General features: G+C 42.5%; 24 protein-coding genes and 1 pseudogene (1 of these 25 running past the window's edge). 14 read left to right on the top strand and 11 right to left on the bottom strand.

Going from position 1 to position 57,671, the window contains the following annotated elements; all coding sequences use genetic code 11:
• Positions 1–850, top strand: the 3' portion of a protein-coding gene (locus H6G14_RS13790; RefSeq protein ID WP_190567948.1) for a DUF4912 domain-containing protein. It extends 401 nt beyond the left edge of the window; 850 of the gene's 1,251 nt are visible here — the last part of the coding sequence; its start codon lies off the left edge, out of view; its stop codon occupies positions 848–850.
• Between the two features lie 131 nt (positions 851–981).
• On the top strand, positions 982–1,914 hold the full coding sequence (locus H6G14_RS13785) for a phosphodiester glycosidase family protein (RefSeq protein WP_190567947.1): 933 nt from the start codon (positions 982–984) through the stop codon (positions 1,912–1,914).
• A 260-nt stretch (positions 1,915–2,174) separates the two neighbouring features.
• Here H6G14_RS13785 and H6G14_RS13780 read toward each other — a convergent pair whose 3' ends face one another.
• Positions 2,175–2,663 carry a MarR family winged helix-turn-helix transcriptional regulator gene (locus H6G14_RS13780; protein ID WP_190567946.1) on the bottom strand — a complete coding sequence of 163 codons (489 nt, stop codon included), beginning with the start codon at positions 2,661–2,663 and terminating at the stop codon, positions 2,175–2,177.
• A 111-nt stretch (positions 2,664–2,774) separates the two neighbouring features.
• On the opposite strand from H6G14_RS13780, the gene H6G14_RS13775 reads away from it, so the two are divergent.
• From H6G14_RS13775 to H6G14_RS13765, 3 genes are all read left to right on the top strand, one after another.
• Positions 2,775–3,266: a DMT family transporter gene (locus H6G14_RS13775; RefSeq protein ID WP_190567945.1), complete on the top strand. Its 492-nt coding sequence runs from the start codon at positions 2,775–2,777 to the stop codon at positions 3,264–3,266.
• A 19-nt stretch (positions 3,267–3,285) separates the two neighbouring features.
• On the top strand, positions 3,286–3,759 hold the full coding sequence (locus tag H6G14_RS13770) for a DMT family transporter (RefSeq protein WP_190567944.1): 474 nt from the start codon (positions 3,286–3,288) through the stop codon (positions 3,757–3,759).
• 122 nt (positions 3,760–3,881) lie between these two features.
• Positions 3,882–4,427 carry a DUF1349 domain-containing protein gene (locus H6G14_RS13765; protein WP_190567943.1) on the top strand — a complete coding sequence of 182 codons (546 nt, stop codon included), beginning with the start codon at positions 3,882–3,884 and terminating at the stop codon, positions 4,425–4,427.
• A 69-nt stretch (positions 4,428–4,496) separates the two neighbouring features.
• Here the strand turns inward: H6G14_RS13765 and H6G14_RS13760 are convergent, their stop codons facing one another.
• Positions 4,497–5,138 carry a TetR/AcrR family transcriptional regulator gene (locus H6G14_RS13760; protein WP_190567942.1) on the bottom strand — a complete coding sequence of 214 codons (642 nt, stop codon included), beginning with the start codon at positions 5,136–5,138 and terminating at the stop codon, positions 4,497–4,499.
• A gap of 144 nt (positions 5,139–5,282) precedes the next feature.
• Here H6G14_RS13760 and H6G14_RS13755 point away from each other — a divergent pair, with 144 nt between their 5' ends.
• Positions 5,283–6,545, top strand: coding sequence for a glycosyltransferase (locus H6G14_RS13755; RefSeq protein ID WP_190567941.1), 1,263 nt, complete (start codon positions 5,283–5,285; stop codon positions 6,543–6,545).
• Between the two features lie 173 nt (positions 6,546–6,718).
• Here H6G14_RS13755 and H6G14_RS34335 read toward each other — a convergent pair whose 3' ends face one another.
• The 5 genes from H6G14_RS34335 to H6G14_RS33595 form a co-directional block, all read right to left on the bottom strand.
• Positions 6,719–6,838 carry an IS4/Tn5 family transposase DNA-binding protein gene (locus H6G14_RS34335; RefSeq protein ID WP_422394075.1) on the bottom strand — a complete coding sequence of 40 codons (120 nt, stop codon included), beginning with the start codon at positions 6,836–6,838 and terminating at the stop codon, positions 6,719–6,721.
• 231 nt (positions 6,839–7,069) lie between these two features.
• Positions 7,070–7,702, bottom strand: coding sequence for a PEP-CTERM sorting domain-containing protein (locus H6G14_RS13750; protein WP_190567940.1), 633 nt, complete (start codon positions 7,700–7,702; stop codon positions 7,070–7,072).
• A gap of 139 nt (positions 7,703–7,841) precedes the next feature.
• Positions 7,842–30,818: a beta-propeller fold lactonase family protein gene (locus H6G14_RS13745; protein WP_190568011.1), complete on the bottom strand. Its 22,977-nt coding sequence runs from the start codon at positions 30,816–30,818 to the stop codon at positions 7,842–7,844.
• A gap of 457 nt (positions 30,819–31,275) precedes the next feature.
• Positions 31,276–32,022, bottom strand: coding sequence for a hypothetical protein (locus H6G14_RS13740; protein WP_190567939.1), 747 nt, complete (start codon positions 32,020–32,022; stop codon positions 31,276–31,278).
• A 1,004-nt stretch (positions 32,023–33,026) separates the two neighbouring features.
• Complete coding sequence (locus H6G14_RS33595; RefSeq protein ID WP_199326156.1) at positions 33,027–33,788, bottom strand: TetR/AcrR family transcriptional regulator; 762 nt, start codon at positions 33,786–33,788, stop codon at positions 33,027–33,029.
• Positions 33,789–33,913: 125 nt separating this feature from the next.
• Between H6G14_RS33595 and H6G14_RS13730 the strand changes: the two genes are divergently transcribed.
• Both H6G14_RS13730 and H6G14_RS13725 read left to right on the top strand, forming a co-directional pair.
• Complete coding sequence (locus H6G14_RS13730) at positions 33,914–34,879, top strand: Rieske (2Fe-2S) protein (RefSeq protein WP_190567938.1); 966 nt, start codon at positions 33,914–33,916, stop codon at positions 34,877–34,879.
• Positions 34,880–34,950: 71 nt separating this feature from the next.
• Positions 34,951–37,002: a potassium channel family protein gene (locus H6G14_RS13725; RefSeq protein ID WP_190568005.1), complete on the top strand. Its 2,052-nt coding sequence runs from the start codon at positions 34,951–34,953 to the stop codon at positions 37,000–37,002.
• Positions 37,003–37,256: 254 nt separating this feature from the next.
• On the opposite strand, the gene rlmN is transcribed toward H6G14_RS13725, so the two are convergent.
• Positions 37,257–38,318: a dual-specificity RNA methyltransferase RlmN gene (gene rlmN / locus H6G14_RS13720; RefSeq protein WP_190567937.1), complete on the bottom strand. Its 1,062-nt coding sequence runs from the start codon at positions 38,316–38,318 to the stop codon at positions 37,257–37,259.
• Positions 38,319–38,803: 485 nt separating this feature from the next.
• On the opposite strand from rlmN, the gene H6G14_RS13715 reads away from it, so the two are divergent.
• From H6G14_RS13715 to H6G14_RS13705, 3 genes are all read left to right on the top strand, one after another.
• Positions 38,804–39,673 carry a response regulator transcription factor gene (locus H6G14_RS13715; RefSeq protein WP_190567936.1) on the top strand — a complete coding sequence of 290 codons (870 nt, stop codon included), beginning with the start codon at positions 38,804–38,806 and terminating at the stop codon, positions 39,671–39,673.
• Positions 39,674–39,693: 20 nt separating this feature from the next.
• Positions 39,694–41,595 carry a sensor histidine kinase gene (locus tag H6G14_RS13710; RefSeq protein ID WP_190567935.1) on the top strand — a complete coding sequence of 634 codons (1,902 nt, stop codon included), beginning with the start codon at positions 39,694–39,696 and terminating at the stop codon, positions 41,593–41,595.
• A 192-nt stretch (positions 41,596–41,787) separates the two neighbouring features.
• Entirely contained in the window at positions 41,788–42,534 is a 747-nt protein-coding gene (locus H6G14_RS13705; protein ID WP_190567934.1) for a DUF928 domain-containing protein, read from the top strand.
• An 81-nt stretch (positions 42,535–42,615) separates the two neighbouring features.
• On the opposite strand, the gene H6G14_RS13700 is transcribed toward H6G14_RS13705, so the two are convergent.
• Positions 42,616–45,252, bottom strand: coding sequence for a CHAT domain-containing protein (locus H6G14_RS13700; protein WP_199326155.1), 2,637 nt, complete (start codon positions 45,250–45,252; stop codon positions 42,616–42,618).
• A 222-nt stretch (positions 45,253–45,474) separates the two neighbouring features.
• Positions 45,475–48,177 (bottom strand): S8 family serine peptidase, encoded by a 2,703-nt coding sequence (locus H6G14_RS13695; RefSeq protein WP_190567932.1) that lies wholly within the window; start codon positions 48,175–48,177, stop codon positions 45,475–45,477.
• Between the two features lie 611 nt (positions 48,178–48,788).
• Between H6G14_RS13695 and H6G14_RS13690 the strand changes: the two genes are divergently transcribed.
• The 3 genes from H6G14_RS13690 to H6G14_RS13680 are packed head-to-tail and all read left to right on the top strand — an operon-like array spanning position 48,789 to position 57,434.
• The gene (locus H6G14_RS13690; RefSeq protein WP_190567931.1) at positions 48,789–50,489 is read left to right on the top strand and encodes a serine/threonine-protein kinase; all 1,701 of its coding nucleotides are present in this window, start codon (positions 48,789–48,791) and stop codon (positions 50,487–50,489) included.
• Positions 50,490–50,529: 40 nt separating this feature from the next.
• A complete protein-coding gene (locus H6G14_RS13685) occupies positions 50,530–53,988 on the top strand; it encodes a two-partner secretion domain-containing protein (RefSeq protein WP_190567930.1) in 3,459 nt (1,152 codons plus the stop codon).
• 23 nt (positions 53,989–54,011) lie between these two features.
• On the top strand, positions 54,012–57,434 hold the full coding sequence (locus tag H6G14_RS13680; protein ID WP_190567929.1) for a two-partner secretion domain-containing protein: 3,423 nt from the start codon (positions 54,012–54,014) through the stop codon (positions 57,432–57,434).
• Between the two features lie 26 nt (positions 57,435–57,460).
• On the opposite strand, the pseudogene H6G14_RS33585 reads toward H6G14_RS13680, so the two are convergent.
• Positions 57,461–57,559, bottom strand: a pseudogene (locus H6G14_RS33585) (LysR family transcriptional regulator); the annotation flags it as partial.
• Positions 57,560–57,671 lie beyond the last annotated feature (112 nt).

The following is a 57,671-nucleotide window of genomic DNA, read 5'->3' as shown; positions in this document are numbered from 1 at the left end:
TTACGACGTTACTGACGTTAATCTGGATTACCAAAGCCCCCACAGCATCCAAGAATATCCTGCGGATGAACTAGCAAGAGAATGGTATCTTCCTATTCCGGTGAGCGATCGCGATTATGTACTCGATATCGGTTATCGTGCAGTAGATGGTCGTTGGTTAGTCTTAGCTCGTTCTGCCCGCGTCCACATTCCCCCGGTCTATCCTTCTGATTGGATTGAAGATGTCTTTATCAGCGTCAACTTTGAAGAAGACTTACGCGGTAAGACACTGTACGAATTAGTTCCCCCTGCGAAGAAAGCGCCTACTGTGGCTGCTGGCGCAAATGGCAGCAACCCCATCTACGACCACATCTTTGGCTTGGCAGAGTCAGCCGAAGCCCAACGGGTTGCAGGCTCTCTGTTCGGTTCTCAACAACACGTTGCTGGTTCCGTGCGTCCCGAACAAGCCATCAGTTCTTATATCTTCCCCTCTGGTGTAGGTATGTGGGCAGTTCCCACCGCCTCCGGCTTAAATATGTCCGGTGTGGGAATGTCTGGTGTCGGCTTCTCCGCTTCCGCTATCCCAGTACGTCCTCGCCAGTTCTGGTTAATTGCTGATGCTGAGTTGATTGTTTACGGTGCAACCGAACCCGACGCTACCGTGACAATTGGCGGCCGTCCCATCAAACTAAATCCAGATGGTACATTCCGCTTCCAGATGTCCTTCCAAGATGGCTTAATCGACTATCCTATTTTGGCTGTGGCGGCTGATGGTGAGCAAACACGCTCAATTCACATGAAGTTTAACCGTGAAACCCCATCTCGTAACACCAACACCAAAGAAGAAGCTGTTGTGGAATGGTTGGCTTAAGAAAGTAGGACGCAAAAGGCAGAATAATTTTAAATTGATAATGATATCAAGCCTTTAAAGTCTGTTTATTCACAATTGAAATTTTGAATTATTAACCGCTATAGTCATGCTGTAGCGGATTTTTATTTTATATGTATCTTCAAAAACTCGTTGCTTTATCTGTATTTATCGGTGCTGTCAGCTTATTGTCAGGTTGTAGAAAAATCGATGCTAGTTCAGCACCAAAAGCTGTCCAAGTTTGTCCTGGGGAAGATAACCAATTTAGTATGGCATTTTTTCAGACTAACAATCGAGGTGAAAAGTTTGCTAAAGGTATTAATCATGTAATTATTTTCAATCCCAGATCGGTAGCTTTAGATTTTAAAGTTAATCTTGGTTTATCTCATCAGTTATATACGAAAGATGCTAGGGGTAAAATTCGCCGAGAATATATCCCAAAACAATTTAATGAACTAATTTCTGATAAGAACTCTACATTAAATGGACAACGACCAATAGCCGCAATTAACGCCGATTATATAGATCCTGAGAATAAACCCCAAGGTTTAAATATTTCTCGTGGAGTAGAATATTCAGGAGATTTTAAAAATAAACGTTCCTCCTTTGGTATTTCTGGTGGTAAACCACAAGAACGGAAAGCGACAATTCAAGCGGGAAGGAGAGACATTAATATATTGAATTACAACTTAGTAGGCGGTAACGGGAGATTTTATCGTCAGGGTAAATTTAAAGATATTTGTCAAGATTTGGGTGAATTTGCTTGTAAACAAGCCACGAATCGTTCTATGGCAGCTATTACCAATAAAGGTTATGTTATTTTATTAGTAAATGATATAAAAGCTAACTCTAATATTGAAGTAAATGCGACTAATCAAGAGTTAACACCAGATAAATTCGATGATGTTTTAGAAGGTATTGCTCGCCAGAATTGTTTAGGGAAGATTCAAGAAGGAATTTTATTTGATGGTGGAATGTCGCCTGGATTGTATTATAACAAGAAAATCTATATAGAAAATCCCGGCCCTATTGGTTCGGTATTTTTAATTTATAAAAACTCAAATTAAGTCTTAAATCGTGAAAAATTACACAATTTTCCACAGCCTGTTTTCAATGTTTCCCCATATATTCTTTGAACTAATTAAGAGCGTATTTGAAAAGTGGTTAACGGTGATTTTCAGCACTTGTTGATCTCCCCTAACCCCCCTTAAAAAGCTATCCATTATAAGCATTTTTAAGTTGCATAATCCATTGTGAAGGCCGTTGACCGTTAACAGTTAACAGCCCTTATTAGTAGTTGTGCAATTTAGACCCGCATTAGCTTATCCTATTCGAGTAACGTAAGTAGCTTACGCAGCAAAGGTATAGATAGTTGCAATTCATCGGATGTGAATTGAGATAACAGCTGTTTCTCTTTCTCAAACAAAATAGGCATTACAGTATCCGCAAGCTGTATTCCTTTGGGAGTTAGTTGCACCATGACACTGCGCCGATCCTCTGCATCACGGACACGTATTACTATACCATCTTGTTCTAGACGGTCAATCCGGTTTGTCATTGCGCCTGAAGACAGCATGAGCAAACTATAGAGTTCAGTAGGTTTCAATCGAAAAGGTTGTCCCTGCCGTCGCAGTGTGGCTAACACATCGAATGACCACAGGTTCAAGCCATACTCAACAAGTATATTTTCTCGATGCTTTTCCAGAAGACGGGAAATTCGCAGTACCCGCCCAATTATGCTTACGGCTGAGGTATCCAACTGCGGCGATTCCTGTTGCCATTCCTCAAGAATGATGTCGATTCGATCTTTGTTCATACTGCCATTTTATCTTGACATCGAGATTCTTGACTTTTATCTTTATTTTAAGTATCTTGATATCAAGATAAATTTACAAGCATCTTCTATTCTTCTCACAAAACAATAACCATGACACCCATACGTTTAGGTCTCCAGGGGTCTGTTCTTAATGGTCAAAGCTACTTGTATGTTCTACTAGCATTGCTGAACGGTGCTATATTGCCGATTCAAAGTAATCTCAATGCACAATTAGCGCGATCGCTCAATTCTGTACCCCTAGCCGCAGATATTTCTTACCTTGTCGGCTCAATTGCGTTGATTAGTTTGTTATGCACGGGTTGGTTTGGTCGTCCAGATTGGTCTGCTTTAGCCAAAGCTCCCCGATGGAGTCTGATGGGTGGTTTATTTGGAGTTTGGTATATTACCTCCAGTACTTACTTCACCTCTATTTTGGGGACTACTTTGACTCAGGGGTTAATTATCTGTGGACAAGCGATCGCTGGCTTAGTGACTGACCATTTTGGCTGGTTGGGAGTTAACCGTCGTCGCCTGAGTGCTAATCGTCGCCTTGTGATGGGATTGTTAATTGTGGCAATTTTTTTGCTTTCGCTACCAACCTAATACTTTTCAGTATCATCTTATGGAAATCTTCTTAGCATTGCTTGGTGCTGGCTCGGCTGGTGGCTGTTCAACAATTGGCGCAGCTGCCAATGCTCGATTAAAGACAATACTCCACTCCCCAATAGCCGCAGCAACAATTAATTTCGTAGTTGGGTTTAGTATCCTGACATTGCTCCTAGCACTAGGTATTTTCCAACCCTACAGGCTTGACTTAATTTCTATTACTCCTTGGTGGGCATTTTTAGGTGGCTTGCTAGGTGCAATCTTCGTAACCTTAAGTAGTTTAATAGTTCCTAGATTGGGTTTAACTACAACTACTTTAGTTGTTGTCTTTAGCCAGATGTTTATGTCACTAGTAATTGATCAATTGGGATGGTTCGGTGCTGTTAAATATCCGATTACCACACCCAAGATATTAGGAATAGCCACATTAGTAGTAGCGATCGCAATTAATCAATTGGACAAAAACTATTCTGAGCAAAACTTTAAGTAATGCCTTAAATAAGGTTGAACAACTGGATTTTTTAAATCAGTTACTCACAGTGAAATTCTATAACCACACAGTAACATTTTTTCTCCCTCTATCCCCTTACATTTAAAATTACAGTAAAAACTATGGAATGGCTTAATGAACCTGCTAATTGGTCGCATTCAGATCAGCAAATTATTGTTACAACCACACCAAAAACTGATTTTTGGCGTATGACTCACTATGGTTTTATTCGTGATAGTGGACATTTCTACTTTGACCGAGTGAATACAAATTTTGTGGTCGATGTCAAGATAAAAGGAAACTATCAATATTTATACGACCAAGCAGGAATTATGATTCGTGCTGACGAGCAACATTGGATTAAAACAGGGATTGAGTATGTAGATGGAGTACAAAATCTGAGTGCTGTTGTCACTCACAACTATTCAGATTGGTCATTCACACCTCTGCTAAATCCTCCTAACATTTTTCAGCTACGGGTTGAGCGATGTCAAGAGGCAATTCATATTGCTTATTTAGATGAATATGGCCGCTATGTTCCATTTAGAATGGCTTATTTTCCAGTTCTGCAAGACATTCAAGTCGGAATTATGTGTGCATCGCCACAAGGAAATGGGTATGAGGTAATTTTTGAAGATTATAAATTAACTAAAAAAAGTGATCTGTAATCATGAATATTAAAGATTTAGTTGAGTTAAGCAATATTTCGCCAACGGTATCGGAGGATCGCTAAATGTTTACTCCATACCGTCACCTGGCAACGGCTCTAGAAATTTGAAAGCAATCACATGAGCATCAGCATCAGCGACACCCAGTGTTTTGAGAATAATTTTAGCGATTTGCTCAGGGTAATCTGGCTCTGTCTGTCCTTCTAGAATGCTACGCATTGCCATCAGCCCTGTTCCCAAAATCAGATCGATCGCTGCCTGTAAGCTATCAACTTGAAATCGTTTCAGTCGTATACCTGCTTCCAGGTCAGTCATCACGCCTCTTTCTATGGTTTCACTCAGTGGGGCGGCGATTAATCCAATTCGCACAATCACCCATCCCCAAGTAGAATCCTGAATTGATTGATGCAGAAATTGGCGAATGGCGATCGCCATTCTTTCGGCAGGGTCATCAATCGCCACAGACTGCGCCCAAATCTTTTGATTCATCTGATCACTTAGAGATGCCGCAACCGCTTTCAGCACATCCTCTCGTGTTTGGAAATAGTTATAGAACGTTCCCCTAGCAACGCTGGCTTCTGCAATGATGTCGTCAATCGTCACGGCATCTGCTTCTTTGCGAGCAAATACTCGATAGGCTGCCTCAATCAGACTAGTTCTTGTCCGTTCCCGTTTTTCTAAACCGATTGATGCGCGACGAGATGGCTTCATATTGCAGCATGAAGATAGTGATGAACTTAGTCTAATTGAAAATTGACACTTCCATCAAAATGACGTTAAAGTCAAAATGACATTTACGTCATTTTACTGGCATCGCCCAACAAACGCTAATCACAAGCAACAGGAGTGTCATTGATGCGGATAGCTATCATTGCTTTGGGAAGTCGAGGGGATGTTCAACCTTATATTGCATTGGGGAAAGGTTTAAAAGCAGCAGGTCACATTGTGCGGCTATTGACCCATGAAAATTTTGAGGTGCTAGTTACTTCGCATGGTCTGGAGTTTTATCCCATGTACGGTAATGTGCAAGAAATCATTGAAACCCAGGAAATGCGTGATCTGTTGGAAAAAGGGAATTTTATTACCATTACCTCACACACAGCAAGATTAACCAAACGAGCAACTATAAATTGGGTAAAAAAAGGTTTAGTGGCTTGTCAGGGTATGGACTTATTGCTAACAGGAGTTGGGGGACTGTACCTTGGTCTTTCATTGGCACAGAAATTAGAACTGCCATTGCTTCCAGCCTATGTCTTTCCCTTTACACCTACAACACAATTTCCTGGTGTTCTGTTTCCCCAGTCCATAGCCAGATTCGGAGGTGCTGTGAATTGGCTATCCCATCATTTGATTAGACAGATAATGTGGCAGGGATCTCGCATAGCCGATGCAGCAGCAAGAAAGCAAGTGCTGAACTTGCCCGCAGCCTCATTTTTCGGCCCCTACAATACCAGCAACTATCCAACCCTCTATGGTTTCAGCCCATCTGTAATTCCTAAACCATCGGATTGGCAGAATACTCATGTCACTGGCTACTGGTTTCTGGATGCCGAACCCAATTGGAGTCCACCCCCAGCCCTCATGGAATTTCTGCTTGGTGGTAAACCTCCTATATATATCGGGTTTGGAAGTATGGGCAACCGAAATCCAGAACAAACCGCAGATATTATCTTGCAAGCGCTGGCAAAAACTCAACAACGAGCTGTTATGCTTTCTGGTTGGGGTGGTCTGCATAAAGAAAATTTGCCAGACAGCGTTTATCTGGTGGACTCCATACCCCATTCATGGATATTCGAGCGTGTTGCGGCTGTCGTGCATCACGGTGGTGCGGGTACTACAGCTGCTGGTCTGAGGGCTGGTGTTCCGACGATTATTATTCCGTTTTTTGGAGATCAAGGCTTTTGGGGGCAACGTGTAGCCTCTTTAGGGGTTGGTACCGAACCGATTCCACGCAAACAACTCACTGCGGAACGACTTGCACAAGCGATTCAACTGGCTGTGACAGATCAAACGATGCGTCAGCGTGCGGCTGATTTAGGGGCAAAAATCCGAACCGAAGATGGAATCGCAAATGTAGTGGCCGTCATACAGGAAATCGAAAACATTAGGGCTGCTTAATGAAGACCCTCTAACTTGTTGACGAAAAAAGGTAGGGAGCAGAAGGAAAGAAAAATGCTTGTTGGGTTCAAGCCCCAACGCCAGTTGCTACAACAGAGGGAACCTCCACAACGCACTGGCTCCCCTACAATAATTTTATTTTTTCTTTATAAATAACCAGTCTCTAAGTTTGGTCAACTTTCAAAATTGGTTTTAGGATTTGAGAAAAATTCGTAACCTCGTCTGAGGTCACTAACTGTTTTAAATATTTTTGATACAGGCTGACCGTATTTTACTGATACAATTTCACTAATAAATGCTGCTCATTGAGTTAAAACTTTGTCTCCAAAGTTACACTCTCTATACAGGTTATTCTCTAAAATTTTCATTTGCGCTCATTCACACACCTACGACGACAATATATAAAATCACAAGTTAATTCTCATTTTTTGATTCGCGTAAGATCTTCCGCGAACTAACTCCCCTTTTCCACATCCCGTGAAAAGTTAGATACGATCGCCTACTACAGCTTTAATTTCAGGTTCTTAACGTTTTTTACCAAAACGCCGTTGCATAATTAAGCCGCAACCCAATCCCGTAAATACACCCAAAAGAGTTAAGGGTTCAGGAACTGGTTCAAGTATAGGATTACTTACTATCAATTGCGATTCACCCGCACCATTGTCTATATCGACGATACCAATACCAACCAAGAAATTACCAGCACTCAAAAAGGTATACTCGTAGTTTCCACTCAAAATCAAAGGATTAATGACTCCATTAATCGTTACAAAAGCTTTATCTAAAGGATCTGAGGTGTTATTAAGCTGCCAGTTAAAATTAAGCTTATCACCAGCTTGTACTAATAAAGTTTTCTTGATGGCAGAACCTTGAGTAGCACCAAAGAAAGAATCGGGAGCCAAACTATCAAGACTACCAGGAGCAATTTCTAGGAACTCTTCTAGAGATTCCATACCGCCACCGGTGAAAGCAGTCAAGGCAGTACCTGAATTAGCTTGAGCTTGATTTTGTGTTATCGGGTCAACATCACCAATTTTGTCCCAATTAGTGAAATCCAGGCTGATAGCATAACTAGGGCTAGCAAGCAACCAATTACCAACACTCAATAAACTAACAGTGCTTGCGGTCAATAGTGAACGCTTGAAAGTAATAAACATAGGTGTAGTTAGTGGATGAAAAAAGTTTTAAATTCAAAAAACAGAAACACGCAGAGCCTTGTTTTTATGAGTCATTCAGGGGAGGGCTAAATTATTAGCCCACTCACCCTGAAAACAGATGGTAAAGTAACCACACCTATTAGATGCGTTTACTAACAGTAGTGCTGGTAGTATCGCTACCACCATCATCATCAGTGACAGTCACGGTAACAATGTAGTTATCCACATCGTTATAGATGAAATTGCTGGGGTTATTCATAGCCGCCAGCGACACATTATCGATAATTAAGAATGAACGGAAAATAGCAGTTCCCTGTGTACCATCGCGGTCGATTTGGATAGAAGTGCTGTTAGCGGTGGGGCCTTGTACTAGGCGCACATAACCATCAGCAATAGCATCAGTACCCTGATAGCCGCCAATGACCAAGCTATCAAGTAGTTGATTCAGATTGATTTTGTCACTACCGACTTCAAAGTCGGCAATGCGATGACCCACTTCTCGGAGGTCTGTATAAATAAACTCATCATTACCTGCACCACCAGTAATCGTTTTACCATTCAAGCCACCAAAAATTCGGTCATTACCGCTAGTACCATTTAAAGCAGAGCGACTACCATCACCACTGATGACTGTGTAGTTATAGGTAGCTGTGAATGTGCCTGTGGTCGCATCAACTATTGCATTGGCAGTGGTACCGTTACCCCAATCGATAGTTACAGTGTGGGTATCTAGACCGATATCATTGAATTCACCAGTGATGGACACCGAGTTGCTGCGATTAACTTTTGTCTCAGTGCGTTGGAATGCCGTGATGATTGGGGCAACATTAGTCACCGTCACAATCGTGCTAGCGGTAGCACTGTCACCATCATCATCAGTTACCGTAGCCGTAATAGTGTAGTTATCAACAGCTGTACCAGTGGGGTTATCATCTGCGTAGCGACGGGATGCTGTGAATGTCCTGGTGTTGGCATCAACTGTAGCAGCAGAAGTAGTACCATCACCCCAGTTAATGCTGACTGTGTGGGTATCTCCAATGCCTGCATCTGTGATTCTGCCAGAGACTACGACTAATCCACTTTCTGGTATGGTTGTGTTTGCCAGTAACAAACCAGCGATCGCTGGTGCGGCATTATTGATTCTGGCTATAGTCGTAGCAGTATTACTAGCACTATCTTTGTCAGTCACTGTGGCAGTTATGACGTAATCTTGATTATCGCCATACTGATGGGTGAAATCAAAATCAGTAGTCCCAGCCGCCAAGTTGAACGTCTCGGATGAGCCATCACCCCAATCCACTACAAGAGTGAAACTATCTTGAGTTCCAGGGTCAACAATCCTGCCGGTTAAGCGGCTGATACCACCTTCAACGGCGGTTGTCGCTGACAAGTTTTGCAGTTGTGGTGCGGTATTGCTCACCGTTACAGTCTTGGTTGTCGTGTAAGTTCCATCTTCATCAATAGCTGTCACCAGAATCACCCGTGTACCATTGTCTGTAAATCTGTGGGTCAGAGACTGAGTAGCCCCAGCAAAAGTTTCGACTATGCCATCATTCCAATCGACAATCCATTGACTAACTGTGTCATTACCAGGGTCATTGGCACTTAAATTCAGGCTGTATGGTACTCCCTCTACGGCTGTATCTGCACCACTGACGATTAATGTCGGGGAAACTGCCAACACCGTCACTTCGGTAAACAATTCTGTTGCACCGCCATCTTGATCCTGAATTACACCCCGGATAGTGCGAATACCGTTATCACTGAAGAATTGGTTAGGAACTACCGCAGAACTAGAACGACTGTTGATGATCTCAAACTGACCATCATTGTTGAAGTCGTAGCTGTAGAAGAAACCAGCTGTTGTATCACTGAGGGATGGATCAAATTGGTCGATGAAGGAGACGGTGGTAGTGCTACCTTCATTGACTGCACCACTATTAATGAATGTGGCTGTGGGAGCTGTGTTAGTTACCCGCAGGGTGACGGGGTTCGATGTGGCTTGCTGGCCTGTGCCGTAGTTGACTCGTACACGGACATTGTAAGTGCCGTTATTTTGGATGGGATTAGCTGCTAATTCCTGTAGCTGTGTCCATAAGAGGGTGGGATTTTTGCCTGTGGCATCTGTAAAGATCCCATCACCATTAATATCCCAAGCATAAGCTGTGGGTGTACCGATGGCGATCGCATTTAGTGTGAGTGCTTCACCTTCCGCAATGGTATATGGGCTACCTGCACTAACTTGATTGGCTGAAACGGTGACAGTGATTGTCTTCGGTGTGGCAAAGGTGGCATTGGGTGCGGAGTCTTCATCAACTGCACCGACTACAATTTGCGCTGTCCCTGGATTGGTATAGATATGGGTAGCTGATGTGGTACCACTACCAAAGACTTCCACTGGTGTGCCATCGCCCCAATCAATGCGCCATTCAAACACGCGGTCATTACCAGGGTCGGTGGCAGAGAAGTTAATTGTGTAAGGTGAGCCAACTGCTACTTCATTCACACCATTGACTTGGATGGTTGGTGGTGTGTTGTTGATGGTCAGGTTAGTAAAGGCACTACTAGAGAAACTGTCAGTGTTAGTAGCTCGGACACCAATTTGGTATGTACCGTTGTCACCTAACCCTAAATCCACCAGTTGCGCCCAACTGAGCGTTACAGTTGCGCCACTAACATCTCCAAAACTGCCGTCACCATTAATATCCCAGATGACTGGCCCTGAAAGTGCGTTTCCTTGTCCTAGTGGGGTGATATTAGCTTGGAGGGTAACAGACTGACCTTCGTTGATTTGGTAAGGCTGACCGCTAAAAGTGATGATGGGTGCAGCAATAACAATGACATTCCCCTCGAAAGTATTGTACTGGAGTGTCCCCCTACCATTGACGTTGACATCGCCAGCACCTGGAGTTGGTGTGGCTGGTGTGTAGTTGGGGGCATTGGGGTTGGGGTTTTGGGGGTCAAAGATGAGGGTGTCGCCTTGGGTTTGGGGTACACCATTGGGGTTGTCGCCATGAGCAATGGTAGTAGCGGAGGTGGGCAGATTAGCACCAGAAACCCGTACAGTGTCACGGCCGTCACCGCCAAAGACTTCAGTGCGGCTAGAAGTTCCGACCCGTTCGATGTTGATCGTATCGTCCCCACCTTCACCCCGGACAATCAGGTTAGAACTGGGAGTGTCGGCACGCAGTTGTGCTGTATCATTGCCTGTGCCTAAGTTAACTACCGTGGCAGAGCTTAAAGCTTGTAAGATAACGCTATCATCACCATCTCCAGTATTGATTGTAGTTGTTACTACTTCTGGAGATGGGGCTTGGCGTAAGGTGATAATGTCTTCACCACCGGCTGTGCTTACTCCTAAGGCTTCGATGTTATCAAACGTCGTCAGGATGGTTGTTGGTTCTGGCAGGAGTGTATTAGTATCAAAGACTGCCAGTCCTCCACTGCTGCCTGTAATTCCTAAACTGCTGACGAAGGTTTTAGTACCACTGGCGTTGGTGGCTATGGTTGTAGGTGTCTGTAATCCGGCTGCACCGCCGACGTTATTCCGCAACAGTTGCACGAATTGTAGTTTACCGTTACTTGTATTCTGCTCGAACACTGCCACTGCATTGCTGTCAGTACCACTGACCATGACGTATCTGCCATCTGGTGTTACAGTCACATCACTCGCACCGAGAAGACCACGGATACCATTGACACCGTTCTGGAGTGTTTGTACAAGGGTGAGGGTTTGAGTGGTGGTGTTGCGTTGGAAGACTGACAAGGTATTACCATCTTGACCTGTAACGTAGACAAAGCGATCGTCTGAACTGATGGCTAGACCTTTGGCTCCATCTAATCCATTGGCAGCGCCCGATATGTTTTGGATGACGCTAAGATTGCTGGCATTGACAATTAATAAGCTGTCACTGTTGCGACTAACGGCGTATAGCACTGAACCATTGTTGCTAACTGCTATATTGCTGAAGTTACTGACACCACCTAGATTTAACGATGTCTGAGCGGCTGTCAAAACTCCAGTAGTGGTGTTGCGGTTAAACGCCTGGACACCGTTTGTCCCCGCCGCATAAACGCGGTTGCCATCGCTACTGATTGCTACTGATTCCAAACTTCTTTCGCTAATTGGTATTTCTTGAACTAGGCTGAGGTTGCCGTTAGTGGCGTTTCTCTGGAAGACTGACAAGATTTTGTCACCTGGACTGGTTACGTAAACATGATTACCGTCACGACTGATAGTCAGGTCTGTAGCACCACCTAATCCATTAACTCCTTCTAACCCGTCTTTGAATAATTGACGCTGAGTCAGGTCACTTGCATTCACGGATACTAAGGCGTTTTGTGTGGGGTTGACTCCGTATATCTGTTGACCATCTGGACTGAGTGCTATTGATTGCAGTCCTGTGATATTGGGTGTCACCGTCAAGTCTGGCCGTGCGGCTTTAATGAAAGCGAATTGTCCATCTATGAGGGTGGTACCTAAAATTGATGTAGTTGAACCACTAATTGCTGCATTGACCTTAACTGCATCTCCGGGTATGAGGGTTGCCCAAACTGCACGCGGATTCAGGGCTGTTAAAGCCTGTGCTTGTCCAGTCAGCAAACTAGAAGTAGAACTGGAGGTTGAGTTTGTAGGCAAGATACCGAGTGTGGGATTAGTTAACACAGAATCTGTCAGGTTAACGAACAACAGCATATCGAAGTCGGCAGTCTTTTGACCGTTGTCGGTATAAGTACCATACTCTTCATTAAAGCCTGATGGACCTAAATCTAATCGATACACTGCTACTAAGGCATCAGGATTGGCTGAGGTGTTGATACCTATATTCCTGCCATCAATTCCTGCTAGTAAACCGTAGATGTTTGCACCTCCAGTTAAACCAGCAATAAAAGGTGTAAATTGCTGCTCAGTGGTAAAGGAATTGGAGATGAATGGGTTATCTGCACGCTGACCTGTAAAGAAGGATGTAGTCGTTTCTCTTGCTCTTGGTAGACTACCTGAGTAAGTATTGCTACCAATGATCAGCCGTCCATTAACCGCACTTTCAAGACCCCTACCACCATCGGTGTCGACTTGTGCATTTCTAATATCTAAGGTTGTAGCGTAGAACTTAACAGTACCACCGGCACCGCCTCCTCCTTCACCACCATCGCCGCCACGGCCGCCAACACCACCACGGCCACCATTACCGCCAGTGCCACCATTGCCGCCGCCGCCGCCGCCGGCAGTGCCGCCGCCAGTGCCACCATTACCGCCAGTGCCACCACTTTGACCTGCCTCTCCAGGCTGACCTGATTGCCCCTTCTGTCCATCTGTGCCATCCGCACCTCTAGCCTCAAAGCTGTTACTACTGGAAGTAATCCGACCTAAAGCCAGAATTTCAAAGGCACCGCCGCCGCCGCCGCCTAAGCCACCATTGCCACCATCACCACCATCACCACCATAGCCACCGTCACCGCCGAGGCCGCCACCGCCGCCACCAGCACCACCAGAACCAAATACTGTATTACCGCCAGCATTGCCGCCGCCGCCACCGCCGCCGCCACCGCCGCCGCCACCGCCGCCGCCAGTGCCACCATATCCTGAGGCACCACCGCCACCGCTACCGCCGCCGCCGCCGCCAGAAATGCTCAAACCGCTTCCAGTATTGCTACCATTGCCAGCATTGCCACCGTTGCCGCCATTTTGAACTAACAGAAAAAGACCATCTATACCGTTGGTACCATTGTCACCATTGAAACCTCTATCTCCAGTACCGCCACCTTCTCCACCTCTGCCAGGCCATTGACCTGCGGGCTGGAAATTATCGTAGTCACCACCAGCACCGCCAGTACCTCCACCACCAGGGCTACCAATTTGCCCCTGTCCACCACGAGTACCAGCAACGCCACCGTTGATACCAGTGCCGCCAAAATTACCAAAATTACCGAATGATGCACTGCCAATCCTACCATCCGCACCTCTGACACCTAAATTACCTGTACTACCTCGCCCCCTGTTAGTATTGCCGCCGCCACCGCCGCCGCCACCGCTACCTGAGCCTGAAGGCGTAGTACCATTAGCACCGTTTGTCCCATCTTTATTTCCTGCACGGCCACCACCGCCACCTCCACCAGTGTTATCACCAGGTAAACCTCGTGTAAATAATCCATCTCCTCCCTGACCTGCTGCACCAGCACCATTACCACCACCAACTCCACCAGTGGTGCCATTGGCGGAGAAGTTGAAGGTGACACCAGCACCAACGTTGACATCATTACCAGCTAGTAAGGAGAGTCCACGGCTACCAAAACCTGAGACGATACTATTACCAATAACGGAGGTATTGTCAGCAAAGTTGATGTTACCTCCAAAGCGGAATTGAGCGATATTACTACTAACTACAGATGTCAGCAATCTCATACCATCAATGGAGTCATTGTTACGGATAACTCGCTCATAGGTACCATTCTCGTCTGAGTCAACATAGATTAGTAGATTATCTGTATCGAACAGAATATCGCCACTCAGATTTAAGGTGGGTATGGATGTGGGGGTAGTGGTTGGGGTAATATTGGCAAACTGTTCTCTAGCAACGATGTTGTCTACTAAGGTTGTGCCGGGTTGCCAAGATAGAGACTTCAAGACCCCAAAACTGGTGGGGAAATTGAAGGTCTGAAAACCAGCATTACCTTCTACTGAAACTACCTGTGTGACTGTTGCCCCGTTCATCGTTGTACCAGTGAAGGTGACAGACTGGGTTGTGGGTGCTGCCAGAGATAAAGAGTAAAGCGCGAAACTGCCACCTGTGGCTGATGTCAAAGTGAATCTATCGTTAGAAGCTTGAGCCTTGGCTGCTGGGCTGATGGTATCGTCACGCAGAATTGGCACAGGAATTGTCAACAAGCCAACAGGGCGGCTACTAGCAAGTCGGAAGCCTTCTTCTGTGTAGCTAGTCGTATTACCCTGCAACTTGTCGAAATCAATTACAGAGTCATAGTTGCGGAAGGTTTCAAAATCAGCAGGCTGGAGGACATTTAAACCAGATTTTAACTCGACGCGATCGCCATCAATCAATCCGTCAATATTATTAGCCGATTCACTCACAACGTTTAAGGTATCAGCCTGAGTTCCGCCGATAATTCGGGTCAGTGCTGCACCCTCGGTATTAATGACGGCAATCGGTGATGTACTGGAAGTTAGTTTAGCTTCTAGGATTTCCCCATTTCTCAGTGTCCAGTCTACTGATTGACTGGTGTTACCGCTATTATCTACAACCAAAGTTTCCACATCTAAATTGAGAGTCGTAAACTGGTTGTTTGTGGGTACACCATCGATAATTACGGTGACTGTATCTACACCCAGTTCACCGGAAATATTAGTTTCTGGACTACCGATACTGCGGACAGTGATGGCATCATCACCGCTACCACCTTTGAGCGTGACTACTGTGTTAGCTAGGGTGGTGTTGATAGTGAGGTCATCGTTACCTGTGCCGAGTTTCATTTCTAATTGCTCAATGGCACTAAAGGTAATATCACCGTTTGTTACGTTCTCAATTACACCTGTGTTAGCTTGTGTATCATCCCTGAGCAGTCCGCCGATCGCTGCCGCAGTTTGAGTGGATCGGTCTATAATTAGCCTGTCAACACCGCTACCTGCACCATTAATTGTGAGTGGGGCGTTGGCATTGATGACTGTCAGTTGATCATCACCATCGCCCAGGTTGAGGGTAACGGCTGCGTTAGTATTGATGACTGTTACTTGGTCACTACCCCCGCCTGTATTTAAGGTGACTGGTGTTGTGGTATCGATGATGGTGAATCGGTCATCACTATCACTTTGGGTAATAGTCAGGTTAGCGATTTCTGCAAACTCGATGCGACCGGGTACGCCTATGCCAGTAATGACATCAATGCTGAGTGTTAAATCACTGGCAATGTTGGAGTTGACTGATAAAGTATCGTCTCCTAATCCTCCTTGCACCAGTAGGCGTGCGGCAATCTGTGGCAATTCATTTCCTACTGTAATTCCGTCATTGCCAGCACCAGCGTTAATTGTTGTCTCAGTATCAATAGCATTGACGGTGAATTGGTCATCTCTACTACCTAAGTTGATCTGTACACGCTCCAAGCCACCGTAGATAATACCCCGTTCTAAGTTGTTTGCTGTTTGGTCGGTTGCACCCATACCCAAACCTGTGATGCGTTTGCTGTTTATGATACCTGCGTTGGCTTGGGTGTCGCCTGCGTCGTTGATGTTGAGGGTATCAGTACCAGCAGCACCGCGAATCTCTAGTAGTCCGCTAATAGCGTTGACTTGGTTGTTGGCATCGCCGACGTTAATCGTGTTCGTACCTGCACCTGTATTAATCAAGGTTGCAGTGTTGTCTTGGGTACTCTGAATGTTGACTGTATTAGCATTTTTACCCAAAGATATCTGCATAGCTTCAATATCTGCATATTGAATGCCTTGATTTAAACCTAAGCCAGTCACACTGCTATTAGTAACAGTACCAGTATTGATTTTGGTGTCGGCAGAGTCATCTAATTCTATGCGGTCAGTACCCGTACCACCGCGAATGATTACCTGTCCGCGAATATTATCAAGGAGTCCATCAGTGTTGGTTTGTGGTGTGGCTTGACTACCGATGTAAATCCTATCGTCGCCGCCACCAGTTTCAATTGTGGTGGTGACTCCGGTGTTGACGTTGCGGAGAGTGATGACATCACCATCTACTTCACCTGTAATCTGGACGGAACTCGCTGCAATTTCTCCATTTAATTCGATGACTGTACCTTCTAAATCGGCACTACCCCAATCACCAGTAATGCTCACTGATGACTCTGCTGTGACTGTACTGCTGGCTGCGAATGTCACGTTGTCACCTGCTTGCAGGTTGACTGAACCGCGACTGGCTAAAATCTTGCCACCGTTACCCAAGACTAAATCTTGTCCTTGACTAGCTAAGTCTGGGAGTGTCAACCAGATATTGCCCGTAATTGAGGTCACATCATTAATACTTAAGCCACCGTCGATGTCGCTAATCACGATATTTTGCTGCGCCAAAGCTGTGAGTCCAGAGGTGGTAGCAGCCGCATTCACTTCTAAGACATTGGCATCACTACCAATACTACCGTTGAGGGCGTTGAGTGTGATTTGTTGGGCAGTGATGTCTGCGGTGGCTGTGTCGTTACCATCTAAGATTGAACCTTGGGCTTGCAGGTCAACATTACCGTTGCTGGAGGTGACTTGGTTGATGGTTAAGTCGTCGGCAAATTCGTTGATGAAGATGTCGTTGCGGGCGATCGCACTCAGCGTACTAGACTGAGTTTGAATACGGCTACTCGCTGTGCCGATGCTGCCGTTATCAGCCTGCAAAGTTAAAGCTGTTGTTTCTATCTTGGCTACTGAGTCGGAGGCGAAGATATTACCACCGTTGTTGAGGATTTGTGTAGTGCCGAAGGGATTGTCAATAAATCCATTGAGGCGGATGTCTGCGTTGCCGGTATTGGTGATGGTGATGGCTGTATTGCCAGGGTTAGTTGTGGTGGTGTAGTTAAAGCCAGTCTTATTCCTGACGTTGACAGTAATATTGCTGCTTAACTGCCCTGATGTATTTAGGACATCAATATCATTGATTTTCAGGTTCTTGGCAGAACGATTGATAATGTCTACACGCTCGAATCCAGTGATAAACTCTACGGTGGCACTACCTTTAATCACAGCCACATCCGTGAGGGTTACTGGTGCAGTACTGTCATAAACCGATTCCTGCATCGAGAAGGTGATTGTTCCCGCTAGAGTATTGGTGTTGGTAATATCATCAACAACAATTTCCGTAGGTGTTTGCTGGACGCTGACGTTGACTTGCCGCACTACATTACCGTTAGCATCAATTTCCAGGGTAGGACTAGGCGCACCCAACATGATGATCTTCGAGTTGAAGTCAATTGTCCGGTTGAGGGATAAGGTGCGTTTTCCTGTAGAGTCCCCGGTATCAATGACAGCACCGTTCTGCTCTGGGGTAGCAGCAGAACTGATTGTCAATGGGGTGTTGGCTTCTACTAACAAACTTCTGGTAGCGATTTCCGAGCCAGTACCAGTATTCACGTTTGTGGTTGTGGTTTGGCTGGTAGTGGCGGTGGAATTGGTGTCTGCGCCTAGACCTTCCGTTGTCGCACTGGTTTTGGAATTGGTCTTGAGTTCGTCGTGTCTCGCACTAATTTTGACTTGATCTGTGCCTTTAATCTTGGCTTGGGCGGCGATATCAACCTGGGCTGTGGAAGTTGTAGTTAGGGTAGCAGTGGCGTTAGAAGTAGCACCGATGACGTAGGAAATAGCCGTAGCTGTGGGAGTGAGATCAATGTTGGTGACCACAGCTTCCAAGGTGACAACTTTCGCACTCAAGTTAACGGCATTGCCAATATTAGTCTTAGTCTCGTCAATCAGTGTGGTGGTGATTTCTGTGCGTGTATCAGCACCTAATCCTCCGGCTTCTGCTTTGGCTTCGGAAGAATTAGCAGTGGTACTCATTTTCGCCGTTACTTCCAGATTGTTTCCTGCGGCGATCGCACTTCTATTGCCAACTGATGCCGTAGTCTTATCATTAATACTAATGGTTGAATTGGATCTGTAGATGGGAACTCCCCCACCACCAGTATTTTTCGAGTCAGCGTCAGCTGTGTTGGTGGAATCTGCAATTAACTGGAAGTTACCCCCAGCGTTAATTACTACATCTTCACCCACTGAGGCTCTAATCACAGGGGTAATGCTGACTTCTGATAGGGAGACACCAACTGCGATACCAGCAACCGTAAAGCCATCCGTATTAACTGTGGCTTTAGTAGTAGAAACGGCATTAACTTTGACATCACCCGTAGCATAGATACTGGCAGCATTACCAATAAGAGCATTGACTTTGGCATTGAGGGTGGCTTTAGCATCGTTACCCGTACCAGAACCAATACCCGCAGCTACGGCTTGCGTTTTCGCCATCCATTGATTATCCAGGGGTCTAATCTGAGAATCGGCTGTGACAATTAAACTACCAATCTTCGGCCCGTCTGCTTGTCCCATTTGGACATTGAAGCCGGAAGTGCCATCACCAATGTAAGCACTAGTTTCACCACCAATATTAACTCTAGCGATCGCTGCCCCTGCTGCTAATCCCCCAATATCTAGTCCAAAGTTCTCCGCCGATATTTTCCGGTCACTGGTGGCTGTAATCTTGACTTCATCAGCTTGGAGGATTTCTGCCCCGGCATCAACGTAGGCTTTCTGTTCACTGTTGTCAGTTAAAATTACTACCTGCGCCCCCAAGGACACTGCACCAACTCGACCTCCCACAGCGAATCCTTTCAGGGATTCGGTGAATTTGGCTGATACCAGGACGTTATCACCTGTTTGTGTCCCGGTTGTCACCCTGGCATTACCACCAAGAGCCGCATCAGTCACACTCTTGATGTTGGCAACTACCACAGAACCACCCAGTCCCACTAATCCAGCCGCCCCACTACCAGCTGTGTTATTCAGGATGAGTTCTTCATGGGCGCGGACATTGACATCATCACCAGCAGTCACAACACCATCAATCCAAGCAACTGTGCCTAACCTTGCACCTGTAGGACTACCGCTACCAGATAAAGCTACACTCGTCGCTTTCAGGTTGAGGGTGAGTTGGTGAGTCCCGGTGACATTGGTTGCCGAGGTGAGGTTAATAGCTATCCCTTGCTGGGCATCGGCTTCAGTCGCCGCTAGTTGAATTTGATTGTTGGCTTTGAGAATCACGTAGTAGACACCACCATCTACTAGGTTGCCGATACTGCCAGCAGAGTTGGCATCTTTGCGATAGACAACGGCATCACCAGTAGCAAAACCTGGGGCAGACTGGAAGGTAATGGTATCGGTGGTGTAGTCTACTGCTTGGCTGACATCAAAATTGCGTTGAATCGTACTGCCGAAGGCACTAGAAACATTAGCAGCTTCCGTGAGAGTTTCGGTTAATTTTTGCAGGGCATCACTACTCAATCCGCCTTGGGAATCTAAAGCTGTGCCGAAAGACCAAACTGAAATCGCACCCGTTAAAGCTCCCAGACCCACAGAACCGCTAATGGTGAGGCTGTTAATATTCTTGTAAGACAGGGCATTGACATCAACACTCTGGCTGGCAGTGACTACTGCCCCTGTGCCAATAAAGGCATTAGTATTATTGTTGACGTTACCTACATCAACGCTGCCACTGATGCCGACTTTACCACCCGCAAAGCCTAAAGCTTTAGCCTCGAAAGTCGCCTTATTAACCGCCGAGACATTCACTGATTGAGCAGTGTTCACAGTGGCACTTGTACCAATGTAAGCCACGGTGTTAGAAGCGATATCTTCCACGGTGACAGCACCCGCCAAGCCGAGGAACTTACCAGCCCCAGCCGCCACAATAATGCTGATGATTTTCTCTTGGGAAGATGCCTGGACATCTAGTCCTTTGAAGCCGGTCTGAGTGGTAAATCCGCCGTTACTGATGCCGCCATTGTACACACCGTTACTGAGGGCAGCATTGTTACCCTGAGCATCAATTTGGGAGAAATGACCAACAAAAGCCTGAGTATCTTTCTTGATGACTGATACGCCAACAGAACCACCAATACCTGCCACTCCAATACCCACACCCAGTCCACCTGTACCTGTGGTCATGGTGGTGGTATCATCGGCTGCTACTAAGATATTGCCTCCAGCAGTGGCTTTAGCACCCTGCTGGTCTTGAGCATTGTTATCACCGATGTAAGCATAGGTGGTGTTATTCAAGGAGATGACTGACACCGCACCACCTACAGCCACCGTACCAGCACCAGCCGCACCCGCTACTACATTGAGAATATCTTCTGAGGCGATCGCTTTCACATAAATATCCCGGTCGGCGGTGAGTTCAGCCTGATCACCCACATAAGCTAGTGTATTGTTATTCACTACTAATACATCAGCACCAGGAACTACCGCCACAGCCCCCGCACCTGCTACTGCTACCACTATCCCCAGGTGGTGGAAGTCGTTACCAGCAGCCACTAAGATTGAGGGTTCTTGGTTAGGAACATTGAAGACGTTGCTCGCGGTGACTTTTGCTCCATCGCCGATGTATGCTGAGGTGTTATTCGTCAGGACATTGACGGAACCGCCAATATTTACTGCTACTGAACCAGAACCACCACCACTCACGGTGACTCCCAGCAGTTTATCGCTGTTAATAGCTGTGACTGCTACACCCCGATATCCTTCCTGTTTCTGGGCTGTAGCGGTGCGAGAGGGGATAGCCGTGAGGGTGTGGGCTGTGCCGGTGGCGGTGGTGGGGTCTATATCGATGGCAATTCCCGCCGCCGCATTGGCTTGGCTACTAGCCAGTTTAATGCGATTTGTTGCGTCTTTAATGACGTAATATGTATCACCCTTGACTAAGGAACCAATACTGTTACCACCACCGTTGTCATAGATGACCGCTTGTCCTGTTTGCAGGTCGGTATTAAGAGCAATTGTGTTGTTGTTGTTATTGACAGCCGTGGCAGGATTGAAAGTAACAGAGGCGATCGCCGGTAATAATGGATCATCAGCATTGAGAATCCCCAGGTTACTGTTGGTATCGAAGTTACCTGTATTGACGGTGATACCACTACCAAAGCCTTTGGCTGTCACCTCTGCCTGAGAACCAATAAAGGATTCTGTGGTTTTGCTAATCACGGGTACACTCACGGCAGCACCGATGGCAGCTGTGCCACCACCAGTAATGCTGCCTGCAATGGTGGTGATGTCTGTATGGTCTTCTGCTGCTACCAACACACTACCATCAGCGTTAATGGTGGCTTTTCCTGATGGCGTTACTTGGTCTTTGGGGTCATCCCCAATAAAGGCTCTGGTGGTGTTATTAATCACATGAATACCAGCAGCCCCAGCGATACCAGCTGTCGCCCCGCCACCGCCAGCAATGGAGACAGAGATAATTGTCTCTTCTGAGATTGCCTGGACTTTCACATCACCGGCGGCTTGCACCTGAGCATTGCCGATGTAGGCTTGGGTATCTTTGGTAATATTACCTACACCAATGCCAGCACCAATACCTGTAGTACCGCCACCACCGATACCACCGGCAGTGTCAATTAGTCTGGTGTAGTCTACTGCTTTCACGTTGACACTTTGACCAGGGTTGGCTGTAACGCCAGTTTCAATATTAATCTTGGCTCCGTGACCGATGCTGGCGGTGGTGACTTCCTTCAACACTGTCACGGGGGCTGAACCTGCCACACCTACACCCTTACTACCTTGTCCAGCTACAGCCAAACTCAAGATATCTTCCGCCGAGGTAGCTGTGACTGACACACCCCGCACAGTTTCTGTTTGTGCTTGTCCCGCTAGTGCCAGATTACTATCTTTTTTGCCTGTGAAAATTGCAAAGGTGGCTCGATTACCTCGACCAATCACCGTGATGTTGTCGCCAATTTTCGCTGTGGTCTGGTTGTCGGTGACGATGGTGGAGTTGGACACCCCAACGGAGGAAGTACCACCGCCACCAAAAGCCCCCGTACCCGTACCAATCTTCACATCATCATAGGCTTCGACAATTACGTTGCCATCAGCCACAATGCGATCGCCTGCATCACCTGTAATATAGGCTTCTGTGGTATTTTTAATGACGTTAACTACAATAGAACCACTGATGGACACACCAAGGGAAGGACTACCACCCAAGGCGGCGGCGTAAATGTCGCTGGTAGATAAGGCCTGTACTCTCACATCACCTGTAGAACTGGTGACACTGGAATTATCTATGTATGCCTTGGTAGTGTTGATAATATCGTTATTGGCGATCGCTGCACCAACGGTTGTTCCTGCTGATAAGGCGATACCACCGGAACCGGAGTTAATTTGCGTTTCATCTTTCGCTACAACACTCACGGTTTTGGATGCCTCGACTGTTGAGCCGGAAATATGGGCATCAATGGTATTTTTCACCACGTTGACGCTGACTGAACCACCCAAAGAGAAGCCACCGGCGGCTGCACCACCAAGGGAAACGGTAGTAATATCGGCTTTTGATAAAGCGAGGACATCGACATTACCCCCGGTGGTGGTGACTGTAGAGTTCTCTATAGTGGCGGTAATTTCGTTGATGATGTCACTACTACCCAAAGCAGCCCCAGCCGAAGTTTGTCCCAGACTTAAACCCCCAGCCCCAGAACCAACGGTGGCGTTGTCAACGGCATGAACAATGATGTCTTGGGCTGCCGTTACCTGGGAGTCTTTAATCTTGGCTTCAAAGGTATTCTTAATAATGTTAATGGGAACAGAGCCAGCGATCGCTGTCCAGTTGGCTACCCCTACCCCAATGCTGACTGAGACTACCTGGGATGTCACTTCCGAGGGAATTTCTGGTACAGATACAGTTGTTGTTCCCAAATTAATGGATGTGGGTGGGGCATCGCTGGGAATCTCAAAGCCTGATTTCACCTCAATTTGCCCTAAGACGGAGGTGACAACAGAATTGTCAATTTTGGCAGTTGTGGTGTTAAGCAGATTATTAGTAGATACCGAGCCGCCAATAGCTGAAGAATTACCAGACAAGCCCACAGCCCCGGAAATCACAATCATTCTGGAGGAGTCGGCGGCGGCTACCCGAATTGATTGCTGGGCATTGACGTTGGATTTATCTTTCGTGTCGTCATCATTGAGGTCGGTATCACCTGTAATTGATGCCTCAATGTTGTTTTTAATCAGGTTAATGGTGACAGAACCCGCACCAGCAAAACCTTGTCCCCCGCTACCAGCTAAAGCAACAGCAATGAGTAATGATGAGGAATCGGCTGTAACTTCTAGAGTTGATGCTGTGGAATGGACTGTAGAACTATCAATATTGGCTTTGACGGTGTTAGTAATGACTTGGGAACTGAGGGCTGCACCGATCGCTATACCTTGTCCACCAACGGCTAGGGAACCAGAGACACTACCAACGGTAGAATCATCCTTGGCTTTAACGGCGATCGCTCCTTTGGCATACACATTGGAGCCGTTTTTGATATATGCCTCGGTGGTATTAGTAATCACGTTCACCGAGACATTGCCAGCAATGGTTGCGTCCTTGGAACCTGCTGCCCCTACTGTACCACTACCAATTACAGCCCGGTTATCCGCTTTCACCAACACGGAACCATCATAAGCTTGAGTAGCCGTACCGATATCTGCGTTGTCGAGGTAAGCGCGGACGGTGCTATGAATGCCGTTATAACCCACAGCTGCCCCTAGTCCTACACCTTGCCCAGCCGCGCCTACAGCCCCACCAATACCAAAGATCCAAGAGTTATCCTCGGCTGTGACGACTAGGCTTGTACCGGTGGGGTTAGTGAATGTCGTATCTTGAATGTAAGCTTCGGCTTCATCTGCAATCACATTCACCCCAATCATCCCAGCTAAACCAGAACCTTGTGATGATACGCCCACTGAGCCGGTAATGGCGACAATCTTGGCATTACCAGGGCCAGGGTTATCAATACTGGAAGTAACCTCGAATTTGCCACCTTGCTGGGTAATAGTCGAGTCTTCCACATAGGCTTTCGTGGTGTTGTCAATGACGTTGACGGCGATCGCTGCTCCCACACCAGTCTTGCCACCGAAACCTACAGCCCCCGCTACACTGACAATTAATGTTTCATCACGGGCATTAATTTTCGCATCACCAATTAGCATGGCGGTGAGTGCGCCTAAGTAGGCTGTGGTGGTATTGGTGATGACGTTGACGGAAACCGAGCCAGCGACGCTATTAGCTAGAAGACCAGGGGCAACGCTAGCACCAGCTGTTAAGGAAGCGATCGCACCAGTCCGAGTGGCTTCTACGGTCACGTTCTCTGTTTCGATCACAGCATCGTTAATGTATGCTTTTGTCTCCCCAATTAAAGTATTTTGGGTGAAGGAACCGGCGATCGCTACATCATTTCCAGCCACAGATTTAGCTGCTGCCACTGCCCCCGCAAATGCGCCTAAACCTGTGTCATTATTGGCGGTAACGGTGATTTTCTTCGCTCGGATGTTCTTGCCCCCGTTAGTCTTCGCCTCTTCATTAATAACGGCGTAGGCGAAATCCTTCACTACTTCGTTTAAAGCTGCATCGGCAGAAATTCCCAGACCATAAGCTCCCTGATTGGCAGCGTCTCCCGATGGGGCAGCTTGATTGGCTTGTTGGACTGCGCTATTAGCCTTACTATTGCTGCTTGAAGTTCCTGGCGGAGAAGCAACACCAGGTGCAACTATAGCCGCCGCAAAGGAGGCAGAAATCAATGCCCCAGTGTTAAATGCCTTGACTTGTAATTCCCCACCGATATCAATAGTAGAAATGCGCTGAGTCTCTGTTGGTAAAGCACCAATTACAGCATAGGTTTCCCGGTTGAGGACGTTCACTGTCCCCGTAAATCCAAAGCCAGCGCGCTCTGCTTTCATGGTAGAACCAGCCAAGTTCACCATAACTGTGGTATCTGTGGCATCAACGTAAATATCTGTCCCAGCTACAGCCGCACTTGTGATGATACTTCCGCCTTCAATCTGGGCTACAGTTTCACTGAATATGGTGTCCACGTTGATCATGCCAGCAAAACCAAAGGTCTTGGCGGCACTACCAGATTGACCTAAAGCAATGTTGAGGATGGCAGTATTAGCTGTAACTTTTAACCCACCAGTCTTAGCTGTCTGATCAAAAGCTTTGGCAAAGTATATCTGAACGTCATTTTCAATTTTCGCCTTGGTGGTGTTATCAACGACTAAAACGTGAACAGCACCGCCAATCCCTGTACCACCAGATTGGGTTCCCGATGGGTTATATAAATAGCTGAGGCTGCTTTTACGTCTACTCTTCAGAATACCTTCTGGGCTGAGGTCAATATCAAAGTTACCCGTGTGGTGAACTAACTCATATTTGGTGTCGGCTGTGACTGCTACCGCCTGATCACTACCCCGGAAGGTGGTATCTTGATTAATCTTCGCGCCAGATTCAATGATTGCTTCGGTAATATTGGTGTAGCCTAAACCAGATAAGGACAAACCCACGGCAAATTCAGTCTTGGCGGCGTTAGTTGATGAGCTTTTATTAGTTGTCCGCACCCATGAGTTGAACAATAAACCAGTTAGTCCCAGTTTGCCATCCAGGAATGAGGCAAACCTACCCACCGGATCTGAGCCAAAGAAGTTTTTCGCATCTGTCGCCGCCGTATTCGGATCGCGGATGGGGAATACCCAAGGATAGCTGATATTAGAAGTAACGCTGAGTGCCTTCTTGGCGTTAATAACTGCACCTGGCCCTGTAGTGTCTTGGCTGGAGATGTTATTTTTACCCCGGACTAACGCCTGTGCTTTGTTTTGATAAGCACCAATGACTAAACCAACGCTGATTGATGTGCCTGCGGTGGCATCATCAGCACGGGAGATGGTAGCTTCAACGTTTTGTTGGGTTTTGTGGGTCAGTTTGGCGTTAACTGCAACGTCACCATAGGAATTGAGGATGGCATTGGGGCCGACTTCTGCCAATACTTCGTTAAAGGTGAAGTGAAAGACTGCTGAACCAGCAACTTCAAACTGAGGTGTGGTGGCATCCTTTGGTAAGTTGTTCTTGATGTTGTCGCTAGCAGGGTTTTTATTGGGGTCGGAATTTTTGGTAGTAATGTCCTTGCCAAAAAATACCGATGGTCTGAGGTTGGTAAGATTGCTGAGAATACCACCACCAGCAAATAGTAACTCACCTTTGGTGAGGAAGTCTTTGATTTTTGGTTCACTACCAATACCACTCTTGGTTTTGCCATTGTTTTCCGCATCTAATGTGGCAGAAATGGTGATACCTTTAGCACCTGGATCAAAACTATGTGTTGTGCCGATGAGAATTTGATCATTAAGTTCAAAGTCAATCACTAGAGATTGACGTGTGTCTCTATAAGGACGCTGATCTTCTCGTGGTTTTTCTAACCATAGGGTAGTCTCGTTGCTAGCACTGGTGATGGCGATAGCAGTGCCATTCTCGGTTGCGGCTAACTGAATTTGATTGGGGTTTGTACCTGTGATGACATAGTAGGTTGCGCCAATTGTCAATTCAGGAATTGTGGATTCTCCTCCCGTACCCCGATAAATCACCCGCTCATTCTGGCTGTAAGGCCAGCTACTGGCTTTGGTGATGGTGTGATTTTGGGAATTGATGGTGACAGCTAGGGGTTCTTTGGTGAAGAAGATGGCTGTGGGGGTGGTGATCCCATCCAAATCAATAGCCGCACCTGTTTGGGCGTTGGCGTAGCTATTGGCTAGTTGAATCTTAGCGGCGTTTTGGGTATCAGGAATTACGTAATATACTTGCCCCTCGGTAAGTCCGTTAATGGTACCGCCGACTGCACCCCGATAGACGACGCGATCGCCTCTTTGGAAAATCTGGGGAGTATCAAAGACGAGTTTATCGCTGGCCTCTTCAACGGTGACGCTGCCTGTGACAAATGTTGTGCGCGCTAGAAATATATCTGTGTTGGTAACACCACCAATATCAACGGCTCTGCCAAAGATAGCATCTTCTCTAGTGGCGGCTAATTGTAGTTTATTGGCGTTGTTGGCATCGGGCAGAATATAGTAAATTCTCCCGACCTGTAAGTTATCGATACTACCGCTACCCACGCCGTTATACACAACAGCATCCCCTAGTTCAAATCCGTGGGCGAAGGTGAAGGTCAAAGTATCATTGGCAGCATCCAGGGTAACGGCTGTACCGCCTGTAGGTGGCTCTACCCCAGAACTAGCAGTACCAGAACCCGCCCAGAACCAATCTGCACCTAAGAGGGCAGCAGTAGCATCAGCGACAGCTATAGACGCAGCTAATTTGGCTGCGTCTGCATCTTGTCCATTGTTAATGGCTTGTTCGTAAGTATCATCGTAGACAGTTTGATATTCTGGGGCAATTGTGCCTTGTAGGGCTTGCTGTTTAATATTTTCATAGGAATCGTTATATGCTGTCTGCCCGGCTATTTTGGCTGCGTTGGCATCTGCGGAAGATTGAGTGAGGCGGATGGCTAAATTATCATAGGGATTCACCAAGGCGTGATAGGTTTGGTTTTCGACTAAGCCTATAAGAGTTAATCCTAATGCCCCTTGATAGGTTAATGCTTCACCGTTGGTTAATCCATGTGCGCTATCGAAGATGATGTTATTACCAGCTACTTCTACACCATTGGGTGTGATTGACTGGCTATTGGTGCGGATAAATTGGAAGTCCAAATTTAAATCTACATCCTGCCCACCTTGAGTTTTCAGATATAGGCGGTTGGGGTTGCTATCATTGACAACTCCTATATAGGTGACTCCATCAACTAAGCCGCCAATACGTTTACCAGGGACAGCAGTAAAGGTGAACTGTTGATTGTTGTAGGCTTTGACATCAAAATCAAATTCAATATAGTTTTCAGTTTCGTCAACTTTGGTAATCGGTAAGTTGAGATTAATATTACTCAGCGTTGGTAAGTCTGTAGTTAAGCTAGTCCAGTCAACCAGAGGATCAAGTTCTAAATCAATGTCTACAGGTGCGGTGGCGGTAGCATCTTGGAAGTTACGCGCTAACTTAATTTCGGTGTCAGAAACTTTAATGACGTAGTAAGTTTGAGCGATCGCATTGTTTAACCCTAAAATTGGCTTATCGCTGACTGGGTTGAAGCGTACTATCTCCCCATTCGTTAATCCATGAGCCACACCAAAGTTAATGCTATCGTTAGCAGTGTCTATATCAGTAATTTGCCGCTTGAGTTTGCCTGTATCTAGTGTGGGATAGTCACCAAACCGGATGTAAAGATTGTTTTGCGCGTCTGTTTTGCTACTGGCAATCCGAATCTTATGATCATCAACCCTAATCACTGAGTAAGCGGTGTTGTCCTCTAGCCCAGGTATGGGAGTACCTACACTACTGGAGTAAACTACTCTATCTCCAGTTTGTAAATTATGGGTAATTGCTTGGCCGTTTGCGTCTACAAAGGAAATCGTATCATCAGCAAAGTTAAGGCGTGTGAAGGGGTTAAATGTCAGTTTGACAGGAACTTGACTGGCAGGATCACTAGCAGTTTCAGCCGTAATTTTTCCGTCTACTGTGGCTTTAACATCACTTTGTGAGACTCCTACTGATACCGTGATTCCGGCTTTACCATCGTAGTAAGAAGCAGTTTCGACGTTGCTTTTATCTTTGTATTTAGCTTCAGCTATGATGGCGACACTTTTACCAGCAATAATTTCCGTATCTTTGGTAGTGATGGCGTGGGTGAAGCTACGCGTTACATCTACAGCCCCGGCAAATTGGAGGGTATAGGGATTTGTCGGGCCAACGCCGAAGTTTTGCGTCACACGAGCAATACCAGCAGCTGTATTGTTAGTTTTGGCGGTGATGTTGACACTACCACCGTTCATGGTGCTGGTATCAATGAGTGTAGAGCCTTCGATTTTGGTCTTGGCTGTTGTCTGTCCAAAGTTAAAGGAAAAGGCAATTCCCACATTTGTAGAAGCATAGTAAATCGCTTCACCACTAGCATCTGCATTAGCTTCGGTTGTGATATCTACATTACCAGCAGCGATGATTTTGCTAGCTCCTTTAACGGTGACGTTAGCATCAGCTACTTTCACCATCAGGGAAAGCGGCAGACTAAGAAAGTCGTCTAATGGCCCGATAATTGACTGAATTACTCCAGAGGCAAATACCCCATTGCCATTGAGTTCTTTATTCAACTGGCTAATGAGGTTCACATCACCGGCTTTAGCACCGAGGGTGATATTGTTTCCTTTGATAGTTGCCTCATCTACGGTGACACCTGCGTTCTGCACGACCACACCGATGTCGTTGGCCACGAGATAGTTAAACACCAAATTGGTGATGTCTGCTGTTAAACTAACGTCACCAGAGGTAAATGTGCCAGTGGAGTGCGCCAACAATTTCGCACCACTCTTGACTTCAATTCCACGAGTCCCACCGCCAAAAATGAAGCTGGGTTCACCTGTGGCATTGAAGGTAATTTTTCCAGAGTTACCAATTGATGCTGCTGTCTCAGGATCACCACCACTGGCAATTTGCCTAGTAGAAATAATCACATCTTCTGAGACTTCAATGGTGTCGGCTGTAACCTCTAGTTTTTTACCATTGAGATTGAGGTTGCCTTTAAATACAACTGTTTCTGGGCCTAAACCACCATTAATGATTAAGTCGGCATTGAAATTATCCAGTGCTTCTATATGTACGTATTCGTCAGTACCGACAGCGTTTAATTCTGTATTGATTGTCAGTGAGCTTGAGGGATCATTAAAAGTGACACTTTCAAAGGTACTATTCTCGCTCTCAATGGTAATTTTTCCTGGTGCTGATCTATACACCCGTACTTCATCAGAACCACCTGTAGCTGTAAAGACGCGATCAGGAGTATTAGTATTATCTGTAATCGGCTCCATGCCAATATAGGTAATGATGTTACCGTCACGGCTAATTGTGCCGGAGTCTCGATTGTTTGAAGTATAAACTACGCTATTAAAACTACCACCATCTAGTACTACACTATCGAAACCACCATCGCCACCTGCAACTGTGCCACTAATCCCACCATTGGCACTAAAGATAAATGTATCTTCGTTGTTAGTTCCACCTGTCAGGTTTTCAACGTTCCTAAAACTAACAACGTCAAAATTCCCTGTGTTTATTCCTGTAACGTACCAGGTAGTATTTGCGCTTTGACCAAATAATGTATCTTGTCCATCTCCACTATCAAAACTTAGTGTGCCATTCTGTTGTTTCAGGACATTAACTAAGGAAGTATCAAGATATAGTTTGTCATTGCCGTCCTGAAGATTAACCTCAATATTAACACCAGTAAATAAATCTAAAACGTCTGTTTGTGCGGTTGCTGGATTAATATCATTGAAAAAATTAGTTCCATCAACACTATAAGCTAATTGATTATTTTGATTTAACTTTAGATATAGTTCATCCAATCCATTGCCACCCATAAATTTAATTTTATTGTGCAGCAGTGGATCAATAGATACTGATGATGCGGAACTGAGAGGATCTATCCCAAAATTGGGTAAAGAACTAAGTTCAATAATGAAGCCTTCCATGAATTTTAATCCTTAGCTTGTTGTGTAATTGTTGATGGACAATCACGGAACTAATTTTAATTGATTGGTAATTATCATAACTAGCAAATTGAGCTAACAATTAACTGGTATTAATCTATTACTCATTAGCTATATAAAACCTAAAATGTCAGCATTATTTGCCAATAATCAAATAATAATTATGCTTACATGAAGGTAATGAGTAAGCTAATGCGCGTCTAAATTACATAACTGCTAATAATGAATGTTGACTGTTAACGGTCAATGGTTAACAGCCTTGACGATGGATTATGCAACTTAAAAGCAGAATAGCTTAAAACTAGTTATTGTTGAGGGAACACAAAAAATAACTTATCGCCAATTACTAGTAGGGTGTGTCATTATGAAATTTATTTTGAATAGTTTTTTTCACTCTGACGCATCCTACATTTTGGAGATTTTTCGATCTAGAAATTCTTTAGGACTGAGATATCAATAAATCAGATGAATCTGTTTCTGATTGCGGCGCATCTTGCACAACAATTCTAGATTGCAGAAATTTGGTGTTAATGATATCTTGATATGTTTCTAATGCTGGTTGCCAATTATCTATTAACTGATGCAAAGATTGTAGCTGTTCCTCTTTATTATTACCTGTGATGCCGTAGCTAAAATTGCCTGAAAATAACACAATGGGAACAGTTTCTTCTTCTGTTATGTAGAGTTTGCCTTCATTAATATTTAAGTTAAGTTGCCCTTGTTCGAGGGTAAAACCTAATTGCAGTGATACTTGGACGGGGTCATTCCCGACTTCTTGCCAAGGCGCTGGTGCTAGCAAAGATTGCAGATATTTTTGGATGTTGCCTTCTGTATCTGCTTGGGTTTCTGTGATGTAACCTCTCAAATCTATGCCTAATCCTTGATAGTCTGAGTTAGGTAAGGCTTGAATGTATCTGTGAGCAATTGCTGGTATCTGAATTTCTGCAATATCTTTAGAGCCAATTACCTCTAAGAAACTCAACATACCTTGTTGAGCAGTAATACTCACGCCGTTACGAAATATCACTTGAGAACCTTGGTTACTCACAACAGGTTCTCTGGCTAGTTCCCAATCTAAAGGAACGATATTACCATACTTGAGAAAGTCATAGGTAAGAATACTACAATTATAATTTTTAACTGCGATCGCAATCCCTAAATTTTGGAGGGTCAAAAGTTTTTGCATCTACTACCTCACAATATTATTGCTCACAAGAATTGACTTAAGATGAGTGCGAAAAATCAACATAATTTTTCCTTGTTCAAAAAAAAATATATTGATTTCTACTGCATCTGTTATTTATGTGGTCTGATTTGATTTATTACTAACAAATAATTAAGCTGAAAGCTGAAAAACGTACTATTTTCCAAAACTAAAAATTATTTATTTGCAGCAATTTCAGTATCACAAAATATAGGTTATCACAAATAAGCGAATCTACAAACTTGCTCAAAAATTAAAACTTTATATAATCTGTAAACAATAAAATTCATCATTCAGAGTTTATTTAAAAAAAGATTAATTTTAGGTTAAAAGCTACAAATAGCAAAGTAACTTAATCGATTCAGTCCAGGTTTTTGGGTTAATGATCGTGATTGCTGTTAGGCGTGTTGAGGGTATTGCTATCATTACACTCTTCACAAAAAATACCTGTTCCTTGAACGGCAGATTCTCGTAGGATTACGGCAACTTGTGTTGTTCAACTCTAGTGAGCAATTGCTGAGGGTTTTGGAAAGACTTTTCGGCTTACTTATGTTTGCTATTAAAGTTTGTAAAATCTGCTGTACTTCCAAAGATAAATAAGCTGTTGCTGTTACAAACCATTGCAGATTTATTTTTATATCAGTACGTAAAGAACAGATTCTAATTTGTGTACATAAATTGGCTTATTGACCAGTTATCACGCTATTGTTTCTGTAAAGAATTCCAGAGACTGGTTGCAGCTATACCAACCATCACACCCCAGCTCTCTACTCCTGCACTTCCCCCACTGGTAGTTCACCAACCCAAAATTGCTGGGCTAGGGCAAGCAGGGGGAGAAAGAGATTTTTTTTGCTGCTATTAACCTTGCAAAGTTCTCTTGGCAGACTACTAGAACAACGATTACACACCCAAATCCGGCAGCACTGAAGCAAGCTGGGGCATTTATATAGAAAATCGCGTTGCTTCCACTGCAACTACCACTCCATTCAGCAAGACCTGTCTAAAAACTGTTTACCGCAGTCTTTGCAGAGATAGCGTTGCTTTCCGTGACGGTGTCCATTTTTAGATAATCGGGATGAAAGACAGTGAGGACAAATCATTACTTTCATTACCTGATTACCACCTTGCTGTGTGTGGGGAGCCAAATATGCGACGAGTAAAGCCTTAATTTCATCATAACGAGGTTGTCTTTCGGGTTTATTCTGGCGTAAAGCATTGAGTAGTAAAGCGTTGTAGCATATGTGAACTGTTTCTGCTAAAAATTCGCTTTTTTCGACTGCTAATTCTGGATTCCATTCACGAAAAAAGTCCGCGAGTTGTTTAATCAACTGCTGATTAAAGCTGTCATCAAATAGCTGAAACATCTCTGGTGCAACAAAATACTGAATGTACACGACGCGAAACATGGGATTTTCAAAGTATTCTGCATAGGTATTCACCATACGTTCAATAAATTCTGACAATGGCTTTTGCTCGTCTGCTGACTGCATAATTTCTGCATTAATCTTTGTCACCTGTTCCATGTGACGAGCTTCCAGTGCATGAAAAATCGCCAATTTATCGGGAAAGAACTGATATAGCGAACCAATTGCCGTATCTGCTTTGGCTGCAATCATGTGGGTAGTTGTAGCTTCATATCCCACTTCCATAAAGACTTCTGCTGCTGCTTGCAAAATTTTTTCTACTCGTTCTTGAGAGCGTTTTTGCTTCGGTTGACGGCGCATGGGGGTAGGTTCTGGTTTGGTCACGATCTGAGTTGACAAATATGAATAATATGTCGTATTTTGAGATGAAAGATGAAAGTTATGTCACAATTTTACTCCAGTGACAGCGATCGCCCCATACATACTTACACAATTCTTGGGAGACTCCTATGGAAGCAATTCTGCCTGGCGCACCTTGGTTAATTGCCCATCGTTCCATGTTGGGCATCAACAAACCCTATAAAATCAGCTTGAATGGACAAGACTATGTACTTTGGCAAAATCAACAAGGGGAAGTATTTGCCCTCGATAACATTTGTCCGCATATGCAGGCACCGTTATCAGATGGCTGGATTTGTTCAGACAGGGGTACAATTGCCTGTCCCTTTCATGCACTAGAGTTTGATGGGCAGGGAAGACTGCACAATGCAGATAAAGTAGGCAGCCAACCTTTGTTAAATTCTCTAGAACTAGTGATTCAAGACGATTGTATTTGGACATATGGGGGCTATTCTCCTAAAATTCCAGTTCCCGATTTAATCGCCAAAGTCAGTTCAGGTATGAGCTTTTTAGGAGTGGCGGGAGAAAAAAGTATTCACGGTACTTTTTTAGACAGTATATCCATCAATTATGATTACAACCATCAAAGCGGTACACATCGGGATCTATTTGGCATTAAAGCTAATCGTATCCCTGTATTTGAGCATGATGGTTATTATGCTAAAGTTGTGCAGGAACTAGAACGTGAGGATAGTACCTGGAATGATATCCTCCGCAATCCTGTAATTTTAACTGCACCTAAAACTTACACAGGCACATTAGAATATGCTTTCCCCGCACTGACAACATTTCGGACTGACTTTTCCCTGGGAGAAATTTTGCAAGTTCATGCGCTGTATCCAGAAACAGCAACTCAAACGAAAACTTTTGTTTTAGTTTATACTCAACCTAAACACCCAATTTTGCAGCCACTAATGGGACGCTTTGTTTTAAATGCAGTGGCAACAGTGATAGAGCAAGATACACGGGCTATAGAAACATCTTATTCTCGCCAGCCAGCCAAGATTCGCCTACCCAACGAAGAAATTATGTTTTATGCTCAGAAGTTGTATCGTGAGTGGTTAAACGTTTTGTAAAATATGTTCGTCACTGCGATCGCAAAATATTGATAGTTTTTACTATAAATGTGTACTATCAAAGCGATGAAATGCTACGCTCTTCAGATAATACCTATCAAGCTAGTAATGGTTGTCAACCGCAGCTAGATCGATTTTTGGTTTGTGGGTTGGGAAGTTTAGGTCAGCATTGTGTAGCCGCCCTCAAAGAATATGGCGCAAGTGTTAGCGCCATTGACCAAGTAGAACCTAAAAACTGGGAAGTTAATAATTTACAAAATCTATTAGAAAACTTCCTGATAGGAGATTGCCGCCAAACCAGCGTGCTAGAGCAAGCAGGCATTAATCAATGCCGGACTGTACTTTTGGTTACTAATGATGAGCGTGCAAATATAGAAGCAGCATTTGCAGCGCGGCTGTTGAATCCTCAAGTTCGCCTTGTCGTCCGTTCAGACAAAGAAAATCTTAATAAACTTTTAAGTCAAAATCTTGGTAATTTTATTGCGTTTGAACCAGATCAACTGACTGCGTCTGCTTTTGCCTTTGCTGCATTGGGTAATGAAAATTTAGGCTATTTTAATTTAGAAGGACAAAAGTTAAGGGTGGGCAAATATGAAATTAAACCGGATGATTTATGGTGTCATAAACGACAGGTGCATCAATTAAATACATCTTTTCGCCGTATCTTATATTATGCTAATAACTCATCCCAAGTGCCTCATAATTATGGTGAGTGGGAGTTAGAAGCAAAATTACAACCTGGGGATACAATTGTTTATATAGAGATTGCAAATATGCTTCCCCTGGCTCAGAAACCTGCAATTAAATTTCCCACAAAAAAACGACTTTTTTGGCAAGAAATTATCCGCACAATTTCATGGTCTAACATTAAACAAAAAATTATTCAATTGTGGCACTCTGGTGAGCGGGGTCAAATTACGCGAGTTGCACTCATTTGCGGCATTACAGTATTTATTCTGTGGGGAAGCGGTATTATTTTTTATAATCGCTACTATCCTAATATCCGTTTTGTCGAAGCATTTTACACTACTGCTGTTTTACTTTTAGGTGGGTATGGTGACGTATATGGCGGTGTGGAATTTGAAAAACCTATTCCTGTATTACTACGTTTGTTCAGCTTAGGATTAACATTAGCTGGTACAGCTTTTGTGGGAGTATTGTATGCACTGTTAACGGAAAAACTGCTCTCTTCTCGGTTCCGATTTTTTTTTACGAGCAATTATTCAGCAATACCTCAACAAGACCATGTAGTATTGATAGGCTTAAATAAAGTTGGTTTACAAATTGTTACTTTATTACAACAACTCCAGGAACCTTTAGTAGGGATTAACAGTACACCTATTGAGCATAATAGTATTCGTCAACTTCCTTTAATCATTGGTAACTTTGTTAATAATATCACTAGTGTTAATATTAACTCCGCTAAAAGTGTTGTTGTGGTAACCGATGATGAAATGGAAAATTTAGAAATCGGTTTGATGGCTCATAGCCTCAGCCCCAATAGTAATTTAGTCATCCGTACTTATAACCGAAATTTTAGTGATAGGGTAGCACAGTTATTTCCTTATGCTCAAGTTTTATGTACATCAGCTTTATCGGCAGAAGTATTTGCTGCTGCTGCTTTTGGAGAAAATATTCTTGGCTTATTTCACTTAAATAATCAAACTATCCAAGTTGTGGAATATATGATTGAGTCTGGTGATACGCTTAATGAATTGATGCTTACTGATATTGCTTATGGTTATGGTGTTGTACCAATTCTTCATCAAAAATCATCACAATCTTCTGCCAAATTCATGCCTGTTGATGAAACTAAATTAGCAGTAGGCGATCGCATAGTTGTTTTAGCGACAAGCACTAGTTTACAAAGAATTGAACGTGGCGAATTAACTCCTCGAAATTGGCAGGTGCAAATCGAAAGAGCTTTAAGTCAAGATGCGATCTTTGATGGTGCAAATGAAATTAGTATTATTGCTGGATGCAGTATTAGCGCAGCTAGAGAATTAATGAAAAATTTACCAGGAAGGCTACCAAAAGCTTTATATAAACAACAAGCTCAACGTTTAGTATTGAGGCTGAATAAATTAAGAGTATTAGCTCGTTGGCTACCAATAGATAACTAAAGTACTTTCATGTATAGCTGTTGACTGTTGACTGTTGACTGTTGACAGGTTTGAAAGGCTTTTATTACCACGGTTTTATCTTAGCTTGATGTCCTAATATATCTGGCTACAGCTACATATAACTATTACAAGTGAAACCGTAAGTGTTTCCCTATCCATATTCATGTGGAAATAGGTAATGGGTAATAGTCCAATTATCAATTACCCATGACCCATTACCGATTCTTCACCCACAAGGGGGTGAGGAATTTTGATTATTTTTTGGCGCGTAGTTGTCCACAGGCTGCATCAGCTTCTAAACCGCGAGAATAACGGACACTAACAGCAATGTGTTGTTGCTGAAGAACTGTGAGGAAGGCTTGAATACGATCGCCACTAGGGCGTTTATAGTCCACTTCTGAGATAGGATTGTAAGGAATCAAATTAACGTGATTTTGAAAGCCCCGTAGATGTTTTGATAGTTCTAGGGCGTGTTCTGGCAAATCATTCACACCAGCGAGCAGAATATATTCAAAAGAAATCCGTCTACCGGTGATGGCTACATATTCTCGACATTCAGCCAGCAAATCTTCGATGTGATAGGAGCGAGCGCTGGGTATGAGTTGTTCCCGCAGTGCTTGGTTAGGGGCGTGGAGACTCACCGCCAGGGTAACTTGTAGATGGTGTTCGGCTAATTGACTGATACGATCGCGTATCCCTACAGTAGATAAAGTTAGCGATCGCTGTCCAATACCCACATCTTGATTTAAGCTTCTCAGCGCAGCCAAGACATTTTCAGTATTCAACAACGGTTCACCCATCCCCATGAATACAACATGGCTTACTCGTTGTTGAAAATCTTCTTGGACAGTTAAAACTTGATCAACAATTTCATGTCTTTCTAGGTTGCGTTTGTAGCCACCCTTACCAGTAGCGCAGAAGTCGCAAGCCATTGGACAACCGACTTGGGTAGAAACGCAGACTGTCAACCGCTTGTCTGTAGGAATACCCACGGTTTCCACAATTTCACCGTCGCTTAGTTGCAGGAGATATTTGATAGTCCCGTCGGAGGCCACAGACCGATAGTGAATGGTAGAACGTCCAATGGGGACATCAGCAACAGCAGCCCGCCATTGTTTAGAGAATACAGAAATATCAGTGAGCGATCGCACTCCCTTGTGATAAATCCAATCGTGCAACTGCTTACCCCTATAAGCAGGTTGTCCTTGCTGCTGCACCCAAGTAGTTAACTCCGTGACTGAAGCGCCGAGCAGGGGGGAAGAAGGTTGTTGTGGCTGAGATGATGGAGTTAGCTGGGTAACAGGCGTAGCAGACATAAGAAATCACAAATTAATTCTGAATCTCTATCCTACAACTTTCATAGGAAGTTAGTGGCGACGTTCAAATTTCGACAGAATTGCATTTTTCTGCATAGGCATTGAATTCGGCTTTTTATAGAATGAGCGGATACCTTATCTATTGGAATTTTTGTTCCCACAGTGTAGTCATACTCACACTGCTGAGAGTTAACTGTCAACAGTCAACAGTCAACAGCCAACACAAAAAGATGTGCCAGTTAAATCCCTGACAGCTTAGGTGTGTGATCAGACAAACTATTACTCTGGAATAAGGTGATATGCACCTAAATCAAATACTCTTGCGTCAGGGCTATCCATAGTCAAGAGTCCAGAGTTAAAGGCTAGCTTGGACTGTGGACTGTGGACTTTTGACAACCTGAGTGCGAAATATAGGATTTAAATGCGTCACAGCTTAAATATATTCTTAACATTTTGTGTATTGAGTACCATATATACTATCTGACATGAAACTTTTAGTAAAAGCAATTACATGGATACAAAGTTTAAAAACTAGCGACGAACAAGAGCTAGATAGAGATTTTAACTATATAAAACTTCAAACTTTAACAACTCATACTAGTGATCCTAATTTTGAATATGCACAGATAATCAAACAGTTGATTAGCGATAAAGATACGATTATGGTTAGTGTTGATCAATTGATAATGAGCCAAGATTCACCTCAATCATCCACACTGAAAATTTTAGTTGTTGATGACCACCAGTTAATTTTAAGCGGAACGCTGAATGTACTACAACAACAATATCCGGATGCAGCGATCGCCACAGCAAAAACAGTAGTTGAGGCGCTGACACAGATGAAAAATTCTGTGTTTGATTTGATTGTCATGGATTTATCGATACCTGAAAAAGCTGGTGCGATCGCCTATATTGATACGGGTATCAATTTGCTACAGCAGTTAATCCAGGAATATCCCCAACAGAATTTTTTGGTACAAAGTAGTTATGTCAAGGCTTTGGTTAGGATCAAACACGAAATCGATGAGCATCAAGGTGGATTTGCGATCGCCGATAAAGGACTATGCGAATCTGAGATGATAGTTCGTGCTAATTTAGCACTACAAGGTGCAACCCACACCAAAGACATCAAAACTGGATTAGAACTGAAACCAGAATGGTTAGAAGTGCTAAAGTTAGCTTTTGAAGAAGGCTTGACAGATATAGCAATCTGCAAACGGATTCACAGATCCGAGCGTGCTGTGCGTACCTACTGGACGAAGATTCAAGATGTACTTGGTATTTATCCAGAACCAGGAAAAAATATGCGTATTCAAACTGAAATCCGCGCTCGACAAGAAGGATTAATTGATTAGTCATTGGTTATTGCTGACTTATGTTCCGGCTTAATATAAGAAGAATTAAGCAAGAAATTATTATTTTGCGGCAGGTAGCAATACCTGGAATGACTGTTTTATTTATTATTATCATTGCTAGACTATCGGGATTATTGCAGGGATGGGAATTGATATTATTCGATACTTTTTTGCGGTTGCGTCCAGCCGAAGTGACTGACCCAGAAATAGTAATTATCGGAATTAATGAAAATGACATTCGTAGTTTAGGAACTTACCCAATTCCAGATGCAGAAATTGCTTCGCTGATTCAAAAAATTCAGAGTTATGAACCAGCAGTGATTGGAATTGATATTGTCAAAAATGTCCCAACAGAACCAGGACATCAAGAACTTACTCAAGTATTTCGACAATATCAAAATTTGATTGGTATTGAAAAAGTTTTACCACCTGACGAATTTTCTCCACCACCAAACCTACCGCCAAAACAAATAGGTTTTTCTGACGTAATAGCAGATAGAGATGGTAACTATCGTCGCTATTTACTTTTGACCGCATCACCCCAAAATCCCCAAAATCCCCAAGATGATAAATATTCTTTAGCCCTGAGATTAGCACAAGGTTATTTAGCTACTAAAAATATTGTTATAGACACAGGTAAATATAATTCTTATATTCGATTTGCTAATATAGAACTACCTATATTTTCAGCCAATACTGGTGGATATGTAGGAGAAAATGATACTGGTTTAAAAATACTAGTTAATTTTCGTAGTGGTAAGCAACCATTTCGCTTTATTACTTTAAATGATATTAAAAGTAATAAATTTAATCCAAATTGGCTCAAACAAAAAATAATCATAATTGGTGTAACTGCTGCTAGTAGCGATGATTTATTCAATACTTCAGCAACTGCTAGCTCAAAAATTCATAGTCAAATTTATGGAGTCGAATTTCATGCCCATGTTGCTTCGCAAATAATTCATGCAGTTCTCAATGGTAGGCCATTACTACAAGTTTGGTCTGATGGGTGGGAATATTTATGGATAGTGATTTGGGGTGTGATAGCAATAGTTATTGCTAGAGTGACAAAGACTTTTCGCAGAAATTTATTAGCTATTACATTGATACTATTTTGCTTAATAAGTATCAGTTACTTACTCATCATATTAGGTTGGTGGATTCCGTTAGCACCGACTTTGCTAATTTTGGGAATTAACGGTTTGGGAATCAGTGTATTTGCTTTTCATGAATATAAACAAAATCAAATAAAAATCCAGCTAAGTCAACAGACCATAGAGCATACTTTTACACTTATTCATAATGGGCCATTACAGACTTTAGCTAATATATTGAGGCAGGTAGGTACAGACAAATTACAAAACGATAAATTAATATTGGAGTTAGAAAGACTTAATTCGGAAATTCGCTCCATCGGTGAATATTTAAGAATCGAAGCATTAACTCCCAACGAAAGCTTGCGCTTAGGTAGTCGCGTCAAAATTGACTTAAAAAGACCAGTCCATGAACTATTTTACGAAGTATATACAAGTACTATTGCCAGAGATGATTTAGAATATTTCTATAATATTAACGTCAAAGTTCGCACGTTTGAGCCTATAGAAGAAAAATATTTAAATCTAGAAAAAAAACAAGAATTGTGTCTATTTTTAGAAGAAGCTTTGTGTAATATAGGAAAACACGCCCAGGGTGTTAAAAGAATCGAAGCTATTGGCAAAAAAGAACGAAGTTCATATACTTTGATGATTAAAGACAATGGTTGTGGATTCACTTCATTGTCTGAAAATAAAGGGATGAAGCAACTTAGAAATATTGCTAAAAAATTGGGAGGAAATTTCAGGTGTGAATCCCTTTATCCCAAGGGGACAATCTGTGAAGTTACATGGAAATTAACAAACAATAAAAACAACTATCTGAATTAGATGTGATTATTGGAAATATCTTAGTAAGCTATTCTGCTTTTAAGTTGTACAATCTATCGTCAGGGCTGTTGACCGTTGACTGTCAACAGTTAACAATTAAATTAGTCAAATTCATATAAATATGGTATGATTTGGCTTCTTATAGACAGAAATTTCTCCCTGTTGATCAAATTGATAACTTAGAGAAGGCAAATGTCAAAAAATTGTAGCTTAACTATCAACCCCAGACTAGTAACTAGTGCTGGTCTTGGCTTATTGCTGTTTCTGACACCAGTTACAGTTACAGCTTCTTCATCATCTAATCGCCGCCAACCTGCAAGCGACTATAGCAGAAGCGCGGGTAAACGAGGTTGTCCAAACGACTCCAGTGAAACCATACCTTTGACAGTACTTGCACCACAGACTTATGTTGGGTACACAACAGAGTTACGTCCCACTTTTGTCGGTTTTGTCTCTAGTCCCCAGAAAGTAGAGTTGCGGATTTTTGAATTTACTTCCGACAAGGAAGTCAAACAGCTAGGTAATGCCATTTACAAAGATATAAAATCAGGTATATTTCAAATACCCCTACCTGAAGAAAATCCTGATTTAACCATAGGTAAGAAATACCTTTGGCAGTTATCTATGAGATGTTCTGGGGTGAACATAGTCGAAGCAGCAGAATTCATTGTTGTAGAAATGTCATCTACACTCAAAAGTAAATTACCTAGTACAGCTAATGGTTTACAAAAAGTTACTGTTTTGGCTGACGAAAATTTGTGGTATGACGCATTGAATGAGGCTTTAAAGTTAGCAAATAATGGCAAATTAGGTGATTTAGGTACAAAAATAGTTAAAAGCTTTGCTAAACACGAATCACCAAAGTCTACAGAAATTCAAACATTAGTTCAGAAAAGAATACAATTTTTGCATAAAATAGCAGATCAAGAAAAAGATTGATACCAAATTAAGAAACTGAGGGGCGTTGACGATGCTTGTTGAAGAGGATTTCTCAGCAGATTTAGTTTTGACTATTCCTTTTCAAAGCCAATTTCCTATGAGGATAAATGCTGACCAATAGTATGGATGGTCATATTTATCATTAATTTCTGGTATTTGTTTGGCATTAATGAGTTTTAACTGTGCTGCTTGTAAGGCTTGTGCTTTACTCATTCCTGAATTGCGTAACTTATCATAAAACTCGGCAATTAAGTTGGCTGTAGAGTCATCGTCTACAGACCACAGTGAAGCTAAGGCGCTTTTTGTCCCAGCTTGCAATGCTACACCAGCTAAACCTAGTGTAGCGCGATCGTCACCTGTAGCTGTTTCACAAGCCGTTAATGTTAATAGTTCCACTGCGTTAGAAATATTACCAGATTGGCGCAGTATGGCTTCTAGTTTGTCAATGGTAAGTTTTTCATTATTACCTATGACCAGAAACGTATCTTCTGGAAGAATACCAAACTGTGCATGGGTCGCAATATGAATAATAGGATAAGTTTTTTCTTGCATTTCCCTTTTTAAGTTTTGGATAGCAAACTCTTCATTTTCTAGTTTTTTACTTTCGGGAAATATTTTTCTTATAGCTCTATATTCTATAGGGAAATATACAAGTTCAGGAAAAACTTTATTATCAATTTTACTTTCTTGACTCAAAGCTAAAATTAAAGCGCGATTGACCTGTGAGCTTAACGGTTTTAAGTCAGTTAATTGTAAACTAGAAGTTGTGGCAACAGCATATTTTTCAATTAAATATTTGCTTTCATTTTTGTCGTAAAGCGCAGCCATTGGGACATCACGCAAGAAACCGTCTTGAATAAAAACTAGAGTTTTTATTTTTTGTTCTGTTAAATATTTTTCAATTGGACTAATGATGGCATCATAAATATTTCCAGCATCTTTCGTATTGTAATTGATAGTCTGTTGCGCTAGTAAACTGTTACGAAATTGAGATATTTCCTGACGCAAATTTTCTTGAGTTTTATTCTCTACCCAATGTAAGTATTCTTGTTGATTGGGTAGACTGAGTAAAATTCCTGTTTTATTTTCAAAAATAATTGAACTGATAACAGCAGTATCTTTTTCTATAGCTTGATACAGTGGTTTGTTGTTAAAAGCTGCTAGAATACAATCATTACCAAAATAATTTTGTATTTCTGCTTGTCGGAGAGAATTAATAGTGAGCAATGCACTATTTAGTTGTTGATTGCGCCTCGCACTATCTTGATTATCCGATGTAGCCAATTCTAGCTGAAGTTGTGCTAATTGGCGGTAGACTGGCTCAACAACATCGCGGAAATCAAATTGAAAATCACGGTTTGTGGTTAAAATATCATTGCGTAGTTCTTCTAGAGTTTTATAAGCTCTTTCATAAAAAGATAGTGCTTGATTAAATTGTTTCTGTGCGGCTAGAATCCGTCCTGCTTGCCACTCCCATAGATATAAACTGTCTTTCGCTTGTAAATTTTGATCAGCGAACCAAATAGCCTGGTTAGTTAATTTCCAAGCAGATTTATACGCTTTCTGGCATTCATATAAATGTCCTAATTCTCCCAAAGCATATGATGTAGAACGGGCATCTTGTAATTTTTGGGCAGTTTTAATGGCTTGATGAAAAAGCTGCTTAACTTGTAATTCTGGTAATCTCATTTTTTGGTAGCATTGACTTATGGATGAAGTGAATTCATCATTAACACTAGGTAAATTAGCTAATTCAATTTCTGCATATACTTTGTGAAGTGAATCTGGTATTTGCCCAATGATAGCTAAAGATTGTTGGATATTGATCTCAATTTGATGGGGATTTAAGATATTACTATCTACAGTTCGATAAGCAAGTTTTATTAAGTTTAAATGGCTGCGTAGTTCGGCAATTTGATTACCTTCTTTAGCGGCTGCTACAATACTTTTTTGCAAAGCATTTATGGCTATTTTATAATCATCTTGAGAACGTTTGATAAACTCATTCTCTTTAGAAGAGTTATGATTTTTAGCAGATTTAGCGCGTAAATTCCAAAGTTGGGCGCGGCCAGCGTAAGCATTAGCTAAACTGTTAAGGATAGCAAAATTGTCGGGTTGATTTTGGCTATTGTTGACAGTTTCTAGATATTTAATTGATAAATCATAATTACCTTGGAGTCGGTGGGCTTCTCCTAAACTTCCCAAGGCTGCAACCTCTCCTAATTTATCTTTTTGTTCCTGAGCAATTTGTAATGCACTCCCTGTTTGACAAGTTAATGTATCTGCACCACATAAAAGACTGATAGCTTTTTTTGTTTGTCCTGAGTTACTATAAATTTGTGCTATTTCAGTTAGGATTCGTCCGACTTTGGGCAAATCTTTCTGAGAGTGATAATAAGCTTTTACCTTTTCCCAATAACTCAAAGTTAAGCTTTTATTACCTAACTGCTGATAAGTTCTGGCTAAATTTTCGTTAATGATTGCTATATTATGGGCATCGTTATTTTTTTGATAAAAATCTAAAGCTGTTTCCCAGTTTTGAATGGCTGTATAAAACTCTCCTTTTGTATAGCTTTGAATACCTTGATTAACAAGTTTATCAGCATCAGGAGTTTGAGCGTTGACTATAGCTGCTGGGTGAGAACTGCCGAAATATATACAGAGTATAAGGCTGGCAGTAAATAGAGTTACTAGCCAAGAGTAAAAAAATGATTTCAAAAGTTTATTAAACACGTACGAATCAACTCAAAATTTAAAATAAAACAATTGAGCGTTTATTTATAGGTTTAGGATTTGTTTGCTACTTATTTTAACGGAAAATTAGATCATCACTAACATAAGGGGGGAATTGTAGCTGTTTCTGGTTAAGTAATACTGTTTTTTGATGTAGCTTGCCCGACGTAGCACTGTAGAGACGTTGCAGGCAACGTCTCTACATCATTAAGCAACAACGAGAATATCTGCATTTGTTAAGGATAATCCAGTATTGAGGGTAGCGAATTGAACTTTAGCGATCGCACCCGTACCATCCTGATCAAAGAATAACGCGCCGTTGTTTCGGTCGTAGAGGAATCGGTGGCTAGCAGTAGTGGCGGCTGAACCCAGTAAAAATTGACTAGATGCGATCGCACTACCAGCAACTAACCCACCACCAAAGCCAGCCGTAGAGACAACAATAGTGTCATCAACCACGCTAAAATCGTTAATTCTGTCGTTACCTTCACTACGAGAGTTGAATGTAAAGCGATCGCGTCCTACACCCCCTGTTAGTGTATCGTTGCCAGTACCACCAACGAGGATATCATTACCGTTACCACCAAGAAGAGTATCAACACCTGCACCACCACTAAGAGTGTCATCGCCATCTTCACCATTTAGGGTATTGTTGCCACTGTTACCTGTAATGGTGTTGTTAAGACGGTTACCTGTACCATTGATTGCAGATGTACCTGTGAGAGTCAAATTCTCTAAACTATTGCCTAATGTATAGCTAATAGATGACTGAACTGTGTCCGTACCTTGGTTGGCATTTTCGGAAACGTAGTCGCCTGTGCTATCAACAATGTAGGTGTCGTTACCTCCGCCACCAAGCATCGTATCATTGCCTGTACCACCATTGAGGGTGTCATTACCAGTTCCGGCAATCAGGAAATCATTACCAGCATCACCATTGAGGGTATTATTGCCACTGTTACCGGCGATCGTATTGTTGAGACTGTTACCTGTACCGTTGATTGCAGATGTACCTGTGAGAGTCAAATTCTCTACATTCGCACTCAGAGTATAAGTCACAGATGACTGAACTGTGTCTGTACCTTCGTTAGCGTTTTCTGTAACGATATCCCCGGTGCTATCGACTATATATGTGTCATTACCTCTACCACCTTTGAGTGTATCGTTACCTACTCCGCCATCGAGAGTATCATTACCCCTACCACCATGCAAAACGTTAGCAGCACTATTACCGATAATTGTGTCATTGCCATCACCACCAAAAGCATTTTCGATTGTGGTTCCCGTACTGATAGTTAAAACGGTTCCATTGAGGATACTTGTAGAACCTGGATTCAGGTTGAGGTAAGAGTCAGCAGTAATCGCCGCCGCATTAATTGTGTCAGTACCTGAACTATCTGTTAGTGTCGTTGAGCCATAAAAACCATACTCATTGGTGTAGAAATAAGTATCATTGATAGTATCGGCATCACCGTATAAATTTAATTTCCAACTATTGAAAATGCCAATATCTGAGGGGCCTAAATCTTGTATTGTCAGTGTCCAATTGCCAGCACTGCTTTCTCCCCAATGTTGCGTACTGGAGAGTTTGAAGACGATATTGTCTCCCTCATCTTCCTTATTACCAGGTTGATGAACCAGAACACTCTGAACCCCACTCGGAGAAGTGAGGTAAACAACTATATCACCCCGATAGGGATGAGTCAGATTAAGTTCTACTTCCACCCAGTCAATTTCTAAGCCAGCCGCCACAGTAAAAGTGTGACTAATACCTGCCTCATCGTTATCAGGAACAGTCAAACCTAGATTACCTGAAGTGTAGGAAAGAGACTGCTCGTTGTCCAATCGGCTCTGTTTTTGCCAAGTCTCAGCCAAACGCACAGCAGCAAGCGCATCTACCAAGCCGAACCCATAATCATGGCTGACGTGTAAACCCCCACCATTCAAATTGTTAGCGCCGTTAATTTGCCAAATGTAATTTCCCCCTACGTTATAGAAATCATTTTGGCGGGCGGAATAGGCGAGAATTTCTTGTATGTCTCGATAACCTAAATTCCGATTGGCTTCCAACATTAAGGCAACTACCCCAGAAACTTCAGGCGCTGCTGCTGAAGTGCCGTTAAACTCGTAGTTATAGTCTCCATAATCAGAACCTTCTAAGCCTCTGCGGTCTGTTGTCACAATACTACCAGGCACCCCACTACCAAAAGCTGAAACTAAAATAGAAGCCCCTGGAGTGCTATAAAAGGATGCTGTACCATCATATTCAAGCGCTGCTACCGAAATGACATGGCGGGAGTTGGAATAGTTGGAATAATTGGTATTCAAACCCTCTTCTCTGGAATTTCCAGCTGACCAGACAATAGCAGTCCCTAATCCATTACGTCCAAACTGAACAGCATCTCGAATAGCTTGGGCTACTGGTGCCAGCAGAGGATTAAGAAAATCAGCCGCAAAGCCTACTGTGCTACCCCAACTATTATTAGCGACATCCACATTGCGTAGGCGCTGCAATGCCCGAATAGTACTATCAAAATTGTTGTAACTAAATCGGAAGGAACCTAAGGTGGAGCCATAAGCTACACCCACCCCACCAATACCATTTCCCGCAGCAGCACCAATCACACCCGCAACAGAAGTAGCATGGCCGCTTTCTCCAGCTAGAGGGTAAGGATTATCACCGTTGGTAACGCCATCATAGTCAATAGCAGTATTATAATTGGGAGCTAAATCAGGATGATTGTATTCAACACCACCCCCTTCAAATACACCAACCGTCACACCCCTCCCTGTATAGTCATCCCAAACATCGACTACATTGAGGTCAAGACCACGAGTACCAGTAAACCAATCGTAGTTGTATAAATGCCATTGATACTGAAATAAGGGATCGGAAGGAAAAGTAGGCATAATTTTATGTTTTTATTTTGACTATTCAGTAGTGCATAATTTTACAGAGTACGAAATGAACAAGAATTAGTCGTTTATGCTTTATGCAGTCTGAAATGCAGGATTGAGTACCGATATATGCAACATCATGTATGCAGAGTTGCAGAAAACTGCATTCTTTATGAGCGCAAATAAAAATTGTCCTGGTTTTGCGGAACTTTAGGGAGTGAAAAGATATAGCTGTTGACGGTTGACGGTTAACGGTTGACAGACTTGAAAGCTTTGTGTTGTCAGGGTTTGATCTGAGATTGATGTCCTAATCTATCTGGCTACCACTATATATGGAATACACAATCTGAAATATTTAGACAATACATTTTTATGCAATTCAAAATACATTTTCTTCTCTTGGTAATTGCAAGTATAAAGTTTAAATTAGTGTGTGTGTTCTCTATTACACCATTTGCTGAAATCTCTTAACCCGCACAGGCGGGTTTTATTGCGAACTGCGTTGGCGTTAGGCTACTCTCCGAGAAGGCTACGCGAACCGCTTGCGGTATTGCAAATTACAAATTGATTTTTTGCTGTGGATTTTTACAACATCATCTAATTATAGAAACAGAGGTATCTTCATGTCAGGATCATCTCTGATTGGGAAAACTCTTCGTGGCCACTATTATATTACAGACAAAATAGGAGAGGGCGGTATTGGTGAAACTTATTTAGCTATCGATAAAGATCAGCCAGAAGATTATCAATGTGTGATTAAAAGACTTAAGCCTCAAAATACTAACCAGTCTACAATAATGTGGTTGCAACGAACTTTTAATCGGGAAGCAGTAGCACTACAAAGACTCGGAAGTCACGACCAAATACCCAGATTATTAGCTTTTTTTCGAGAGGACGAAGAGTTTTTTATAGCCCAAGAATTTATTCATGGTATAAATCTGCGTACAGAATTTATTAATTCCCCCAAATGGAGTGAAAATCAAGTTATTTCTTTATTAGATAATATTTTAGAAGTTCTAGATTTTGTTCATCAAAATCAAGTCATTCACCGTGATTTAAAACCAGAAAACTTAATCCAACGCAGCAGCGATCATAAGATTGTCTTAATTGATTTTGGTGCCGTTAAAGAAGTAGGCACACAAATCATCAACACCAAGGGAAAAAAAGTCTCAACCAGCTTTATCATCGGTACGCCGGGATATATGCCGATGGAACAGCTAAGACAAAATCCGATGCTTTGTAGTGATATTTATGCAGTAGGAATGATAGCTATTGAAGCGCTCACAGGCTTACATCCTACAAAACTTCTAGATTCTTATACGGGGCAAATTATTTGGCGCGATCGCCTAAAAATTAGAGAGGATTTAGCAGAAATTTTAGACAAAATGATAGCCTATAATCCTCATCATCGCTATCAGTCAGCATCGGAATGTTTACAGGCTATTCGAGACTGCTCACAATGTCTTAATCATGCAGTGCAAACATCAATATTATTGTCTTTACCACCTATATATACTATAGTTAGATCGGGCAGTCTTTACTGGCTAAATACTAATAAATTTCTCGTTAAATTTTTAGCTATCACTCAATATAAAAAATTTGTCAAAACTCTTGGTACATCTTTAATTTTGACATCAATCGTAGCCATCATTGTAGGTAAGGGAATTTGGTCACAGATATTAATGAATAATATCGAGGTGATGGCGGATAATATTCCTCTTCCTGCTTCCAGTGCCAAGAAAGTTCATAATCCCAATATAAATATTGATAAATTCCTCACTTATTTTATTAATTCCTCCACAAATTTAACTAAAAAAAATCCTACTGATTTACCGATAATTAAACTAATTGCTCATAATCAAACCTCTTCCCTAGTCCTCAGTCGTCTACAGACTCTCAGACTAGAGAATATCCAGATTTATCAGGTGGCTACACCCCGGACATACAATATTTGTAACGCTCCTTTACAACTGCTTCAGCCAAATCATAGCGATCGCCTAAACTTAGACTGGCAATTAGATTGGACAACTAACGGGAATGCTCACGTAGCGCGGTTAAAAATGCAGGGTTATTCAGGAAAAATGAGAACTATCTCTCCCGACGGTAAAGGCGGCTTGAGAACTGTAGAGCAAACAATGCAACTATATACTTCCGCCAAAGGATATGTTCTGCTGGGGTTTAATCCTCTGGATGTGGAGAAACAGCAGGCGCAACGATATAAAACGAATAACTTGATAATTAGAGTAGAAATCGATGGTTCAACAACAATAATCAACTGTGATGATAGCGGTAATATTTCCTCGGCGATCGCTCAAGAATTTTAACTTAACAAACCTTATATAAAATTTGCTTAAAAGCAAAATTGTGATTAAACAAGATTATTTAAATTGGTGTTTCACCTTCAGCTTATTAGTCAGCACGACTTTAATAACAAATGCGAAAACCTTGGCACAAGTCACAGCCGACCAAACCTTAGAAACACAAGTTATAGATATTGGGTTAAACTCCTTTATTCTAGGTGGTACAACAGTTGGTAACACTAATTTATTCCACAGTTTCGGTAGTTTTAATATTCCTAATAATGGCGCAGCAATTTTCATCAATGACCCCAATTTAACTAATATCTTCGCACGAGTAACTGGTGGCACAGCTTCCAATATTCAAGGCAGAATAGGTACTCAAGGTAGTGCTAATTTATATTTAATCAATCCCAACGGCATTATTTTTGGTACAAATGCTAGCTTAAATATTGGTGGTTCTTTTGTTGCTACCACAGCTAACGCCATTCAATTTCCTGGTGGTGCTGAATTTTCTTTAAATTCATCAGTTTCACCAGACAATAATCTATTTAGTGTCAATCCTACAGCATTTTTATTTAACCAAATTGCCAATCAAGGTACAAATTCTCTGGAAAATCGAGCATATTTAGCAGTTCCTAATAATAAGAGTTTAATCTTACTTGGTGGTAATATTGCACCCACATCTAACGCTACTGGCAGAATTTTAATCGATGGCGGAGTAGTTCAGGCATTAGGTGGTAGGGTAGAAATTGGTGGATTAGTTGAACCTGGCTCTATAGGAATTAATGTTGATGGCAATAAATTCAGCCTGAATTTTCCTGATAGTGTAGCAAAAACAGATATTTCATTAATCAATAATAGTGCCGTTTTCACTTCTGGTGCTGGTGGTGGTGATATTGTAGTTAATGCTGATAACTTGAGCTTAAATTCTAGTTATTTTTTTGCAGGTATACTTAATAATCAAGGAAACTCTGAGACTAAAGCAGGTGATATCTCAATTAATGCCACAGGCGTTGTCACTGTTGCTCAAAATAGTGTTATTGGAAATTCTTCTTTGGGAATTGGAGATAGTGGAAACATCAACATTGTTGGCCAATCACTCCAAATAATTGATAATAGTGCAGTTCTGTCGTCTGCCTTACAAGGTAATTCAGGAACAGTTAATATTAAAGTCGATGATACTATTTCCTTATCAGGCAGTCAGATTGGCAGTATTGTTCGTCCGAGAGATGCCTCTGTATCTTCTTTGCAGTCACGGTTATTAGGAACACCAACTAGGGGAAAAAGTGGTGGTATTAATATCCAGGCGCGCAATCTCTTAGCAGCAGATAGTAGTTTGATAAGTGCAAGCAACTTTTTGGCAGACGACTCTGGGGATATTAAAATTCAAGCTGCTGATGCGGTAATATTAAATAATAGGGGATCTATATCTTCATCTGCTTTTGGTCAAGGAAAATCCGGTGATTTATCTATTAGTACTAATCGTTTGGATGTCATTAACAATTCTCAAATAACAGCTAACACCTTGGGAACTGGAAATGCTGGAGATGTTAATATTAACGCTAGAGATATTAATATAAAAGATAAGTCTTTTATTACTAGCAGTACATCCTCTTTTTTCAGGACTATCACTAATGTAGGTAATGCAGGCGATATCAATATTCAAACTTCACGAATTAGTCTAACGAATAGTGGCTTTATTATATCTATTTCTGGTGACAAACAACAGGCGCTAACAAGTGGATTGGGTGGTGATATTAATATTACAGCTACTGAACTAATAGAAATAGATGCAAAAGGTGCAACGGATATAATCACAGGTCTTAGTGCGAAAACTTTTAGTGATAGCCGTGCTGGTGACATAACACTAAATACCAAAAATTTGATTGTGAGAGATGGCGGTGTTATCACGGCAGACGCTGCTAATAATTTAGGAGGAAATGCGGGAAATATTGATATCAATGCCTCTGATACTGTTAAGCTCATTAGCTCTCCGGGAAATTCTTATAGTAGAATTTTTACGGGTGTTGTATCTTCTGATAATAATGTGATAAATGCGGGTAATGGTGGTGAGTTAAAGATTACCACTGGAAAATTACAGCTAACAAATGGCATTATATCAGCAGCAACATTCGGTCAAGGTCATGCAGGTAATATTACTATATCTAGTAATGATGAGATAGTTCTTGATAGTGGGTTAATATTTAGTTTAGTTGGTGCTGGTGCAGTCGGGAATGGGGGAGATATTAATATTCAAACACCGAGACTAACTCTAACTAATGGTAGTCAAGTTGATGCTAGTATTCGGGGTGGAGGAATAGGCAAAGGTGGCACTATTCGCATTGATGCAGCAGATTATGTAATTATTTCCGGACGGGATGCAGACGGGTTTGAGAGTTTCTTAGCAGCTGAGACTAGCAGAGGAGGTATTGGTCAACCAGGAGACATCATTGTTAATACAGATTATTTCCTCGTAGAAAAAAATGGTTTTGTGACTACCGGAACTTTTAACTCCAGTAACGGAGGTAGTATTACCATTAATACTCGTATCTTTGAGGCCTTGACTGGTGGACAAATTTTTTCCAGCACCGGTAGTAGTGGCAAAGCAGGCGACATTATTATTAATGCTACAGATAGTATAATCGTCTCTGGGGTAAATGCAGAAACTGGAAATAATGCTGCGATCGCGGCAGGAACACTTGTAGACTCCACTGGGAATGGAGGAACAGTATTCTTATCTACTACTAATTTTCATTTAAGTAACGAGGCTGGGGTTCTCACACGCAGTCAGGGACGAGGTATTGCAGGGAATATCAACATCTCTGCTAAAGGTAGTTTTCATGTTAATCATGCTTTTGTCAGCGCACGAGCTGAACAGGCTGGTGGTGGAAATATCGCCGTCACAGCGAAAAATATTAACTTGCGAAATAACAGCGATATCCGCACAGATTTATCTATAGGTAGCGGTAGAGGTGGTAATATTGCCCTCACCGCAGATACCATCATTGCTTTAGAAGATAGCGATATCTTAGCTTTCGCACCAGAAGGACAAGGAGGCGATATCACATTTAACACCCGTGCTGTATTCAGTGATTCTCTCTACAACTCCAGACAAACAGCATTGGATAGAAATAGTCTCCAGTCACTAATTACTAATGGCAGCTCCGATATTAACGCCACAGGCACAATCTCTGGCAATATAATTGGTGTGCCTGATATAAGCTCTATCCAAAACGGACTCACAGAATTACAAGCCAATCCTATTGATACTAGCGTACTGATTGCCAATAGTTGCATTGCTCGCAGTCCCAGACAAGAAGGAACTTTTATTATTACCGGGACTGGTGGTTTACCAACTCGTCCTGGTGAAGTTGGGAGTTCCAGCTATTCTACAGGTGATGTGCAGAATGTCAGTGATGAAAGTAAGGCTAGTTTGTGGAAAAAAGGCGACGCGATTATTGAACCGCAGGGAGTATATCGATTAGCGAATGGGGATGTGGTGATGAGTCGTGAGTGTCATTGAAGAAAAGCTTGAGAATGAAATTTATGATGAAGCCAAGTTATTTACATTGGGGTTTGAACTTAGGTTTATTACTAAGCTGGATTGTCATTACAAATGCGGCAACATTAGCACAAGTCACAGCCGACCAAACCTTAGAAACACAAGTTATAGATATTGGTTTAAACTCCTTTGTTTTAGGTGGGACAACAGTTGGTAACACTAATTTATTCCACAGTTTCGGTAGTTTTAATGTTCCTAATAATGGCGCAGCAATTTTTATCAATGGCCCCAATTTAACTAATATCTTCGCACGAGTAACTGGTGGCACAGCTTCCAATATTCAAGGCAGAATAGGTACTCAAGGTAGTGCTAATTTATATTTAATCAATCCCAACGGCATTATTTTTGGTACAAATGCTAGCTTAAATATTGGTGGTTCTTTTGTTGCTACCACAGCTAACGCCATTCAATTTCCTGGTGGTGCTGAATTTTCTTTAAATTCATCAGTTTCACCAGACAATAAACTACTTAGGGTCAATCCTACAGCATTTTTATTTAACCAAATTGCCAATCAAGGTATAAACTCTCTTGAAAATCGCGGTTCTTTAAGAGTTCCTAATAATAAGAGTTTAATTTTACTTGGTGGTAATATTGCACCCACATCTAACGCTACTGGGGGAATTTTGCTTGATAATGGAAGACTAGGAGCATTAGATGGGAGAGTTGAAATTGGCGGATTAACTGCACCTGGTTCTGTAGGAATAAATGTTAACGGTAATAATTTAAGTTTAAGCTTTCCTCAGGGAGTAGCCAGAACAGATATTGCATTAATAAATAATACTGGAGTTATTGTTGCTGGTGTTCGTGGTGGAGATGTTATAGTCAATACTAATAATTTAAATTTACTAAATTCTACTAATATTTTTACTGGCATATTTGCTAATCAAGGAAACCCTGATAGTAAAACTGGTGATATATCCATTAATGCAACAGGAATCGTTAACTTAACTGAAGATAGTGGTATTGGAAATTTATCAATAGGGATAGGAGATGGCGGCAATATCAACATTGTTGCTCAATCACTACACCTGAAGAATGGTAGCAGCATTCAAGCAATTACTGAACAGGGTAAATCAGGAGTGGTTAATATTAAAGTTACTGATACCCTTTCCCTAAATCAGGGGCTTCTTGCTAATGTAATTTTAAGTGATGGTATTAATATCCAAGCACAAAAAATTTCCCTTGCAGATGGTGCTTTAATCCGTGCTTTTAATTCAACAGGAAATGATTCTGTAGGTATTAAAATTCAAGCTTCTGATTCCCTTGACTTGAACAATGCTAGCATTCTGACTGGTACTGTTGATAAAGGGAATTCAGGTGATTTATCAATTGTTACCAATCGGTTAAATCTAAAAAATAATTCTCAAATAGCAGCTAATACATTTGGCAGTGGCAATGCTGGACAAATTAATATCAATGCTCCTGATATTGCTATAGACGAATCTTCAATTAGTGCGGCTTCATTATCTTTCCCAGGAGTTCTTACCAATATAGGTAATGCTGGGACTATCAATATCCAAACGGAAAAAATTAGTCTCACAAATCGTAGTTCCATATCATCTATTTCTGATGAACCAGCGCAGAAGAAAATAGTTGGAAGAGGTGGTAATATTAACATTACAGCTACTGAATTAATAGAAATAGATACAAAAAGCGCAACAGATATAATTACGGGTTTAGTTACCAGAACTTTTAGTGGCAGTCGTGCTGGTGACATAAACCTGAATACCAAAAATTTGATTGTTAGAGATGGTGGTTATATTAGAGCAGAAGCTGCTAATAATTTAGGGGGAAATGCTGGTAATATTACTATCAACGCATCAGATGCTGTTGAGTTAACTAGCTCCAATGGCAACCGCCCTAGTATAATTTTCACTGGTGTTTTAGCTTTTAATGATAATGCGATCGCTGTCGGTAACGGTGGCGACTTAAAAATTACTACTCAAAATTTACAGCTAACAAACTCCGCCATATCGGCCGGGACTTTTAGTCAAGGTAATGCAGGCAATATAAGCATATTCAGCCATGATGGGGTGGTAATCGATAATAGTGTGATCAATAGTCGAATTGGCGCTGGCGCAGTTGGGAATGGTGGCGATATTGATATCCAGACACAGAGGCTAACTTTAACTAATGGTGGTGGGATTGATACTATAGTTGCTCCACCAGAAGGAAATTTACCTGGTGGACAGGGTAAAGGTGGAACTATTCGGATCAATGCTACAGATGCAGTGACTATTTCAGGAACTAATGCAGATGGTGTTGAGAGTGCAATCTTGACGGAAACCCAAAGGGGTGCATTTGGTCAATCTGGCGATATCATCGTGAATACGAATTATTTCGGTGTCTTGAACAACGGTAGTGTATCGACATTCACAGGAAATAGTAGTGATGCAGGTAATATTTGGATCAATACCCGCGTAATGGAGGTATTGAATGGTGGAGTAGTAGTAACAGGAACTGAGGCTAGTGGTAAAGCCGGTGACATTACCGTTAATGCTACAGATCAAATTAACATTTTGAGCAACACCGATTTAAATGGTAATACTGGTTTGGTGGCTAGCACTACTTCTAGTGGAGATGCGGGGAATATATTCCTATTTACAACTGACCTTAACTTATTAGCTCCTAATTCTAATTTGCCTGCTCCCGTCATTGTGGCCACATTAAGTCGAGGAAGCGGGATTGCCGGGAATATTAATATTGTCGCTACAGGTAATTACAATGCCAATAACGGCTTAATTAGCGCACGAGCTGAACAAGCCGGTGGCGGAAATATTAGTGTCAATGCTAGAAATATCAACCTACGGAATAACAGCGACATTCGTACAGATTTATCTAGTGGTAGCGGTAGGGGTGGGGGAATTTCCCTGACCGCAGATACCATCATTGCATTGGAAGATAGCGATATTCTTGCTTTTGCACCAGAAGGACAAGGTGGTGATATTAAATTTAATACCCGCGCTGTATTTAGTGATGCTCTCTACACTGCTAGACAAACAATACCTGATAGAGATAGCCTACAGTCATTAGTTAATAGTAGTGACCCTGACATTAACGCCACAGGGACAATCTCTGGCAACATTATTGGTGTACCTGATATTAGCTCTATCCAAAACGGACTCACCGATTTACAAGCCAATCCCATTGATACTACCGTACTGATTGCCAATAGTTGCATTGCTCGTAGTCCTAGACAAGAAGGGACTTTTATTATTACCGGGACTGGTGGTTTACCAACTCGTCCTGGTGAGGCTGTAGGTTCCAGTTATCCTACAGGTGATGTGCAGAGTGTGACCAATAATACTGTAGGGAGGATGTGGAAGAAAGGCGACGCGATTGTAGAACCGCAAGGAGTATATCGATTAGCAAATGGGGATATGGTGATGAGTCGTGAGTGTGGTTGAGTAAGACGAAAACATAAGCCTCCGTGTTAAATTTCCTCACAAATGCTTTTGAGCATCTGTCGTAACCAACAATTTGCCTGATCCTGATCTGTAAGTTTACTCCACAACATTGAAATCATCCAAGGCCATCCGTGAGAGGTTAAAGTAATTGCACATTTGTCAAGAGGGTGCAGGAAAAGGGGATAGATCCAGCTTGAAGACTGGTTTTCGTAGGGCTTTGACTACGCCTAAATCTTG

It is taken from the genome of Nostoc parmelioides FACHB-3921 (genome assembly GCF_014696625.1).
GTDB lineage: Bacteria > Cyanobacteriota > Cyanobacteriia > Cyanobacteriales > Nostocaceae > Trichormus > Trichormus parmelioides.
The sequence above is the reverse complement of the archived record's forward strand: the minus strand, read 5'-3'. Positions and strand labels throughout refer to the sequence as shown.

What these genes read in the sequence shown, in the direction of transcription:
- H6G14_RS13785 (WP_190567947.1), top strand. Translation starts at nt 982, where the DNA reads ATGTATCTTCAAAAACTCGTTGCTTTATCTGTATTTATCGGTGCTGTC.
- H6G14_RS13780 (WP_190567946.1), bottom strand. Translation starts at nt 2,663, where the DNA reads ATGAACAAAGATCGAATCGACATCATTCTTGAGGAATGGCAACAGGAA.
- H6G14_RS13775 (WP_190567945.1), top strand. Translation starts at nt 2,775, where the DNA reads ATGACACCCATACGTTTAGGTCTCCAGGGGTCTGTTCTTAATGGTCAA.
- H6G14_RS13770 (WP_190567944.1), top strand. Translation starts at nt 3,286, where the DNA reads ATGGAAATCTTCTTAGCATTGCTTGGTGCTGGCTCGGCTGGTGGCTGT.
- H6G14_RS13765 (WP_190567943.1), top strand. Translation starts at nt 3,882, where the DNA reads ATGGAATGGCTTAATGAACCTGCTAATTGGTCGCATTCAGATCAGCAA.
- H6G14_RS13760 (WP_190567942.1), bottom strand. Translation starts at nt 5,138, where the DNA reads ATGAAGCCATCTCGTCGCGCATCAATCGGTTTAGAAAAACGGGAACGG.
- H6G14_RS13755 (WP_190567941.1), top strand. Translation starts at nt 5,283, where the DNA reads ATGCGGATAGCTATCATTGCTTTGGGAAGTCGAGGGGATGTTCAACCT.
- H6G14_RS13750 (WP_190567940.1), bottom strand. Translation starts at nt 7,702, where the DNA reads ATGTTTATTACTTTCAAGCGTTCACTATTGACCGCAAGCACTGTTAGT.
- H6G14_RS13745 (WP_190568011.1), bottom strand. Translation starts at nt 30,818, where the DNA reads ATGGAAGGCTTCATTATTGAACTTAGTTCTTTACCCAATTTTGGGATA.
- H6G14_RS13740 (WP_190567939.1), bottom strand. Translation starts at nt 32,022, where the DNA reads ATGCAAAAACTTTTGACCCTCCAAAATTTAGGGATTGCGATCGCAGTT.
- H6G14_RS13730 (WP_190567938.1), top strand. Translation starts at nt 33,914, where the DNA reads ATGGAAGCAATTCTGCCTGGCGCACCTTGGTTAATTGCCCATCGTTCC.
- H6G14_RS13725 (WP_190568005.1), top strand. Translation starts at nt 34,951, where the DNA reads ATGCTACGCTCTTCAGATAATACCTATCAAGCTAGTAATGGTTGTCAA.
- rlmN (WP_190567937.1), bottom strand. Translation starts at nt 38,318, where the DNA reads ATGTCTGCTACGCCTGTTACCCAGCTAACTCCATCATCTCAGCCACAA.
- H6G14_RS13715 (WP_190567936.1), top strand. Translation starts at nt 38,804, where the DNA reads ATGAAACTTTTAGTAAAAGCAATTACATGGATACAAAGTTTAAAAACT.
- H6G14_RS13710 (WP_190567935.1), top strand. Translation starts at nt 39,694, where the DNA reads ATGTTCCGGCTTAATATAAGAAGAATTAAGCAAGAAATTATTATTTTG.
- H6G14_RS13705 (WP_190567934.1), top strand. Translation starts at nt 41,788, where the DNA reads ATGTCAAAAAATTGTAGCTTAACTATCAACCCCAGACTAGTAACTAGT.
- H6G14_RS13695 (WP_190567932.1), bottom strand. Translation starts at nt 48,177, where the DNA reads ATGCCTACTTTTCCTTCCGATCCCTTATTTCAGTATCAATGGCATTTA.
- H6G14_RS13690 (WP_190567931.1), top strand. Translation starts at nt 48,789, where the DNA reads ATGTCAGGATCATCTCTGATTGGGAAAACTCTTCGTGGCCACTATTAT.
- H6G14_RS13680 (WP_190567929.1), top strand. Translation starts at nt 54,012, where the DNA reads ATGATGAAGCCAAGTTATTTACATTGGGGTTTGAACTTAGGTTTATTA.